Origin of the sequence: Streptomyces sp. NPDC058773 (assembly GCF_042746015.1) — a bacterium.
GTDB lineage: Bacteria > Actinomycetota > Actinomycetes > Streptomycetales > Streptomycetaceae > Streptomyces.
Window position 1 is genome coordinate 112,591 of sequence record NZ_JBHYPE010000015.1, and the last position, 51,520, is coordinate 164,110.

Consider the following 51,520-nt stretch of genomic DNA (forward strand, 5'->3'; position numbering starts at 1 on the left):
CACCTCCGCCCGCGGCCCGTCACCGGCTCCGCCTCGCTTCCGTTCACCCGCCTCCTGACCCCACCAGAAGGGACCGGCACCCGGTATGCCCACCCTCGGAAACGCTCCGGATCAGCAGCCCGCCACCGGCGAACTCGCCGTCACCACCGCCTCGCTGGACGACTGGCACGAGGTGGCCCAATGGGCCGCCGACGAGGAGTGGAACCCCGGACGCGGCGACGCCGCCTGCTTCCACCCCGTCGACCCCGCCGGCTTCTTCCTCGGACGCCGCGCCGGACGCACCGTCTCCGCGGTCTCGGTCGTCAACTACTCCGACGCCTATGCGTTCCTGGGCTACTACCTCGTCCACCCCGACCACCGCCGGCAGGGCCTGGGCCTCGCCACCTGGCGCGCCGCCTTCCCGCACGCCGGTGCCCGGACCGTGGGCCTCGACGCGGTCCCCGCCCAGCAGGACACCTACCGGCGCGCCGGGTTCGCCCCGGCCCACGAGACCCTGCGCTACGCCGGACGCCCCGTCGGTCCCGGCACCCCCACACCGGACGTCGTCCCCGTGACGCGGGCGCATCTCGATGCCGTCGCCGACTACGACCGGCGCTGCTTCCCCGCCGACCGCCGTGCCTTCGTCACCCGTTGGCTGACGGCCCCCGGCCACACCGCCCTCGGGTATCTGCGCGACGGCGCGATCGCGGGCTACGGGGTGCTCCGCCCGGCCCGCAGCGGCCATCGCATCGGCCCGCTCTTCGCCGACACCCCTGCGGCCGCGGAAGCGCTCTTCGACGCCCTCGCGGCGTCCGTCGACCCGGCCGGCGAGATCGTCATCGACGTCCCCGGCCCCCGCCAGGCGGCCCACGCCCTGGTCACCTCGCGCGGTCTGCGCCCGCAGTCGCACACCGTGCGGATGTACACCGGGCCGGTGCCGCCGGTGGAGCAGGAGCGCACCTTCGGTGTCACCAGTCTGGAGCTCGGCTGAGGGGCGGGCCGGCCGGCTGAGGGCTGACGGCTGGGGGCTTCCACCCGGCACCGGCCGGGTGGGAGCCCGCGGCCCGTTCAGGCGCCGACCGTGCCGTCGATGGCCTCGCGCAGGAAGTCCGCATGGCCGTTGTGCCGGGCGTACTCATGGATCAGGTGCAGCATCACCAGGCGCAGCGAGACATGCTCGCCCCAGCGGGGCTGGTAGCCGGTGACGTCGAGCGAAGCGGCCTCCCGCTCGATGCGGCGGGCGTGCGCCACCTCCGTCTGCCAGGCCTCGAAGGCCTCCGCCCGGGTGGCCGTGCTCGCGTCGTACGCCACCTGGAAGTCGCCCTCCGCCGACCAGACGAGCGGGATGTCCTCGCCGTTGATCACCCGGCGGAACCAGGTGCGTTCCACCTCGGCCATGTGCCGCACCAGGCCGAGCAGGGAGAGCGTGGAGGGCGCGCTCGCGGGGCGGCGGAGGTCTTCGTCGGAGAGGCCGTCGGTTTTCATGGCGAGGGTGGCCCGGTGGAAGTCGAGAAAGGAGCGCAGGGTCTCCCGCTCGCCGGCGGTGACGGGCGGGGAGGGGCGTTCGGTGGTCACGGGGGGTTCCTTTCCGCGGCGATTCCCCTGGGCAGGGCCCGGAGACGTGCGGGGTCGCGGCGCCGGGAGGCGTCGTGGTGGTGGGAGCCGCCTTCGGGCGCACCATCCGGAGGAGAGCCCATGGCCTGCACGGCGAGGCGGGCTTCCGGAGCGCTCCGGGGCATGCCGGGCAGGCGGCGGTCGGGGCGATCTTCCCGAGCGCCGCGGGCCGCCGCAAGGGGTTTCTCCGCGGTGGCGGGGGAGGGGCGGCGGCGCCCGTGCGAGGGCCGCCGGGCGACGTGGCTTCCGGCCCCTCCGCACCAGGTCCTGCGAGGGATGGCCGCACCGCCTCGACGTCCAACTCAGGGAATCGGCCGCCCAGTTGCGGACGACGGCGGCCGTCACTCACGCGCACGGGCCGGGCGGCCCGTCCGCGGAGGGCGCGTCATGCGGCACGCTCCGCGTGACGGGCAACCCTGCGCCCGCCGCTCAGCCGTCGGCGCTCACGGCAGATACCGCTCGATGGCGCCGGGTCCCTCCTCGGCGATCAGACGCCTGGCCCATTCCAGGGTCTCGGGGGTGGGTTCGCGCCCGGAGGCCTTCACCAGGTCCTCCGGGTCATAGGGCCGCTCGCTACCGGTGTACAGCTGAGTCGGCCGCCGCTCGGCCGCCTGCTCCCTGCCATTGCTCGTCACAGGGTCCTCCTCTGTCCGCGCCCGCCGAGTCGCCGGGACCTCGCTTGGTTCCATCATGGGACCGGCTCCGAACACCCGCACGGTGTGCGCGGGTCCCGCCCCTGGCCACCGGCCCGTTTCCGCCCCGGCCACGGCGCCGTTTCCGCCCTGGCCACCGTGCCCGTGGAACGGTCAGCGGGCCGGCCGCGGAGCCCCGGAATAGTGCGGCGGAAACGCCAGCTCCGTCCAGATCGTCTTGCCGTACCGCGTGTAGCGCGTCCCCCAGCGCTGCACCAGCTGCGCGACGATGAACAGCCCCCGCCCGCCCTCGTCGTCACTGGCGCTGTGCCGCAGATGGGGCGAGGTGTGCGCGGTGTCCGACACCTCGGTCAGCAGGGTCCGGTCCCGCAGCAGTCGCAGATGCAGCGGCCCCGCCGCATGCCGGATGCCATTGGTGACCAGCTCGCTGACCACCAGCTCGGTCGCGTAGGACAGCTCCGCCAGGCCCCACTCCCGCAGCTGCCCGGTGGCCAGCTCGCGGGCCTTGCCCACCGCGGCCGGCTCGGCGGGCAGCTCCCAGGCCGCCACCTGCCGGGTGTCCAGCTCGCGGGTGCGCGCCAGCAGCAGCGCCGAGTCATCGGCGGCCGGACCGTCCGGCAGCAGCGCGGCCAGCGCGTGGTCACACAGCTCGGCCAGCGGACGGCGGTGGTCGCCCAGCACCCCGCCGAGGATCGCCAGCCCCTCGTCCACGTCCCGGTCCCTGGCCTCCACCAGCCCGTTCGTGAACAGCGCCAGCAGACTGCCGGCCGGCAGCTCGATCTCCAGGGACTCGAACGGCAGGCCGCCCAGACCCAACGGCGGCCCCGCCGGAAGGTCCGGGAAGCTCACGCCGCCCTCCGGGTCGACGACGGCCGGCGGCAGATGCCCGGCCCGCGCCATGGTGCAGTGCCGCGACACCGGGTCGTAGACCGCGTACAGGCAGGTCACACCGGTGGCCACATCGTCCGTGCCGAGACCCGTGCCGACCGTGGCCGCCTGCTCCTCGGCGGTCTGTTCCACCAGGTCGTCCAGCCGTCCCAGCAGCTCGTCGGGCGCCAGGTCCAGCCGGGCCAGCGCGCGTACGGTCGTCCGCAGCCGCCCCATGGTCGCCGCCGCCTGGAGACCGTGGCCCACCACGTCCCCGACGACCAGACCGACCCGGGTGCCGGAGAGCTCGATGACGTCGAACCAGTCGCCGCCGACCCCGGCCCGGTCGCCGCTGGGCAGATAGCGGTGGGCCAACTCGACGGCGGACGGGGACGCCAGGTGCTGGGGCAGCAGATTGCGCTGGAGGGTCAGCGCGGCGGTGTGCTCCCGGGCGAAGCGGCGGGCGTTGTCCAGGCACACCGCCGTCCGGGTGACCAGCTCATCGGCGAGTTCGATCTCCCCTTTGTCGAACGCCGTCATCGGGGTGGCGCGGCCGAAGGTCACCAGTCCCATCGGGGTGCCGCCGGCCCGCAACGGCACGACGACGGTCCTCTCCTCGCGCACCATCCCGCCGCAGGACAGGCTGCGGTACTGGAGCGAGCCGGGCGGGTACTCCACGCGGTGCGGGCTCTGCGGAGGGCCCGCCGGGCCGTCCCGGGCGGAGCGGGTGGCGACCCGCACCAGCGTGGGCAGGGCCCCGCCGGACGGTTCCGGCTCGTCGCCGTGCAGGACGGACTGCATCAGGTCGACGGTGACGGCGGTCGCGAAGTCCGGTACCGCCACGTCGGTGATCTCCCGGGCGGTGACGGTCATATCGAGTGTGGTGCCGATCCGGGTGCTGGCCTCCACCAGGAGGTTCAGCCGGCGCTGCGCCTGGTAGCGGCCGGTGATGTCGAAGGCGTCCTCGCACACCCCGAGCACCTGCCCATGGGTGTTCTGGAGCCGGTAGTAGGAGCAGGACCAGACGTGATCGAGGCCCGGGTCGGAGGGCTGCTGACCGACGAAGTGCAGATCGAGGACCGGCTCGCCGGTGTCGATGACATGGTGCATCACCGCGTCGAGGGTGCGCGGATACCCCTCGGTGACGAACTCCCCGCCCGGATACAGCTCATCGGCGCGGGCCCCGAGGAATTCCCGCAGCGGCAGCCCGATCTCCCGGCAGTAAGCGCTGTTCGCCCAGGTCAGCCGGAGATCGGTGTCATAGATGCCCAGGCCCACCGGGGACCGGGTGGCCAGACCGTGCAGCATCGCCTGGCGGTACTCCCACATCCGGTGGGCCTCCAGTTCGGCCGCCACCAGGACCCGGGCCGCCTGCGGGCCGGCGCCCTCGGACACCTTGGCGAGCGGACAGAACGCGGCCGCCATCCGCACCAGCCGGCCGTTCCGGTGCCGCAGGGTGAGCTCCCGGCCGCCACCCGGTACGTCCTCCGGAGGGGGCGCGCTACCTCTGACGGCGGGCGGAACCAGCGCTTCCAGGGGCGTTCCGACGATCTCCTCCGGCAGATACCCGAGGAGCCGCTGAGCCGCCGGGCTCCAGCCGATGATCAGGTCCTGGGCGTCCAGAACCGCTGTGGCCGCCCTGGTGACGTCGAGGGGACCACGGAAGTCGGCGTCCTCCGCCGCGTTCCATGCGTTCATGGCATCAACCCAGCCCGGATCAGTACCTACAGCATCGAGCCTGATCAAGACCGGCACAACCGCGCTGCCGCAGGGGGACGCGCCCTTGGTGCGGCCCCGCGCCGTCGCTGGCATGGTGGGAAGGGGCGCTGAGCAACAGGAGGCAGATGCATGTCGGCCCAAGGCCCCGTCACCGCGGTACGCGGCGCTCCCTGCTGGGTCAGTCTGATGGCCCGCGATCTGGACGCCGCCCAGGAGTTCTACTCCGCGGTCCTGGGCTGGCGGTTCCGCGCGGCCAGCCTCGGCGAGGAGTTCTGCATCGCGCTGGCGGGCGGCCGGCCGGTCGCCAGTATCGGCGCCCTCGCCCAGAGCTTCCAGGTCGCGGTGGCCTGGACGTCTTATTTCGCGGTGGACAACGCCGACGACACCGCGGACCGGATCCGTGAGCGCGGGGCGACCGTCGCGGTCGGCCCGCTCAAGCTCGGCCCCGGACGCGCCGCCCTCGCCGCCGACCCCGACGGCGCGACCTTCGGCTTCTGGGAGGGCCAGACGCTGGCCTGGTCGGTCGGCCAGGGCAGCGCGCCCACCGGCCTCGAACTGCGCACCCGGGACGCCTTCGCCGCCGCCATCTTCTACGCCGAGGTCTTCGGCTGGGCCTCCGGGGAGCCGGGCGGCTGCGATGTGACGTACGAACACGACCAGGTGCTCGTCAGCGACGGGACGCACACCGTCGCGACCCTGCGCGGCGGCGGCGTCGAGTCCGCCCCGGACCCGCGGGTGCGCCCGCGCTGGCACGTCCACTTCCCGGTCCACGACATCGAGAAGGTGACGGCCACCGCGGTGGCCGCTGGCGGAACCGTCACTCCCGTCACCCCGACCACGGACGGCGAGGGCAGCCAGGCCGTCATCCGGGACCCCGATGGAGGGCTGTTCACCGTCACCTCGACCTGACGGGGAACGGCGACAGCGAGGCGGCAGCGACGGCGTACGGGTTCCGGGGGCGGTGCCGCCGGGACTCTGCGGACACGCCCCCGGCGCTCACCGGCCCCGCACTCCTTCGTCCTGAAGGGGCGGGGCCGGTCGCGCAGCTGGTTCCGTCTGTCGTCAGTTCAGGGCATCACCACCTGCCGCGCCGGGGTCCTGGGCACCCGCGCCCGGCTCTTCCGCTCCCGTGCCGGGGTCCTGGGCACCCGCGCCCGGGTCCTCCGCGCCGGTGCCGGGGTCCTGGGCGCCCGCACCCGGGTCGCCCGCTCCCGCGCCGGCGTTGCCGGCTCCCGCGTTGCCGGCACCGGCGTTTCCCGCGCCGTTGCCGTTGCCGCCGGCGCCATTACCACCGGCCGCGCCGTTGCCGCCGGCCCCGTTGCCGCCGTCGTCGCCGCCCCCGGCGCCGATCTCCGCGCCCGTGGCCTTGAGCGCGTCGGTGACCGGCTGGAAGAAGGTCTCGCCGCCCGCGGTGCAGTCGCCGCTGCCGCCGGAGGTCAGCCCGACCGCCGAGTCGTCGGCGAACATCGCGCCGCCGCTGTCACCGGGCTCCGCGCAAACGTCCGTCTGTATCAGGCCGTTGACGATGTCGCCGTTGCCGTAGTTCACCGTCGCGTCGAGGCCGGTGACGGTGCCGTCGTGCAGGCCGGTGGTGCTGCCCGAGCGCTGCACCTTCATGCCGACGGCGGCCTCCGCGGCCTTGGTGATCTCCTGGGTGCTGCCGTTGCCCAGGTCCACCGCGCTCTGTGGCTTCGCGGCGGTGTCGTCGTAGGTGACCAGCGCGAAGTCGGTCTTCGGGAACTTCGAGTCGGCGACCGTGCCGAGCGGCTGGCCGCCGCCCTGGTCGGCCGTCCAGGTCTTGGAGTCGTTGCCGCAGTGACCGGCCGTCAGGAAGGCCGGAGCGCCCTTGACGGTGACGTTGAAGCCCAGCGAACAGCGGGCGTTGCCACCGAAGATGGCGCTGCCGCCGATCGGCCCGGCGGCCTGTCCGCCGTCTCCGGCACCGCCGCCGTCCCCGGCACCCCCCGCGGCGTCGCCCGCGCCACCCGCGGCTTCTCCGGCGCCACCCGCCGCGTCGCCCGCGCCACCCGCCGCGTCTCCGGCGCCACCCGCACCGCCCGCGGCGCTGCCGGCCGCGCCGCCCGACGTGCTTCCCGCGTCCCCGCCGTCGAACCGCTTGAACTCACCCTGCGACCGCTTGACGGTCACCATGCCCTTGCCCATGCCGTTCGTGGCCTTGGAGAGCATGGCCATCTTTGCGCCGGTGACCGTTCTGTCGGCGGTCACCACGATCTTGTTGGTCTTGGGGTCGATCGCCCAGGCGGTGCCGGGCACCGCGGCCGTCTCACGCAGGGTCTTCGTACCGGACTTCAGCGCGGTCATGCTGTTGTGCACGACCTTGGCGACGGCGCCCTTGGCCCGGACGTTCTCGGCGTCCTCCTCGGACAGGACGTTCATGACCAGGTGGCCCTTGGAACTGTCCAGGTACCAGCCCGCGCCGTTGTCCTTGAGGTCCGCCTTCAGGGATGTCGCCAGCTGGGTGGCGGAGTGGGCGCTGAACGTCTTGAGGGCCGCCGGCTGGTCCGTGCTCGCGTTGGCATTGGGGAGCAGGATCGCTGCGGCCGCGACGGCGGCCACACCGGCGGTGGCGATGGCGCCGGTCCGCAGGCGCTTGTTCACATGTCGGTGGCTCAATTCACTGACCTCCAGGGACGCACGGCAACGGGGCACACGGGAAGCCGCGGTGCGTCGCGCCGGCCGCCGTGTGTGGTGCACACCCAGTCCTACGTAGCCCCGAGCACCCCGGTCTCACGGCCACTCAAGCTGTGATGAATTCCGACGCTTGCGGTGGCGAACGTTTACACTCCCCGGCCCGCCGAGCGTCCCGGACGGGGCATGACCGGCCTCACGTCTCCCGGGGAGCGAGGGCCGGAATCCCGGTGCCGGCGGGGCGTAAAGGGCAGCTGTGGCCGCGCTTAAGAAATCCTCGATGGACCGCGCGGCCGAGGTAGGGAAGATTTTTCTGATGAAGATCGGGCGGCCGCGGCGGGCCCCCGGCAGATCACGCACGTACGGGAGCCACAGCGGTGAAGGCACTGGTCAAGCAGAAGACGGAGCCGGGGCTCTGGCTCATGGACGTACCGGAGCCGGCCATCGGCCCGGGAGATGTGCTGATCAAGGTGCTGCGCACCGGCATCTGCGGCACGGACCTGCACATCCGGGCGTGGGACGGCTGGGCCCAGCAGGCCGTGGCCGCCCCGCTGACGATCGGCCACGAATTCGTCGGCGAGGTGGTGGAGACCGGCCGCGACGTGGCCGAGATCAAGGCCGGCGACCTGGTCAGCGGCGAGGGCCATCTGGTCTGCGGCAAGTGCCGCAACTGTCTGGCCGGCCGCCGCCATCTGTGCCGCGCCACCATCGGCCTCGGCGTCGGCCGGGACGGCGCCTTCGCCGAGTACGTCGCACTGCCCGCCGGCAACGTCTGGGTGCACCGGGTCCCGGTGGACCTCGATATCGCCGCCGTGTTCGACCCGTTCGGCAACGCCGTGCACACCGCGCTGTCGTTCCCGCTGGTCGGCGAGGACGTGCTGATCACCGGCGCGGGCCCGATCGGCATCATGGCCGCGGCCGTCGCCCGGCACGCCGGCGCCCGCAACGTCATGATCACGGACGTCAGCGAGGAACGCCTCGCCCTGGCCCGCAAGGCCGGTGTCACCCTCGCGCTCAACGTCGCCGACGCGACCATCGCCGACGGCCAGCGCCAACTGGGCCTGCGCGAGGGCTTCGACATCGGACTGGAGATGTCCGGGCGGCCCGAGGCGATGTGCGACATGATCGCCAACATGACGCACGGCGGCCGGATCGCCGTGCTCGGCCTGCCGTCCGAGCAGTTCCCCGTCGACTGGTCCCGGATCGTCACCTCCATGATCACGATCAAGGGCATCTACGGCCGGGAGATGTTCGAGACCTGGTACGCGATGTCCGTGCTGCTCGAAGGCGGTCTCGACCTCTCGCCCGTGATCACCGGCCGCTACTCCTACCAGGACTTCGACGCCGCCTTCGACGACGCCGCCAGCGGCCGCAGCGGCAAGATCATCCTCGACTGGACCGTCTGACTTCCGGCTCGGTTCGCCTCCGGGGCGCGCCGGCCCCTTCGGCTCACTCGCCAACGTACTTTCAGGAGACCCCCATGCTCGACTCCGTACGCGACGACCTGCGCGGCACCCTCGACGAGATCCGCGCCGCCGGTCTGCACAAGCCCGAACGCGTCATCGGCACCCCGCAGTCCGCCACCGTCGCGGTCACCGCCGGAGGCAACCCCGGCGAGGTCCTCAACTTCTGCGCCAACAACTACCTCGGCCTGGCCGACCACCCCGAGGTCGTCGCCGCCGCCCACGAGGCGCTCGACCGCTGGGGCTACGGCCTCGCCTCGGTCCGCTTCATCTGCGGCACCCAGGAGGTCCACAAGGAGCTGGAGCAGCGGATCTCCGGCTTCCTGGGCCAGGAGGACACCATCCTCTACTCCTCCTGCTTCGACGCCAACGGCGGTGTCTTCGAGACCCTGCTCGGCCCGGACGACGCGGTGATCTCCGACGCCCTCAACCACGCCTCCATCATCGACGGCATCCGGCTGTGCAAGGCCCGCCGCTACCGCTACGCCAATCGCGATCTGGCCGATCTGGAAAGCCAGTTGAAGGAGGCGACCGCGGGCGGCACCGGCCGCACGCTGATCGTCACCGACGGCGTCTTCTCCATGGACGGCTATGTGGCGCCGCTGCGTGAGATCTGCGACCTGGCCGACCGGTACGGGGCCATGGTGATGGTCGACGACTCGCACGCGGTCGGCTTCGTCGGCGCCGGCGGCCGGGGCACCCCCGAGCTGCACGGGGTCATGGACCGTGTCGACATCATCACCGGCACCCTCGGCAAGGCCCTCGGCGGAGCCTCCGGCGGCTATGTCGCGGCCCGCGCCGAGATCGTCGCGCTGCTGCGCCAGCGCTCGCGCCCGTACCTCTTCTCCAACTCGCTCGCCCCGGTGATCGCGGCCGCCTCGCTGAAGGTCCTCGACCTGCTGGAGTCGGCCGGTGACCTGCGGGAGCGGCTGAACGCCAACACCGCGCTGTTCCGCTCGCGGATGACCGAGGAGGGCTTCGACATCCTCCCCGGCGACCACGCCATCGCCCCCGTCATGATCGGTGACGCGGCCGAGGCGGCCCGGATGGCGGAGCTGCTCCTGGAGCGCGGCGTCTACGTCATCGGCTTCTCCTACCCCGTGGTCCCGCAGGGCCGGGCGCGCATCCGCGTCCAGCTGTCCGCCGCGCACTCCACCGAGGACGTCAACCGCGCGGTCGACGCGTTCGTCGGAGCGAGGGCCGCGCTCGCCGGCTGACTCCGCTCGCGGCCCGGCTGCTGCGAGACTGGAGGCATGATCGAAGCACGACGGCTGCACATCCTCCGCGCGGTGGCCGACCACCGCACGGTCACCGCCGCGGCCGCCGCGCTCTATCTCACGCCCTCGGCGGTCTCCCAGCAGCTGGCCGCCCTGGAGCAGGAGACCGGCCACCGTCTGGTGGAGCGCAGCGCCCGCGGCGTACGGCTGACCGCCGCGGGCGACATCCTGCTCACCCACGCCAACGCCGTCCTGGCCCAGCTGGAGCGCGCCGAGTCCGAGCTCGCCGCCTACGGCTCGGGCGAGGCGGGCACGGTGACCGTCGCGGCCTTCGCCACCGGCATCGGCCTGGTCGTTGCGCCCGCGCTGACCGCCCTCGCGAACACCGCGCCCGGCATCCGGGTCCGGGTCCAGGACGCCGAGGGCGACGCCAGCCTGCTGATGGTCCTCGACCGGCAGGTCGATGTGGCGGTGGCCGTCGAATACCGGGGCGCACCGGGCGCCGACGACCCCCGGCTGACCCGGGTCCCGCTCTACGCCGAGCCGTTCGACGCGGTCCTGCCGCCCGGCCACCGCCTCGCCGACACGGACCGAGTGGCCGTCGCGGACCTCGCCGCCGATCCCTGGATCGGCCCCTATTCCGGCAACCCCTGCCATGACGTGGTGGTCCTGGCCTGCGAATACGCCGGTTTCCAGCCGAGACTGGAGCACTCCTCCGACGACTTCCGCGCGGTCGTCGCGCTGGCCTCGGCCGCGGCGGGCGTGGCGCTCGTCCCGCGCTCGGCGCTGCGCGACATGGACCTCACGGGCGTGGTGGTCCGCCCTGTCGACGATGTGGCCCCCACCCGCCGGGTCTTCGCCGCGGTACGCCGCGGCGCCGAGGAACACCCGCTGTTCCGCCCGGTGCTCGCCGCCCTCCGGGAGGCGGCGGCCTCGCAGGGCTGACGTCGGCGGCTGCCGGGCACCGGCCGACGGGCCGGACACGCCGTACCGGTGCCCCGCCCGGCCCCACCCGGGGTGCCGTCCCCGACCGGCCGTGCCAGGCTCATCACGGCCGGGGCCCGGGGCGGGCGCCGGGGCAGCCCCGGTTCCGAGGAGGCGAGGCGCATGTCGGTCGGCCCGGCCGGACCGGTGGGCGGAGCGCCGGACACCGCGTCGCAGGACCCCTACGCGCTGGTGCGCACCCGCGGATACCTCAAGCTCCTGCTGGTGTCCGCGGCGATCGGCCTGCCCATCTGCGCCGCCGCATTCGGCTTTCTCGCGCTGGTCCACGAGCTGGAACCGCTGATCTACCACGACCTGCCGCGGGCGCTGGGCTTCGCCGGGACACCGCTCTGGTGGCCGGTCCCGATGCTGCTGGTCGCCGGGCTCCTGGTCGGGCTGACCGTCCGTCATCTGCCGGGCGGCGGGGGCCATGAGCCCGCCGACGGCCTGGCGCTCAGCGGCGCGCCTCCGCTCTCCGCGCTCCCCGGCGTCGTCCTCGCGGCTATGACCTCCCTGAGCTTCGGCGTGGTGCTCGGCCCCGAGGCGCCGCTGATCGCTCTCGGCGGGGGTCTGGCCGTGGGCGCCGTACGGCTGCTGAACCGGGGCATGCCGGAGCAGGCCGCCGCCGCGGTGGGCGCGGCCGGCAGCTTCGCGGCGATCAGCGCCCTGCTCGGCTCCCCGCTGCTGGGCGCGTTCCTGCTGATGGAGGTGTCGGGGCTGGGCGGGCCGATGCTGGGCATCGTCCTGGTGCCCGGCCTGCTGGCGTCCGGCCTGGGGGCGCTGATCTTCACCGGGCTGGGGGACTGGACCGGGCTCGGTACGTACTCGCTCACCCTGCACGACATCCCCGCGGCCTCCGGGCCGACGGTTCCGGAGTTCGGCTGGGCCCTGGTCATCGGGCTGCTCGCCGGGTTCGCCGCGACCGGGGTACGGCGCCTCGCGCTGTTCCTCAAGGGGCATGTGGTCCGGCACCGGGTACCGGCCACCGTGGTGATGGGCCTGGTGGTGGGCGCACTGGCGGTGGCATTCGCCGGGGCCACCGGCAAGCCCGCCTCCGAGATGCTCTATTCGGGCCAGTCGGCGCTGGGGTCGCTGTTCAAGGAGAGCGCCGGATACACCGTGGGCGCGCTGCTGCTGCTCATCCTGTGCAAGGGCCTGGCCTACTGCGCCTCGCTGAGCGCCTTCCGCGGCGGCCCCATCTTTCCCGCGCTGTTCCTCGGCGCCGCGGGCGGTGTCGTGCTGTCCCACCTGCCCGGTCTGACGCTCACCGCGGGCTTCGCGATGGGCGTCGGCGCGATGTGCGTGGCGATGCTCCGGCTCCCGATGACCTCGGTGCTGCTGGCCACGCTGCTGCTGGGGAAGAGCGGGCTGACGGTGATGCCGCTGGTGATCGTCGCCGTGGTCGTCGCGTACGTGGTGGTGCTGCGTCTCGCACCGGCCACCGCCCCGGCCACGCCGGCCGCCGCGCCGCACGCCGCCTGAGGAGGCGAGATCACGCCCGCCGGTTCGGGCCGGGAGCGGTGACGCGGTGCCGGGCGCCGTCAGCGGCGCGGGGTCCGGCCCGTAGCGGTCCAGGTGGCCAACTGACGTGGTGTCCAGGTGTTGATGATCCGCTCCGGCGGGACGCCGCACTCCTCGGCGCGGGCGCAGCCGTAGATCTGCCAGTCCAGTTGGCCGGGTGCATGGGCGTCGCTGTCGATGGCGAAGAGGGTTCCGGCCGCCAGCGCCTGACGGAGCAGCCGGCGCGGGGGATCGAAGCGGTCGGGGCGGCAGTTGATCTCCACGGCGGTGTGGTGTTCGGCGCAGGCCGCGAACACCTCGCCGGCGTCGAACTGCGACTCCGGGCGCGGTTTTCCGGTGATCTGCCGCCCGGTGCAGTGCCCGAGCACGTCCACCAGCGGATTGCGGACGGCGGCCAGCAGCCGCCGGGTCATCGGCGCCTTGTCCATCCGGAGTTTGGAGTGCACCGAGGCGACCACCACATCGAGCCGCTCCAGCAGCTCCGGCTCCTGGTCGAGCGAGCCGTCGTCGAGGATGTCGCACTCGATCCCGGTCAGCAGCCGGAACGGAGCCAGCCGCTCGTTGACCTCCGCCACCAGCGTCAACTGCCGCCGCAGCCGCTCGGCGGTCAGCCCGCGGGCGACGGTGAGGCGGGGGGAGTGGTCGGTCAGCGCGCACCAGGCGTGCCCGAGGTCGCGGGCGGCGCGGGCCATCGCCTCGACCGGGCTGCCGCCGTCCGACCAGTCCGAGTGCAGGTGGCAGTCGCCGCGCAGCGCCCGACGCAGCCGCTGCCCCTGGTTCCCGTCGACCAGCGGGCCGCCCGCCTCCTCCTCAAGGTGCGTTAGATACTCGGGGCGCGCGCCCGCGAGCGCCTCCTCGATCACCCGGGTGGTCTTGGGCCCCAGCCCTTTGAGGCGCCCCAGCGAACCGCTCCGGGCGCGCCGGGCCACCTCGTCGGCGGGCAGTGCGCCGATCACCGTCGCGGCCGTACGGAACGCCTGGACGCGGTAGCTCACCGCCCCCTGCCGCTCCAGCAGGAAGGCGATCCGCGTCAGCGCCTCGACGGGCTCCACGTACGGCTCCTTCCCGGGGCGCCGGCCCCGCCGCGTCCTTCTCACGGTGCCCCAGCGGTTGCGCGGCTGCCACCGGGCCACACCCGGCCGCCGGCCTCCCGGCGCTTCGGCGCCAATCGCCCATTACCGACGGTTCCGAAGGCGCTCCGTTATGCGGTTATGTCCGTTCTCCGGGTGCTCGATCCGTTTCCATGGAAATGGCATATGGATGGCGTCGATGAGTCCATTCAATACGGTCAACACCGTTAATAGCGCTCCGGAACTCCGGGCGAATCGGGCGCATTTAATGCCCCGGCAGCATTCCGTGTGGCGCCGCCGCAAGATCGCGGCGGAGTTATCTGTCCGGACTGCGCCGAGGTGCCGTAAAAGTTGCCTGCCTTCAAGGAATCTGCACACCGAATGTGCAGTCGGCACACGCTCTCTGGTGTGGCATCGCGGCGCTGACCTGCGGCTAAGCGGTTTGGTGACGGAATGTCCAGTTCGCCGAACGGGCGCTTGCCGGGCTGCCGGAAAAGAAACCGAAGGAGATGTGAAGAAGCTGCCACCAAGTCATGGACGTGCGTGCACGTCAGGTATTTCGACGGGCTGATCACGCCCGGATCTGCAGCTGCCCGATTAGCAGCGCAACGCGCCTGCATGCTTTGATCCTTCGCACTGCGGCAGTCACCCCCCGGTTCTCGATTTCGGGAACCCCGACTGCCGCTGCCGCGGCCGGACCACCCCACCGGACGGTTCGGGCGCGGGTTTTTCGAGATATTCATCCGAAGGGAATCATCATGAACTCCACCCCCCAGGTTCAGACGCAGGAAATCTCCGACAGCGACCTGGACAACGTGTCCGGTGGCCTCGTCGGCGGCGTGGTCGGCACCGCCACCAGCACCGTTGACTCCATCGCCCCGGTCTCGGGCGCCGTGGGCACCGCCACCGGCCTGGTCGACGGTGTCGCCGGCACCGACACCGCGGGCGTCGTCGGCACCGCCACGGGCCTGGTCGCCGGTCTCTGAGTCCGCTCTGTGCCGCTGAGCGGCACAGCCGGCTTTGAACGGTGACAACGGCAGGTCGGCGCCCCCTCCTTGCCGACATGCCGGGCCGAGTGCCCCGGTCCGCCCGGACTCCATCCGGGCCCCGGGGCGCCGGCCCCCACCCGTCCGAACCAGAACGCCGCAGTTGAGGGAAGAGTGTCGTGCAGTTCCGCCAACAGGCCCTTTCCAAGCTGCAGTCGCCCGAGGAGATCGACCTTCCGGTGCGGTTCGCCCGGCCCCAGGGCTGGCTCGTGCTGATCGTCACGGTCCTCTTCGTGATCGCCGCCTCCATATGGGCGGTCACCGGAACCGTGTCGTCCACCCTCAGCGCACCCGGAATCCTCACCCACGGCCAGGGCAGTTACGTCCTGCAGAGCCCGGTCGCGGGCCAGGTCACCGCCGTCCTCGCGGAAGAGGGCAAGCGGGTGGCCGCGCACACCCCCGTCCTGAAGGTCCGGACGGCCCAGGGCACCACCGTCGTCCGTACGCTCGCCGCCGGCCGGCTGACCACGATGGTCGCCACGATCGGCTCCGTCGTCACCACCGGCGCGGATGTGGCCTCCGTGGAACGCATCGCCCGCCCCGACGACCCCATGACGGCGACGCTGTACGTCCCCGCCGAGAGCGGCGCCACCGTCCCCGTCGGCGCATCCGTCGACCTCACCGTCCAGTCCGTGCCGACCCAGCAGTACGGCGTGCTGCGCGGCCGGGTCAAGGCGGTCGGCAGGACGGCCCAGTCCCGCCAGCGGATCAGCACCTTCCTGGGCAGTACCCAGCTCGGCGAGGAGTTCTCGCGGCGCGGCCAGCCCGTCGCGGTCCTGGTACAGCTCGACGCGGCCCCGCACAGTACATCCGGCTACGCCTGGTCGACCTCCGACGGCCCGCCGTACACCGTCGACTCCATGACGCCGGCCAGTGGCGCCGTCCACCTGGCCGCGCAGCACCCGATCGATTGGCTGCTGCCGTGACCGCCCCGCACGAATCCGCCGCCCCGCAGCAGCAGTTGCCCCCGCCGGTCCGCGGCCGCCGCCGCTCGGAATCGGCGCCCGGCCCCCGCCGCACCCGCCGCGCCGCGCCCGCCCCGAAGCCCAAGAAGACGAAGACCGTCCGCACCCCCACCGTCCTCCAGATGGAGGCCGTGGAGTGCGGCGCCGCCTCGCTGGCCATGGTGCTCGCCCACCACGGACGGCACGTTCCGCTCGAAGAGCTGCGGATCGCCTGCGGTGTCTCCCGCGACGGCTCACGCGCCAGCAATCTGCTCAAGGCCGCCCGCAGTTACGGACTCCAGGCCAAGGGCATGCAGATGGAACCGGCCGCCCTCGCCGAGGTGCAGGCGCCCGCGATCCTGTTCTGGGAGTTCAACCACTACGTCGTCTACGACGGCACCGGCCGCCGCATGGGCCGCCGCGGCGTCCACATCAACGACCCCGACAAGGGCCGTCGCTTCGTGGCGATGGAGGACTTCGACACCAGCTTCACCGGTGTCGCCCTGGTCATGGAGCCCGGCGAAGGCTTCCACAAGGGCGGCCGCAAGCCCGGCGTCCTCGGCGCCGTGCCCGCCCGGATGCGCGGCACGAAGGGCACCCTGCTCGCCGCACTGCTCGCCAGCCTGCTGCTGGTCGCGGTCGGCGCCGCGGTGCCCGCGCTGAGCCGGACGTACATCGACATGTTCCTGATCGGCAACCAGACCTCGCTGCTGGGGCCGCTCTTCGCGTCGATGGCCGCCATGGTCGCGCTGACCGCCGTACTGACCGGTCTGCAACAGGCCAACCTGCTGCGCGGCCGGATCATCTCCTCCACCCTCACCAGCGCCCGCTTCCTGCGCCATCTGCTCAGACTCCCGGTCACCTTCTTCGCCCAGCGCAGTCCGGCCGACCTGGTCCAGCGGCTGCAGTCCAACGACGCGGTGGCCGAGACCCTGGCCCGTGACCTCGCCGCCGCGGGCGTGGACGGCATCGTGGTCGTCCTCTACGCCTTCCTGCTGTGGACCTACGACCCCCAACTGACCGTCATCGGGGTGGGGATCGCGCTGCTCAACGTCGTCGCCATGCGGATCGTGATCCGGCTGCGGTCCACCCACACCGCCAAGCTCCGGGCCGACACCGCGCGGCTGACCAACACCTCCTACACCGGCCTCCAGCTCATCGAGACGATGAAGGCCACCGGCGGCGAGAACGGCTACTTCCGCCGCTGGGCCGGCCAGCACGCCACCACCCTGGAGGTGCAGCAGCGGCTGGGCGTGCCGAGCGCCGCGCTGTCAGTGGTCGCCCCCACCCTCGCCACGCTCAACAGCGCGCTGATCCTGTGGATCGGCGGACTGCGGGCGGTCGAGGGCCATATCTCCATCGGTCTGCTGGTCGCCTTCCAGGCGCTGGTCACCCGCTTCACCGCGCCCCTCACCCGGCTCAACGGAGTGGTCGGCCGGATCCAGGACTTCGCCGCCGACGTGGCCCGCCTCAAGGACGTCGAGAGCTTCCCCGTCGACACCCTCTACTCGCGCCCCGAGCCGGACGCCGACACCCGCCGGCTCAAGGGCCATGTGACGCTGGAGGACATCACCTTCGGCTACAGCCCGCTGGACAAACCGCTGCTGACCGGCTTCTCACTGGCCGTCGGCCCCGGCCGGCAGGTCGCCCTGGTCGGCGGCTCCGGCAGCGGCAAATCCACCGTCTCCCGGCTGATCTCCGGCCTCTACAGCCCCTGGGAAGGCACCATCCGCATCGACGGACAGCGGCTGGAGGACCTCTCCCGCAGCGCGCTGGCGGCCTCGGTCTCCTTCGTCGACCAGGACATCTTCCTCTTCGAGGGCACGGTGCGCGACAACGTGGCGCTGTGGGACCCGTCCATCCCGGACGACGCGGTGATCGCCGCCCTCCAGGACGCCGCGCTCTACGACGAGGTGATCGCCCCTCGCCCCGACGGCATCCACAGCCGCGTCGAGCAGGACGGCCGCAACTTCTCCGGCGGGCAGCGGCAGCGGCTGGAGATCGCCCGCGCCCTGGTCCGGCGCCCCAGCATCCTGGTCCTCGACGAGGTCACCAGCGCGCTGGACGCCCGGACCGAGCAGATCATCATGGACAACCTGCGGCGGCGCGGCTGCGCCTGCGTCGTCATCGCCCACCGGCTGAGCACCGTCCGCGACAGCGACGAGATCGTCGTCCTCGACCACGGGGTGGTCGTCGAACGCGGCCGGCACGAGGACCTGGTCGCCGCCGGAGGCGCGTACGCCGAGCTGGTCAAGGAGCACTGACGTGTCCGTACCCCCGTCCGCGGTCGTGGGACCGGGCGACACCGACGCCGTGACGTACGCCCTGGGCGGCCTCGGCACACCGGTCGACTGCACCGGGCTGCGCAGCGTGCCCCTGGAGGGCCCCCATGTGCTGTGGCTCGTCACGGGCGGCTCGCTGGACCTCTTCGCGGTCGACGCCGCCCAGGAAGGGCACTGGCACTTCCTCGGCCGGCTCGAAGCGGGCACCCTGCTGCTCGGCCCGGTCCAGGGCCCGCAGCACACCCTGCTCGGCCGGCCCTCCCAGGACTGCCTGCTGCGCCGCATCCCGCTGCGCGAACTGCCCCGTCCCGAATACGGCGACACCGGGGCGTTTCCGCAATACGGCGCGCAGGGCTACGGCTACGACCCCGCGTACGGCGGCCAGGGCGAGGCGCCCTCCGCGCTGGAGCACGCCTTCGCGCTGGGCACCGCCCGCAGCCTGGGCGTGCTCTTCGAGGCGCCGCTCGACGGCCGGCCCGGCGACGAGGCGGTGGCCGACGACGACATCCTGTGGATGCCGGTCCCGCCCGGCAGCGTGCAGTACGGCGCCTCCTACGGCGCGGACGCGGCCGGTGATCTGCTGGTGGACCCCGAGCTGTGGCAGCAGATGGTCAATCAGCAGTACCGGCTGCTGTCGGCCGTCGACCGCTGGATCGAGCAGCTGGAGCGCGCCCACGAGGACCGGACGGCGGCCGGCATCAAGGCGGGCGAGACCGTCCGCGAGCGTGCCGACCAGGCGCTGCTGGCGTCCATCGGCCGGTCGGACCGGAGCGGGCGAGGCGGTGCCGGCACCGACCGGACCAGTGATGACACCACCTTCGCGGTCTGCCGTACGGTCGCGGAGGCGGCCGGCATCACGCTCACCGAGCCGCCGAAGGGCGGCGCCGTCAACGACCGGATCACCCCGGTCGAACGGATCGCGGTCAGCTCGCGGATCCGGACCCGCGCGGTCCGGCTCCAGGACGCCTGGTGGCGGACCAACACCGGCCCGCTGGTGGGCCATCGCGCCAAGTCCGGCGCCCCGGTGGCGCTGTTGTGGCGCCGCGGCCGGTACGAGGCGGTCAATCCGGTCTCCGGGCTGCGGATGCGCCTCGGCCAGGACAACGCCGACGAACTCGAACCGCGCGCCGTCATGTTCTACCGCCCGCTGCCCGAGCGGCCCATGAGCCTGTGGCGGCTGATGCTCTTCAGCCTGCGCGGCACCCGGATGGACGTCCGCAACCTGGCCCTCAGCGGACTGGTGACCGTCGCCCTGGGTGCCCTCGTGCCCATCGCGACCGGCAAGGTGCTCGGGGTGTACGTGCCGAGCGCCAACAAGAGCCTGATCGTGCAGGTCTCGCTGGCCGTCATGATCACCAGCATTGTCTCCGCCGCCTTCATGCTGCTGCAGAACCTCACCGTCCTGCGGATGGAAGGGCGCATCGAGAGCGTCCTCCAGCCGGCGGTGTGGGACCGGCTGCTGCGGCTGCCGACGAAGTTCTTCACCGAACGCTCCACCGGAGAGCTGGCCAGCGCCGCGATGGGCATCAGCTCCATCCGGCGGGTGCTGTCCGGCCTCGGCCCGGTGGCCGTGCAGTCCACCACGGTCGGCGCGATGAATCTGGTGCTGCTGCTCTGCTACAGCGTGCCCCTGGCGCTGGCGGCGGTCGCCATGCTGCTCGTCATCGGGGCGGTGTTCCTCGCCATGGGCCTGTGGGAGCTGCGCTGGCAGCGACGGCTGGTCAAGCTCGGCAACAAGCTCAACAACCAGGCGTTCCAGACCCTGCGGGGCCTGCCCAAACTCCGGGTCGCCGCGGCCGAGAGCTTCGCGTACGCCGCCTGGGCCCGCGAGTTCGCGCGCTCCCGGGAACTCCAGCAGAAGGCCGGCCGGATCAAGAATCTGACCACCGTCCTCAACGCGGTCTATCTGCCGCTGTGCTCGCTCACCCTCTTCGTGCTGCTGGCCGGACCGGCCCGCGGCACCATGTCGGCCGGCTCGTTCCTCACCTTCAACACCTCGGTGACCATGCTGCTGACCGCGGTCACCCAGATCACCGGTGCGTTCGTCTCGGCCGCCGCGGCCATGCCGATGTTCGAGCAGATCAAGCCGGTGCTGGACGAGAAGCCGGAGGTGCGTGGCGCCAGTGCCCAGCCCGGCACGCTGTCCGGCGGCATCGAGGCCAAGAAGCTCTCGTTCCGCTACAGCGACGACGGGCCGCTGGTCCTCGACGAGGTCTCGCTGCGGGTGCAGCCGGGCGAGTTCGTGGCCGTCGTCGGCCCGAGCGGCTGCGGCAAGTCGACCCTGCTGCGGCTCCTCATCGGCTTCGACAAACCGGCCTCCGGCAGTGTGCTGTACGACGGCCAGGACCTGTCCGCCCTGGACCAGGCGGCGGTGCGCCGGCAGTGCGGGGTCGTGCTGCAGAACGCCCAGCCGCTCACCGGATCGATCCTGGACTGCATCTGCGGCGCCGAGGCCTTCACCCAGGAAGAGGCCTGGGCCGCCGCCGAGATGGCGGGCCTGGCCGAGGACATCAAGCGGATGCCGATGGGCCTGCACACCATGATCGCCGGGGGTGGCGCGATCTCCGGCGGCCAGCGGCAGCGCCTGATGATCGCCCAGGCGCTGGTCCGCCGCCCGCGCATCCTGTTCTTCGACGAGGCCACCAGCGCCCTGGACAACGAGACCCAGCGGATCGTCATCGACAGCACCCGCAAACTCAGCGCCAGCCGGCTGGTGATCGCCCACCGGCTGTCCACGGTCATGGACGCCGACCGTGTGATCGTGATGGACCAGGGCCGGATCGTGGAGCAGGGCGCCCCCGCCGAGCTCCTCGCCGACACCGGCGGCCGGCTGCACGACCTGGTACGACGTCAGCTGGCCTGAGCCGGGACCGGCTTCCGCCCCGCCGTGCCCCGGCGGGGCGAGCCATTCCCCCGATCCCCGTAAAGCCCCGCATATCGTGCAGGCAGCGAGCGGAAGAGGGATGGCCACGATGAAAAACATGTTCGACGAGTTGCCGCCGGACCGGCGCCGGCGGCTGACCGACCTCGCCGTCGAGGTGTCGCTGCCGCGTGCCACCCGGCTCTTCGAGGAGGGCCGGCGGGCCGACCGGTTCTGGATCATCCGCAGCGGACAGGTGGCCCTCGACCAGCGCGTCCCCGGACGCCGGGCGGCGGTCGTGGAAACCCTCGGACGGGACGAACTGCTCGGCTGGTCCTGGCTGTTCCCGCCCTATCTGTGGCATCTGGGAGCGGAGACCGTCGGCCCGGTGGAGGCCGTCGAGTTCGACGCCAAGGCGGTCCGCGACCTGTGCGAGGCCGACCCCATCCTCGGCCGGGCGATGTACCGCTATGTGGCCCGTACGGTGGCCGACCGGCTGCACGGCACCCGCACCCGCCTGCTCGACCTGTATGGGCCCCAGGGGAGCGGGCTCGACGTGTGAGCGCCTCTTCACCGCCCACCACCTCCAGCAGGCCACCCGCGAACACGCCGAACGCATCCTGCAGGACCCCGCCCGGGATGCCCTCGCGACCGTCTTCGCTGAGGCAGAAGCCGTCGGTCTCAATGCGGCCGCCGTCCATGACGAAGTGCTTGGTCAGCGCACTTTGGACGACGCCCGCAGCCTGCCTGTGCACTGCCCTGGCGCATCCAGCGCCTCGGTCAACGCCACGCACCCTCCCCCCCCGGGGCCTAAGCAGCGAAAGCCCACAGCACCCAACGACGCCACAATGCTCCGATCCACACCCCGCGGCAGGTAGGCCGGCCGTTGTGCGGGAGCCGCCACAGGCGCGGCGGCGCCGACGCCTTGCTGCTCGTGGCAGCGAAGGCATCAGTCGTCACGCGGCTGGGATGGTGGAGATCTGGGCGGCCCACGTCGTGACCTGAGCGAGGTGCTCGGGCTGGAGCCCGACGTGGGGGTCAGGCTGGACGAGGAGGGTTGCCGTACCTCGGGCGGTACGGTCTGCGGCCCAGTCGAGGTCGAGGCCGGTGAAGTCGTCGTCGATCCAGACAACGGGGGCGTTGCCCAGCCAGACGTCGACGGGGTCGCGTTTCCACAGGTGGCCGTTGGGGTGGCTGGTGGTGATCTGTGGACGCGGCAGGTCGACGTGCGGCAGAGACGGGAGGCCGAGGAGCGGTCCGATCAGGGTGGTGGCGTCCTGCCGCCAACTGGTGCACCAGACGGCGGTGACCAGGCCGGTACGGATCACGTCCATGAGCATGGGGCCGTGGGCGGGGTCGAGCCAGACGGTGACCGGGCTGTCGGCGCTCCGGCCAGTGGGGACGACGTCGTGGCGGGCGTGGGTGGCCGGGGTCGAGCCGTCCGCGGCGGGGAAGGGGATGAGGACACCGTCGATGTCGAGGAGCAGGTAGGGCGGGCGCATCGGTTCCTCCAGGGGAAGCGGGGCGAATGGCTGTCAAAGTTTGCGGGCGCGGATCAGCAGGGTGGTGGGCCAGTGGCCCATGCGGGGGTCATGGAACTCCTGTGCCGCGGTGAGCCAGAAGCCCGCCCTGCTGAGGTGCTTCTCCCAGCCGTCGGTGGCGAACTCCCAGCGAGCGATGGGGAGCCGGGTGCGGTCGGGGAGGGTGACGTGGTCGCGGCGGGGCCGGTCGTCGGCAGCGGGGCTTCGGCCGCCGCGCTGCGGGTGGGGGACGGAGAAGGCGAGTACCCGGCCGGGCGTGAGGCGTTGGGCGATGGCCGGGAGAAGGAGTTCGGGGGCGACGAGCCCGACGGCGCCGAAGACGGAGTAGATCACGTCGAACTGCTCGTCAGAGGCATGCAGGTAGTGCAGGGCATGGCCGGCGACGAAGGTGAGGTTGTTCAGCCGTCCGTAGTGGGAGCGGGCGCGGCGCACCTGGAGGCCGACCAAGTCGACGCCGGTGACGCGTGCGCCGATTGGGGTCTCCCCTGCTCGAGCGGAGCCGAGAGCTCGGGGAAGGGTGGCGAGGTGGGCAACGTTGTGACCGGGACCGCAGCCGAGTTCGAGGAGTCGCTTGCCGCGCAGGCCGGGGCCGAGGAACTCAGCGCCGGGCCCCTGTCCGGGTCTCGTGGTCCACTCCATCCGGCCGGGTACGGCGAGGGGTTCGGCAAGTCCGGCGGCGGTGCGCTGAAGGGCGTGGGCGTGCCACGGGGAAGCCTGGGCGAGCACGTCAGATCTCAAAGAGGTGGAGGACGTCGCTGAGGTGGCGGCGGACGACCTTGAGGTAGGCGGGGTCGGTGGCCGGGTCGTCGATCCAGCGGATGGCCTGCTCCATGAACCACTCGACGGCCCACATGCGGTGCCAGCCCAGGGCCCAGTTCTCGGCGGTGAGCCCGCCGCGCGGGGCGAGGGCATCAGGGGTACCGCCGGCGGTGACGTACTGCTCCAGGAAGACGTGCAGGCGTACGGGGTGCGGGGGCTCGATGGTGCCGTGCCAGCTGGCGAGGTCGAGCAGGCCGGGGCCGGTGAAGGCGCGGGCGAAGTCGAGCAGCCGCCAGCCGTGCTCGCCGATGTGGAGGCTGGTGGGGTGGAACTCGGAGTGCACCCAGCCGAAGGGCTCCATTGTTGCTCCGCCGGAGCGGGCCTCGGCTGCTTGGGCGATCCTTTCGAGCGTGTCCTCGACGTCGTCGGCGTCCTGCCACCGGTCGGCCTTGCGCAGTCGTCCGAGGTGCTCCAGGGCCCGGGCCGGCAGCTTGCGCAGCCGCTCCTGGTCCAGGACGGGCAAGGGAGGAGCCGTACGGGTGCTGTGCAGGACCACGGCTGCGGCGACGCCGTCCAAGTCGTCGGCCTCGCGGACGGATGGTCCGAGGTCCTCCATGAGCATGCCGAGCCAGCCGTCCAGAACGGCGGAGGCGTGGACTTGGGGGACGGGAACGCCGAGGGTGTGGGCCAGGCGGAGGGCCTGATCCTCGCTGTCGAACGGCTTCTTGGCGTACTTGAAGATGGCCGTGGAGCCGTCAGGGAAGGTCACGCGCTCGACTCCGGACATGGACCACACGCGCACCTCCTCCCGTACGGCGGTGGCCTGACCGGTCACGGTGAGCAGGTTGTCGAGGAGTTCGGCGCTGGGGTTCGGGCTCATTGGGGGCTCCGGTCGATTGGAGGCGTCCGGGGCGGGCAAGGGGGCCGGCCCGCTCCGGAGCCTGATCGGGTGGGGTTATGCGGCGGGGTTTTCGCGGTGGGCGTAGACCTGCTCGATCCAGCCCGCCTTGAACGCGGCGAGGTCGTCACGGAAGTTCGCCATCGAGGCGCCGTAGGGAGCGACGACACCACCGGTCTGGTCCGGCACGGACTGGCAGCCGTGCACGAGGCGCCCACCGAGCGCGGTGTGGGCCTTGATGGACTCGATCCGGCGGTGCTCGTTGAACCAGCCACCGTGGTAGACCTCGTCGAGCATCCCGCCCATTTCGTCATCCAGGTCGAAGACGACGGAGGTGGCGGCGGGGAAGAACCAGCACGGGCCGACGTTGGAGATGTGCCCGTCCAGTTCGACCTTGTTGAGTGCCATGAGCGTGGCGGCCTCGCGGAGCATCCGCAGGTGGTCGGCCGTGATCTGCGGGAGTCCGAGGCCGGCGAGGTGCTCGTCGCGGAAGAGGTAGGCGTACACCTCGTACGCGGTGGCCAGGACACGGGCGGCGTCAGAGGTGGACTCGCCGTGGTTCTTGATGAAGTCGAGTGCCAGTTGCTCGACCGCGCTCTCGGTCGTCTCGTCCACGTCCAGGAGCTGGGACTTGACCAGCTCCCAGTCGGCGACGAGCCAGGTGCTGGACTCGAAGCGGAAGAAGTACGCGGCCGGGTCGATGCTGATGCGCCGGCCGTCGACCTGGATGCCGGGCAGGCGGCTCCAGCGAGGGTCGAACGCCGCGGGCAGCTCGACCGTGATGGCCGTGGTGTCGATGGTGGTCACCGTGTCTCCGTCTCTGATCGTCCGGGCCGGGCACATGAATGCCCGAACCCGTGTGGGCGTACGGAACTTCGGGGAGCCACCCGGACCAAGAGGAAGCCTGGATCACGGTCGCGCCGTTCCGGGCGGCTGCTGATAAGTGAACCGGTGGTCACGCTCAGTGGGTACGGTGGAAGGCAGTTGAAGCGGTATACGCGGTTTACAGCTCCGGAGTGGAGGCGGCCGTGGCGGCGCAGAGAGACCCCAACTCCCGTCTGCGCGATGCCATCGACGCGGTCGACTGCACCTACGAGGCTCTCGCCAGAGATGTGCGGCGCGTCGCCGCCGAGAACGGCGAAAGCCTCCAGACCAACAAGTCGGCCATTTCGCACTGGGTGAACGGCGCCCGTTCTCCTTCGGGCCGGGTAGGCCGATACCTCGCCGAAGCACTGTCCCGCCGAGCCGGACGCACAATCACCCGGACCGAGATCGGCCTCCATACCTGCGAGGCCGAGGAGCCGGCGGAATCCGACCCCGTCCTCGCTGTCACCGACCTGGGCCGCGCCGATGTCGAGCGCCGCCGCTTCCTCACCATCGCGGCCTTCACCACGGCTGGCGTCGCCATGCCGCTCGGCTACGACCACGAGGCCGCCGCCCGCATGCTCCGTGCCCGCACCGGCATGTCCGTGGTCGGCGCGGAGGACGTGGACGTCGTACGCCAGATCACTGCGGCCTTCAGCGCCGCCGACGAGCGTCTCGGCGGCGGGCACGGTCTGACCACCGTCACCGCGTACCTCGCCGACACCGCTGCCCCGATGCTCCGCGGACGCTTCCCCTCGGAGCCGTTACGCCGCGCCGCCTTCGGCGCCGTCGCCGAACTCGCCTACCTCGCCGGGTGGAAGCACCACGACCTGGGCCACGAGGGCGCGGCCCAGCGCTACTACCAAGTCGGCTACCAGCTCGCCTGCGAAGCCGACCCCCATGGTCACGCGGCCTGGATGATGCGCGCCCTCGCCCACCAAGCCCTGAGCCTCAAGCTGCCCCACCACTGCGTCGACCTCGTCGAAGGCGCCCTGCGACGCGGCCTCGGCCACGTCGACAGCCAGACCGAGGCCCTCCTCCACATCACCCACGCCCGCGCCTACGCAGCCACTGACGAGAACCCGTCGGCCGCACGCGCCCTCCTGGCCGCCGAAGATGCCCTCCTACGGGATGACGGCCCCCAGCCCAGCTACTCCCGCGTCAGCGGCCCCGCCGCCGGCACCGTGGCCAGCCACACCGCCCGCACCCTGACCGACCTCGCCGACCACATCGGCACCGAACAACAGCACCGAGACGCCCTCACCCGCTGGGACCCCGAGAAATACAAGCGCGTCCACGCCCTCACCCACGCCGACCTCGGCGACAGCCTCGCCGCCCAGACCCGAGCTGACGAAGCGGTCGCCGCCTGGGCACAAGCCTTGGTCCTTATGGAGGGCATGACCTCCGACCGCACCCGCAAGGCGATCACCTCGATCCGCTCCACCCTCGCGGTCTACCAGCGCCGCCGCGTCCCCGGCGCCGCCGATCTCGCCCGCCGCGCCCGCGAGGCCCTCGCCTAACATGCCCAACAACCCGCTCGACGAAGGGAACACCGTGGCCCAGCAGACCGACGACCGCTCCCAAACCCTCAAGCCGGCGCTCGACTCGATGACCCTGCTCGTCGCGGCCGTCATCGTCCACGACAAGGCCACCAACCGCGTCGTCCTCCTCCAGCGCAGCGAGAACGCCAAGTTCGCCCAAGGGATGTGGGACCTTCCCGTCGGCAAGAGCGAACCGGGCGAGCCCATCACCGAGACCGCGGTCCGCGAGCTGTACGAGGAGACCGGCCTCACCGTGAAGCCCGAGTTCCTCAAGGTCGCCCACATCATCCACGGTGCCTGGGGCGTCGAAGCCCCCAACGGCTTCCTCACCGTCGTCTTCGCCGCCCACGAATGGACTGGCGAACCCGAAAACCGCGAACCTCGCAAGCACGCGCAGGTCTGCTGGGTGGGCACTGATGCCATTCCCGAGGATTTCGTGGGCTCCACTGCCAGCGCCCTCCATTGCTACCTTGCCAACGGCCTACAGGTATCACTCGACGGCTGGAAGTAGCAGATGAGCCCCCTGCCGTTATGCGTTCACACGCTGCGCAGTCACAAGATGATCAACCACATGGTTCATGGGAGCAACTTTATTCAACGTGCTGGCGGCGCGAGCCCGGAACGCTTGCGAGCAGGGCGGCCCGAGCTACAAGCGCCTGGCCAGCGCGCGGACGTTCTCCAGCAAAGCGTGCAACAGGAACGGAGGCTCCGTCGTGACCGTCCGGGTTGTCTCCAGGTATGTTGCCGCGTTCTTCCCATCAACACCTTCTCCAGTGCGAACGAGGTCCCGCCTGCGCTCGTCCCAGGCTGGCCAGTGCTGGGCAAGGTAAGTCTCCAGGGTGTCCTCGAAGACTGTGTACCGGACGGTCGATTCGTCGGTAGGGCGGGGACTCGGTGACGCGCCCAGGTAGTGAAGAAGGTTCGCGTTCTTGGTCTGGTTCTTGCGTGCCTGGCGCTCGAACTCTTGCTCCTTCTCATGGCGCTGCTGTGGAATGAGGTGGCGCACCGATTCCCGCTTACGCTCCGCCACATCGGCGTCGCCGTCGAATACGACATAGCAAGTCACGCCCAATGCGCTAAAGAGCGCGTCGGAGATCATGAGGTTGTCTTCTCCGTTGACCTCAATGACGCTGACGCCCTCGGCACCCAGGCTGATTCCCGGCCGGTCCGCGCAACCGGTGATCACTCCCTCATCTCCACGTCCCTCAACCAGGACCACGGCATGGGCGAAGAAGCCCTCGGCCAGTGCACCGCCCAGAGTTCCCTCGGCCCTGCTCCTGACCACCTTCTTTTCGACCAGCCCGTCGAGGGCCCTGCACAGGTCCTCCTCCGTGGCCTGCCACACGTCGGTGACGGGGTGGCCTTCGCCAACAGCCCGGCACAGACGACGGATCTGGCGATACCCCTTGGGATCGATGAAGACTGGGTTATGGGTGGCGTACATGACTTGTGTACGGCCCTGTGGAGAGGCACTGACCAGCTCGCGGAGCACCTTCGCGAAGGTCCGCGCCTGAGGCGGGTGCTGGAACAGCTCCGGCTCCTCGATGGCGAGGCACAGTGTCCGCATGCTGTCAGCCGAGCGCCGGCGGTCCGCCAGGTGCGTCAGCGCAGCGATGATCAGGGCGCGCTGAAAGCCATGTCCTTGCCGGTGCACCGATTTGACGCCCGCACCCGACGGGACCGACGCCCCCGCCACCGTCGAGACCTGGACGCTCCTGCTGTCCAACGGGGCACTCACCCCTATGCCCGGCGACGCCCCGCGCCGCGAACCGCCGCACGCCACCCTGCGGTTGGCCCGCACCACCCTGAACGCGGTGCTGAGCGGCGCCACGACCTTTCCCGCGGAGATCGCGGCCGGCACGGTCACCCTCGACGGCGACCCCCAGGCCCTGCTCACCTTCGGCACCCTCCTGGACCGGCCCGACCCGGACTTCCCGATCGTCACCCCGTAGTTGTCGTCACGCCGTAGTGGTGGGGTGCCCGCCGAGGTGTGGCCCGGCCCCGGCCCACCCGTCCGCGCCGGACGACGCCGGGCCGCCGGGTACGCAGGCCCGCCGGGTGCACCGGGAACTCCGGGTAACTTTTCCATCACGAAAGACCTGACGGGCGCACCGCCCCCGTGTGAGGTGAACGGGCCTTCAGAGGCGGCGCATTGTGGGGCGATCCGGCTGTTTCCGCGGGCCATGGGCCGTCCCGGAGGCATCGGTGGGGAGGGTGGACGGGGTTCGGGCGGGGCCGTTCTCCGGCCCGCGCGGGATTTCCTCCGCCCTCGTCCCGGGACGCCCGTTCCGTACGGCATCCCTCCGTAGCCTTACAGTCACTCTGGCTGAGACCGGTGGGCGCAACCGCCCGACGTACCGGCAGAGGAGGCTCCGTGACGCGTTCGGTTCCCGCCGCCGGACATCGATGCCGCGCGGGCGGCACACCGGCGGCCGCGCCCCGGCCGCCGGCGGAGACCGGCCGTGCCCCGGCGCACCGGCCTTGCCGCACCCACCGGGCGCGCCGTCCTCCCGGGCCGCGTACCGTTCCGTCCTCACCCCGAGCGCAGCAACAGCCGTAGGAGTATTCGTTCATGTGGTGGCCCCGTCGTCATGGTCCAGCGCGGCAGGCGAAAGTGCCGCAGTCCACCCGCCACCGGCCGCACAGCTCGCCGTGGACCTCGCTCCGCGAGCAGCTGGCAGTCTTCTTCGCGACCTGGTCCGTCACCCGTCTCGTCCATCGCGACCTCGGCCTGTCCGGCGTACGGGACATGCAGGGACTGGTCGACGCGGTGGCCGTACGGCGCAACAAGCCGATCACCATCACCGAAGTGCCGCTCCCGCAGCAGGTGTCCGGGTTCTGCGCCCGGGGCAAGGACCGGGACTTCATCGTGGTGGACGCCACCGCGAACGAACTGACCCGGCTGCACGTCAGCCTGCACGAGCTGTTCCACTTGTGGGAGGAACACCCGACCGAGGACGGCTCCTCCGACCAGCTGATGACCGAGGAGACCGTGCGCAAGCTGCTCCCCGGGCTGAAGACGGGCCCGGTGCTCCAGGTCCTCAACCGCTCGCACTACGACAGCGCGCACGAGCGGCGCGCCGAGGCCTTCGCCACCGTCATGCTGCAGCGGCACCTGGAGCTGCGGCGCGACCAGCGCACCAACGGGTTCCTCTCCTCGGCGCTGTCCCACCGGAGGTCCGGTGTCTGAGAGCGCCTCGAACGTCGTCTACCTGGCCATCGCCGTCATCGACTTCGTGATCGCCGGGTGGAAGTGTCTGGCACTGCTGCGGGACCGCACCCCGACGCTGTCCCTCATCACGGTCAACTTCGTCTCGTCCGGCCTGGTGTTCGCGATGGCCGCACCCGCCGGGTACCGGATGCTGGGAGAACTCACCGGCGTCCCCAGCTTCGCCACCCTCCCCGTCTACATCGGCATCCTTACCTGCTTCTCCCTCCTCCACCTGCTCACCCTGCTGTGGGACCCCCAGCTGCGGCAGCGCCCCGCGGTGCTGCGCCGCCGGGTCACGGTGTGGTCCGCGGTGTACCTCGCGGCACCGGCCGTCATGGTCGTCGCGTTCTGCTCCGCCGATCTGTCCGGGCCGATCGACCCCCTCAGGTTCAACACCGACTTCGCGGGCGAGGGGCCGGTCCAGGTGTTCCTGGCGGTCTTCCTCGCGACCTTGGCCTGCGGGACCCTGAGCACCTACCGGCAGTGCCGCAAACTGAAGCCGGCGGACCCCCGGTTCCGGCACGCGCTGCGCTCGTTCGGCACCGCCATGCTGTTCGTCTTCGGCTATGTGGTCTGCTCCGCCCCGGCCATCGTGCTCGCCGCCTTCGGCAACCACGCTCTGGACACCGTGGGCGTGCTCGGCTCCACCTTCGGCTCGATCGGCGCCCTGATCACCAGCTACGGCCTCTCCGGAGCCGCCGTGGGCGCATGGCTGCGCGAGCGCCGTGACATCAAGGCCCTGCAGCCGCTGTGGGACCTCGTCGTCGAAGGCGTCGACGAGGACCTGGCGTTCAGCGTGGACAGCGCACGGAGTCACCGACTGGCGTGGAACGTCGGATTCAATCTGCACCGCCGGGTGATCGAGATCCTCGACGGGATGCGCGCACTGCGTCCCTGGGTGTCCCCCCTGCCCGCGGCCGCGGTGCGTGCCGCATACGAGCAGCAGGCGTCCCACGGCACCGCTGACGCCCGGCGCCCGCCGGAGCAGGAGGTGCAGGCGGTGGCCACCGCCGCGGCCCTGCGGGACGCGGTCCAGCGCCTCCAGGCCGCCCGGCGCGAGGCGACGGCCCCGGGGCATTCCGGCCGGCCCCAGCCGCCCGAGGGCCCGCAGGTGGCGCTGCCCGGCGAGGACACCCCGGCGGCCGGCGAACGCCAACGGCTGCTCCGCGTCGCCCAGGCGCTCACCGACCCGCTGGTCGCCACGGCCCTGCAGGCCGTACGCACACAGCGGTCCGCCACCGGGGTGTCCGAACAGCCGTAACGGCTACGGCAGAATTGGCCCGCCCCACGCCGGTCCGGGCGACCCGACCATGCCCGGCGTCCGGTGGCGGGGGCGACATCCATCACCTGGGGGATTCTTGTGAAACGAGCTGTTGTCCTCGGCGGGAGCTTCGCGGGCCTGTGCGCCGCGCGGGTCCTGAGCGACCACGCCGACGAGGTCGTCGTCCTCGAAGCCGATGCCATCGGGGAGGACGGCACCGGCCGCGGCGCTCCGCAACGACAACAACTGCACGCCCTGCTGTCCATGGGACACACCCAGCTGGAGCGCTGGTTCCCGGGCCTCACCGGCGAACTCGTCGCCGGCGGGGCGCGTCTGGGGGCCGGTCCGGAGGTGCAGTTCTACGTGGACGGAGCGCTCAAGCCGACCGTTCCCGAGCTGCGGATGCTGGGCGCGACCCGGCCGTTCCTCGAAAGCCGGGTCCGGCGGCGGGTGATGGCCCTCCCCGGGGTCCGTCCGCTGCACGGGCGCGCCGAGGGACTGCTGCTCGGCGGCGGCCGGGTCCGGGGCGTCCGGTACTCCACCGCGAACGAAGCGCCGTCCACCGCAGGTCGCGCCGAGGAACTGGGCGCCGACCTGGTCGTCGACGCGATGGGACGCGCCAGCCGCCTCGGCAGCTGGCTGCTCCACGACGGCTGGGACGCCGCTGCGCTGCACCGGATGCGGATCGACCTCGGCTATGCCACGGCCGTCTTCCGGCGCGGTGACGAACTCCCCGGTACGGTCGTCGCGCACGCCTCACCGGGCCCCGCCAGCGGCTATCAGCCCACGCTCAGCGAACCGGGTGCGATGGTGGCGGTGGAGGACGACCGCTGGATGGTGGTGCTGGCCGGCTACACCGACCATCGCCCCGGCCGCGACCCGGCCGACTTCCTGGCCCGGATGCGGCGCTGTGTGCCCCCGCTGCACGAGGTGGCCGACCGCTGCACCCTGCTCGGCGACGTCCGGACCCACCACTACCCGGAGAGCCGGCGACGCGACTTCAGCGGGCTGCGCCGGTTCCCCGGCGGACTGGTCGCGGTGGGGGACTCCGTCGCCTCGGTCAACCCCATCTACGGGCAGGGCCTGACCCTCGCCGCACTCCAGGCCTCCTGCCTCTCCGCCTCGCTGCGCGCCGGGGCCGCTGCGCACGAGCCGGCCTGGGACTACTTCCGGCGGGCCGCCGTGGTGGTCGACGCGGCCTGGCAGCTGTCGGCGACCGCGGACCTGGCCCAGCCCCATGTGACGGGTCCCTACCCCCGCGGCTACCGGCTCGCCCGCTGGGCCGGTGACAAGATCACCGAGGCCTCCGTCCTCGACCCCGGCGTCAACCAGGCGTTCATGGACGTGGTGCACATGCGGCGGCACCCGAAGACGCTGACCCGCCCCCGGGTGCTGGCCAGAGCGGCCCGGGTGCTGGCCGCCCGCTGACGTACCGGGCTTCTCCCGCACCCGGCGTCCCGGCCGGAATCGGCAACTTCCTTCCCGGCCGGGCGCCTTGCGGGGGCGTGGACCGGTGCCTCCGGCATGGGCGGGCGGCGCCGGGACGGCTCGGCCCCCTCGCCCGCCATCACCTAAGGTGAGACCGCACTCAAGGAAAGGGGAGCCGACGATGGCCACGTGGCCGAACACGCTCGACCGGGCAGGGATCACCGACCCCGCGCTGCGTCGCGACTACAGCGAACAGCGTCAACTGGTGGCGCGCTACGCCCGCGCCGAGTACACGGCCGTACGTCTGCTCCTCCCCGCGCCGCTGGTGCCCGACGTCCTCGCGGCGACCGCGTTCATGCACCACAGCGACAACCTCATCGACCAGGGACCGGCCGGCGAACGCATCGCCGCGCTCGCCGACTGGGAGAGCCGGGTGCACGCCGCCCTCAAGACCGGCGAGGCCGACGAGCCGGTGCTGCGGACGCTCCTCGACACCCTCGCCCGGCAGCCCCAGCTACAGCAGTACGTCGAGGACTTCCTCGCCGGGGCGCCGCTGGAGGTGCGGACGACGGGATTCGCCGCGGAGAGCGACTTCCAGCAGTACATCGACGGCTACTCGCTCCCCGCCTTCCTGCTCATCGCCTGCCTGCTGGGCGACGGCGCGCCCACGGACCGGTACGTCGCCGGCTGCCGGACCTTCATCGAGGCGAGCCAGCGGCTGGACTTCCTCAACGACCTCGCCGAGGACCTGGACGGCGGCCGCCTCGGCCTTCCCGAAGAACTCCTCGCCCGCCACGGCCTGACCCGCCAGGGCCTGGTGGCCAAGGACGCCACCACAGTTGACGGCTTCCGCCCGCTGCTCGGTGAGCAGGCCCGGCAGATCCGCTCCGGCCTGTCGGCGTCGTTCGGGATCGTGGACCTGGTGCCCGCCCCCAACCGGCCGTTCGTCCGCGCGCTGATCACCATCCAGGGCCTCACGCTGCGCGCGGCGGCACGGAAGGGGACCGCGCTGCTCGACGGGTCCGCGCGGCCGCAGGTGGCGGCGGCGCTGCGGGTGCTCGCCCGGGAGTACGCGGCGGCGCGTCGCGGCCGTGACACGGGGGCAGCGGCCGGCGGTGCCGTACCGAAGGCGGGCCAGGAGGCCTGACCCCGGAGGCGGAGCGGGCGGGCCGGTGACCTCCGGTCCCGTTCAGCCGCCGGGCCGGCCGGGGGACGGACGCTCCTCGTGCTCCGGCCGGGCCAGCCCCAACAGCCCCTGGATCAGCGGAAAGACCCGCCGTCTGCTCTTGGAGGGCAGCGACCGCATCCGGTCCGTCAGCTCCCGTACCTCGGGGTCCTCGCGCTCCGGACGGCTCAGCGCCTCCGAGAGCGCGTCCCGGAGTTCCCGGTCGATCCGGCTGTCGCCGCTGGTGTCGCTGCGCATCGCCAGCCGGTTGATGCCCTTGCCCCGCAGCAGCGCGAGATGGGTCAGCTGCTCATGCGTCGACTGCAGCGCCCGGTACAGCGCCTGACGCTCGGTGGCGGTGAAGAACCCCGGCTCGACCTCGAAGAACTTCTCCAGCTTCCGGGTGACGTCCAGCCCGGGGCTCTTCCGCTTCCCGTTCAGCAGATAGCCGACCTGGCCGTGTGAGATGCCCGCTCCGGCGCCGATCTCGTCGAGGGTGTACATCTTCCCGTCGGGCTTGCGGCGGGTCTCCCGCAGGAAGACCAGGCGGTTCTGGAAGGAGTCCTGCACCTTCTCGGACCCGGAACCGGATGCGTCGTCGGAGGACCGGGACTCCCCATCGGTGTGCCCGGACCGGTCGTCGGCGGCCTCGGGCTCCTCGCCGCTGTGGTCGAGCAACGCCCGGACCCGGGGGACCGTGAGGCCCGTCCGGTGCGAGAGATGCTCGATGTCGATGACGTCCCGCCCGAGGTCCAGATCCCGGAGCAGTTCGTCGATCGCTGCGACGACGGCTCGGAGCCCATCCGCCGGGTGCATGTCTGAGGCATCCATGGCGATGGGTGGTCTCCTGGTCGGTGGGCGGACGGGACGGCGGCACGCTTGCGGCCGCTTCGAGGTTAGCGGTAGCCAGCCACCGTACTCCATGAAGGTCACAACAATTGTGTCAGGAAACTTTTTCGACGGGTCCGTGAGGCCGCGACCAGCACTCTTGAATTTAACGATTGTTGACAACGTGGGTTTGATTGAAGGATGCTCACCAGGGCGAAGCCGCCGGACGACCGGCGTGCACGTTGCGCAGGGGGCCGCTCACATCTGCACCTCGCAACTGCCGCCCCACCCGGCGGTGGTGCCGGGCTCCACAGGGGAGAGCCCGGCACCACGACCGCCGCTTCACCACCACCGTTGCCCAACCGCCGGACGCGACACCGGTCCTGAGGGATCGCCGTCGCTGCCCGGTGGCCGGGTCAGCGGTGACTGCCGGTCACTTCCCGTTCGTGCTGTGGCGGGTGCGGGTACGGGCGCCGGGGGAGCAGGAACGGCGTCGGCAGCATGAGGAGACCGGCCAGTGCGAGGGCGGTGCGGAGGCCGGTGAGGCCGGCCAGCAGCCCCCACAGTCCGGTCAGCGCCGCCACCGTGGCCTTGGCGCTGACCGACCACGCGGTCAGCGTGCGGGTGACCCGGTCCGGTTCGGTGTGTTCGAGCCGGTAGGTGGTGTACAGCGGGTTGAACACCCCCACGCAGGTGATCAGTCCCAGCTCGACGGCCATGACGACCACCAGCCCGGTGGTACCGGCGGGGACGAAGCCCAGCCCGAGCAGCCAGCACGCCCGCAGCGTCCCGGCGGTGCGCAGGACCGTGTGCCGGCCGAACCGCGCGACGAGCGGGCGGGCCAGCCGTGCGCCGATCAGGCCGCCGAGGCAGGGCACCGCGAAGGCGAGACCGTACTGCCAGGGGGCGAACCCGAGCTCGCCGAGCAGGAGCACGGCGAGCAGCGGCGAGGTGGCCATGATCAGGCCGTTGACCAGGACCGTGTTGAGGAACAGCGGGCGCAGCACCGGATGGGTCAGGATGTGCCGCCACCCTTCGAGCAGGTCCCCGGCCCGGAGCCGCGGTGCACCGGTGCGCACCGGCCGTGGCTCGTTGCCGCCGATCGCACGGACACCCGCGGCCGAGAGCAGATAGCTGACCGCATCGGCCGTCACGGTCAGCACCGGACCGAACACCCCGGCCGCCACCCCGCCGAGCGGCATTCCCAGCACGGTGGCGGTCCATGTCGTGGCCTCGAAGCGGGAGTTCGCCACGAGCAGGTCCGCCGGCCGTACCAGCGCCTTCAGACAGGCGCCGCCGGCCGCGTTGAAGGTGATGTCCGCGGCGGCGACGATCACCGACACGACCACCAGCTGCCCGAAGCCCAGCAGACCGAGGGCGTACGCGGCGGGCACGGTCAGCAGCGCCACGCAGCGCACCAGGTCCATCGCGACCATCACCCGCCGCTTGCGGCGGAACTCCACCCAGGGGCCGAGCGGCACCGCCACCGCCGCGCCCACCGCCGCCCCCGCGGCGGCCAGCAGCGACACCTGCGCCGGCCCGGCGTGCAGCACCAGGACCGCCAGCAAGGGGAACGCGTCGAACGCGAGCCGGGTGCCGAAGGCACTGATCCCGTACGCCGCCCACAGCCACCCGAACTGCCGCCCCAGCGACCGTCTGGCCCCCATGCCCACCCCGTCCCTCGCTCCCGCCCGTTGCACCGCGGCGCGGTGACCGCAGACATCAAAGCGAGCGACAACGCCGCTGATCAAACAACCGGATCGCCCGGCAGGCCACAACCGGAGGTTGTGCGGTTAGGGTGCCGCTCGTGGATCTCAACGCCGTGCGCACCGTCGTCGCCGTCGCGGACGCGGGGCAGTTCCAGGAAGCCGCCGCCACCCTGTCGCTCAGCCAGCAGGCCGTCTCCAAGCGCATCGCCGCCCTGGAGAGGGACCTCGGGGCGCGGCTGTTCACCCGCACCCCGCGCGGCGCGCACCTCACCGTCGACGGGCAGGCCTTCCTGCCGCACGCCCGCGAGCTGCTCCGGGCCGCGGAGCGGGCGGCCGCTTCGGTGCGGCCCGGCCGCCGCCCGCTGCGCGTCGATGTGATCGGCCGGCGGCTCGCCCCGGCGGACCTGCTGCGCGGGTTCCACCGGGAGAATCCCGGAACCGCGCTCGACGTGGTGACCCTCTTCGACGCCGACGCGGCCCTCGCCGCGGTCCGGTCGGGCACGGTCGACGCGTCGTTCCGGGCGGTCACGCTGCCCGCGCGGCAACTCCCCGACGGTGTCGAGGCCGCCCGGGTCCTCGACGAGCCCGTGCAGCTCGTCACCGGACCCGCCCATGACTTCGCCACCGCCTCCGCGGTCACCCCCGCGCAGCTCGCCGGACACCGGATCTGGATGCCGGGCATCGTCGCCGGTACCGAGTGGGCCGCCTACTACGAAGACCTCGCCGCCGAGTTCGGGCTCACCATCGAGGTGACCGGCCCCGACTTCGGCACCGAACCGCTCATCGACACCATCGCCGGCTCCGCCTCGCTGGCGACCCTCGTCGGCGAGGGGACCTGCTTCGTCCCGCCGCCCGGGAAGGACGTACGGCGGGTGGCCGTCCACGACCCGACCCCGGTCTACCCGCACTCCCTGATCTGGCGCAGCGACAACCCGCACCCCGCCCTCGCGGCGCTCCGCACCCATCTCGCCGCCCACCGGACCGCCCGCCGCGACGACGCGACATGGACCCCGCGGTGGGCGCGCTGACCCGCAGCAGGCCGGGCCTGGCGGCACATCTCCGGCGCACCCGGGGGCGCCCCTCCGGCCCACCCCGGAGGCAAGACCACCCGCAGCCGCCTGCCCCTACGCCCCGTCCGGCGGTGGCTCCGGACCCCGCTCCTCGGTGTCACGGAGCAGCAGCGCCGCCAGGGCCAGTGCCGTGCCCCGTGGTGTCGGCAGATCGAGGCCGGTCAGCGCGGACACCCGGGCGAGGCGGTTGTCGACGGTGTTGGGGTGGAGGGTGAGTGCAGCGGCGCGAAGGCGTCCCGGGACATCGGCCGGGCGAGGGCGTTCACCCGGGGCGCACAGCGCGCCGCGAGCGCCCGTGCGGTGGCGGACAGCTCCGGAACCGGCCCGCCGGCCTCCGCCGCCCCCGGCACATCCGTCGTCATCCACCAGCCTCCGGTGCCGTCGTGACGCGTCACCCTGGTCCGCGCCCACGGTGGTGACGAGCACGGCCCGTCGGCATCCGTGGGTGGGCGGCCCGGGTACCGCCGGGTCCGACGGGCTTCCGCTCGCCGGAAACTCGCCGGAAAAGGTCGACGCCGTCCCGGAACCGCTCCCGGTACCCGGCCGACTACCTGTGCCGGGTCGCGCCCGCGGCCCGCCGGGCGGCGTTGCGTCCGGTGACTCGGCCGGTGAACCGGCTGGTGAGGCATAGGGGAGAAGCACCATGCGTCCTTGGAAGTTGTGCGGTGTCGCGGTCGTCGTCGCGCTGGCCGCCACCGCGTGCGGCGACGGAGCCGGCGGGGGCGCGGACCAGGGCGCGCCGGAACGCGGCGGGGCCGGTTTCCCGGTACGGGTCACCGACTGCCAGGGCGCCGCCACCACCTTCGCCACCGCCCCCCGCAAGATCGTCACCAGCAATGCCGCCGCCCTGGAGATGCTGCTGCGGCTGGGCGCGGGCGACCGGGTCATCGGCACCGGATTCCCGCCCGGCAAGGGCACCTTGCCCGCGGACCTGGAGGCGAAGGCCCGGAAGGTGCCGGTGCTGTCGAAGTCCGTGATCCCCAAGGAGAAGCTGCTCGGCTCGGGCGCCGATCTGTACATCGACTCCTTCGCGGCGATGAAGACCATGGGCGGGGCCGGTGACGCGCCGACCGCGGAGGAGTTCGGCGCGGCGGGCATCAAGCACCTCCAGCTGGCGTCCACCGCGTGTGCACCGATGGCCAAGAAGCCGCAGCGCGATCTGTCCGGCGTGGAGCGGGACATCAAGCGGCTGGGCGCGGTGACCGGAACCTCCGAACGGGCGGACGCCCTGGTCGCGGGGATGCGGGCGAAGCTCGGCACGGTGCACAAGGCGGTCGGCGGCCTCGCCCCCGCCAAGCGGCCGACGTACTTCTTCTTCGACTACGACGCGGGCACCAAGCAGCCCGTCGCCGTCTGCCGCAAGCAGGTGGCCAACGCCGTCATCGGCCAGGCCGGGGCGCGCAATGTCTTCGAGGACTGCGACGGCGACTTCAAGCCGGTCTCCTGGGAAGACGTGGTCGCCAAGAACCCGGACTGGATCCAGCTCGCGGTGCGCAACCGGGGCGGGGCGAAGGCGAACGCCAAGGCGTTCGACGAGGCCGCGGCGTTCCTGAAGGGCTTCCCGGCCACCAAGGGCCTCGCGGCGGTACGGAACGAGAAGTTCCTGCGGATCGGCTCGGAGCGCACGACGATCGCCGGGGTCGGCAACGCGGACGCGGTCGAGGAGATCGCGCACACGCTCCACCCCGCACGCTTCAAGGCGGCACGGTAGTGGCCGCACACGTCGCCGCTCCGCCCGTGGGCGAGGAACGCGACGAGCCGTCCGGGCGCCGCACCCTGCGCGCCGGACTGCTCGCCCTGGGGCTCGCTGTCGCCCTGGTGGCCGCCCTGACCGCGGCGGTCTCCCTCGGCGCCACCGAAATCGCGCCCGGAGACGTCTGGGAGACGGTGTTCCGGCGGCTCGGCGGTGCGCCGCCCCGGCCGGGCACCGACGACCTGATCGTGTGGCAACTGCGCGTGCCGCGCGCCCTGTTGGCGGCGCTGGTGGGAGCGGGACTCGGCTTGGTGGGGACCGCGACCCAGGCGCTGGTGCGCAACCCGCTGGCGGACCCGTATCTGCTGGGAATCTCCAACGGCGCCTCGCTGGGCGCGGTCACCGCCATCGTGCTGGGCGTTTCGGCGGGCAGCGGCCTGGGGCTGGGGCTCTCGGGGGCCGCGTTCGCCGGTGCGCTCGGCGCGTTCGCGCTGGTGTGGTGGATGGCCCGGCGCGGCGGGGGATTCTCCCCGCTGCGGCTGGTGCTGGCCGGTGTGGGTGTCGGGCAGTTCCTGTCCGGCTTCACCAGCTACCTGGTGCTCCAGGCCGGCGACGAACAGCAGACCCGCAGCGTGCTGTTCTGGCTGATGGGCAGCCTCAGCGGGGCCACCTGGCGGATGCTGTGGCTGCCGGCCCTCGCGGTCACCGCCGGGCTGCTGGCCCTCCAGGCGCGGGCCCGCGCCATGAACGCGCTGATCATGGGCGACGAGACCGCGGCCGGGGTGGGCGTGGACGTCACCCGGCTGCGCCGCGAGCTGTTCGTGGTGGCCGGGCTGCTGACCGGTGTCCTGGTCGCGGTCTCCGGCGCGATCGGCTTCGTGGGCCTGATGGTCCCGCATCTGTGCCGGCTGCTCCTCGGCGGCGACCACCGCCGGCTGCTGCCGCTGTCCGCGCTGACCGGATCGCTGCTGCTGGTGGTCGTGGACCTGGTGTGCCGTACGGCCATGGACACCCAGGAACTGCCGGTCGGCGTGGTCACCGCGATGATCGGAGCGCCCGCCCTGCTGTTCATCCTGGACCGGCGACTGGAGGCGGGACGATGACCGTCGAGATCGAGGACCTGCACGTCGGCTACGCGGGACGGGATGTCGTCGCCGGAGTGCGGCTGGTGGCGGCGGCCGGGGAGATCGCCGGACTGGTCGGCCCCAACGGCAGCGGCAAGTCCACCGTGCTGCGCACCGTTTACCGGCATCTGCGGCCCACCGCCGGACGGGTGCTGCTGGCCGGGACCGACCTGCGTACGCTCTCCCCGGGCCAGACCGCACAGCAGGTCGCCGCGCTGCCGCAGGAGCGCGGCAGCGACTTCGAACTGACCGTGCGCGAAGTGGTGACCATGGGCCGGACGCCCTACAAGCGGGCCTTCGCTGGCGACGACCGGACCGACCGGGAGACCGTGGCCCGTGCGCTGGCCGCCGTCGGCCTGGCCGGACAGGGCGCCCGCCGCTTCTCCGCCCTGTCCGGCGGGGAACGTCAACGGGCGCTCCTGGCACGGGCCTTCGCCCAGGACCCGGAGGTACTGGTGCTGGACGAGCCGACCAATCACCTCGATGTACGCCACCAGGTCGAGCTGCTCGCGCTGCTGCGCGCCCAGCGCCGTACCACGCTGATCTCGCTGCACGATCTGAACGCCGCGGCGTCGTTGTGCGACCGGCTGCATGTGCTGCACGCCGGACGGGTGGTGGCGTCCGGAACGCCCCGGGAGGTGCTGACGCCGCAGCTGCTGGCCGAGGTGTTCGGGGTGCGCGCCGCGGTGACCGAACATCCGCTCACCGGCGATCCGCTGATCGCCTTCGACCACCGGGAGCCGCTGCCCACCGGCGGGTGACGCCCACCCCGCCCCTCACCCGGCCACGAAGTGGCTCGGCCGTCCCTGGCGCCACACCAGCCGGCCGAGCCGCTCGGCCTCCGCCCGGTGCAGCAACTCCCGGCGTCCGTCGGGGTGTTCCAGCACACAGGAGTGCCACGGCGTCAGCCACACATCGGGCGTTTCGAGCAGCCGGATGCCGAACTTGTCCGAGCCCCGCGGCTGCGGATGGATGGAGAGCCGGAACGCCCCCGGATGGTGCGTGGCGATCAGCTCGCCCCAGGCACGGCTGCGCTGCATCACTCCGTAGGCGCGGCGGCGGCAGCTGCGCTGCAAGGCCGAGCGGGTTCCCGCGAAGGCGACGGAGTCCTCGAAGAGGAAGCGGGTGATGCCCTGGTAGAGCCGCCGGGTGGACTCGTCGCTGCGGGTCAGCGACCGCAGGGTGTCCAGGTCCGGGGCGTACCGCTCGTGGACCACGGCGCGCTTGGCGTCGTGCGACAGCCGCTTCCCGTAGACGTCCCGCAGATCGAAGACGTCCAGCCGGGTCAGGCCCTCGTCGTGGATCAGTGCGCGCAGCGCGTCGGCGTAGGCATCGATGTCACGGTCGGGCACCTGGATGAGGTCGCTGAAGACATGGCCGTCCGAGCAGATCACCACCCGTGCGCCGGGCGGATGATGGACCGCGATCCGGGCGCAGAGCGCGTCCAGGAAGCGCAGTGCCAGCCGTTCGCCCTCGTCGGGGAGGGCGCCGAGCACCTTGGCCGGGTTGGGCGACTTGCAGGGGAACCCCGGCAGGGTGAACACGATCGGCTCGCCCGCCGCCACCGGCCCGGCGAGCAGGCGCAGTTGGGCGGGGAAGGCGTCGGGCGTGTCCCCGTGGCCGGTGTCCAGGGCGCGCCGGTATGGCAGGAGCGTGGCCAGCACCTCGGCGCAGCGGTCCGCATCGTCGGAGGGCGCCGCCGGACGCGGTGGCGCCGGGCTGGTCAGCACGCGGCATCCGGCCCGTTCTCACCGGAACCCGCGTACGGGCAGCCGCCGTAGTTCACCGGCAGCCGTCCGACGCCGCGCGCCAGCACCGCCGGGGTCCACTCCAGCTCGCCCTCCGGGACGGCGAGCCGCAGTCCCGGCAGCCGTCTCAGCAAGGTGCCCAGGGCGATCTGGAGTTCGATGCGGGCGAGCGTGGCACCCGGACAGAAGTGGATGCCGTGGCCGAACGCGAGATGCGGGTTGGGGGTGCGGTCGAAGTGCAGACCGTCCGCGTCGGGGAACTGCCGGGGGTCGCGGTTGGCCGCGCTCAGCGCGACGATGACGGAGTCGCCCGCCGGGATCGGGGTGCCGTGCAGCTCGGCGTCCTCGGCGAAGAACCGCCAGGTCGTCAGCTCGAAGGCGCTGTCATGACGCAGCAGTTCCTCGACCGCGCGGGGCAGCAGCTCCGGCCGGGCGGCCAGCTCCGCGAGACGGCCGGGGTGGCGCAGCAGGGTCACCAGCGCCGTGCTGATCTGGTTGGTGACCGGTTCCTGCCCGGCGACCAGCAACTGGAAGACCATCGAGTCGAGCTCTGCCTTGGCGAGCCGCTCCGCGTCGTGGGCCGCCACCAGCCGGGCGAGCAGATCCTCACCCCCCTCGGCGCGCTTGTGGCGGACCAGATCGGCGATGTACTGCTGCAGCCCGAGCAGCCGCGCCTCGTACGCCGGCCGGCCCGGGTCCTCGGGGCCCACGGGCTGGACGACCTTGCCCCAGTCCCGGTCGAATCGGTCCGCGAACTCGGCGGGCAGCCCGATGACTTCGGCGAGCACCTGGAAGGGGAAACGGGCGGCGAAGACCTCGACCAGGTCGGTTGTGCCGCCGTCCGGGAGCCCGTCGAGCAGGGCGTCGGCCATCGCCTGGAAACGGGGCCGCAGCCCCTCGACGCGCTGCGGTGCGAAGGCATCGGTGATCAGCCGGCGCAGCGCGGTGTGCCGCGGCGGGTCCTGGTGCAGCAGATGCACCTGGAGCTGGGAGTGCTGCGGCTCCGGCATGATCGAGGCACGGGCCCGCCAGGCCGCGTTGCCCCGCGAGTGGTGCTTGCCCAGCCGGGGGTCGGTGAGCGCCTGATGCGCGGCTTCGTAGCCGGTGACGAGCCAGGCGCACACCCCGCTGGGGAAGCGCACCCGGTGGACCGGGCCGCGCTCGCGCAGCTCGGCGTAGAGCGGATAGGGGTTGCGTTTGTACTCCGGCCCGTACAGCTCGACGGGTTCGGACGACCGGGACACGGGGCGCCTCCTCAACGGCAGGGTCTCTGCCACGAACCGCGCCCGGGTGGCGCGGCGTTGGAGAGGTCGGGCAACGGGTCCGCCGAGTTCCCGCCGACGGATGTGATTTCGGCGGCGGGGAGTACAGGGGTCCGCCGGCGGCGGCGGTGACGAGCACCCCGCGCCACCGGGCGCACCGCCCCGGCCCCCCTCAAACCCAGTTAGTCGGGCCCGGCGGCCGGTGAGTTCCGGCGGCGGAACGGGACAAACCTCACGTGCCGACAGGCCCCGGATCGTGCGCCCGGTGCCGTCGTCAGCTGCCACGATGACGCGATGTCCAGCTCTTCGGCCGACCGCAGTCGGCCCCCTCTTCGCCAGGCCGTCACACGGCTGCTGCCCGCCCCGTCGGTCATCGGTTTCCTCGCGCTGCTGGTGGTGCTCGGCATGCTGTCGTACGCGGCCGGGGCCGCCGCCGGGCCGGTGGCCCCGGGGCTGCGCCCGGACGGCGGCACCGGTCCCGGACAGAGCACGCCCGCCGATGACGGGGACATGGGCGGGATGCACGGCATGGGAGCCGCGGCGCCCCGCCCGCTACCGGCGGGAGCGGCACGATGACGCCGGAGTCCCGGTCCGGCACCCCGGCGCCGGACCTCGTCGCCGCCCCGGACCGCAGCACCACCCTCACCATCGGCGGGATGACCTGCGCCGCCTGTGTGGGCCGGGTCGAGAAGAAGCTCGGCAGACTGGACGGCGTCGCCGCCTCGGTGAATCTCGCCACCGGCCGGGCCTCGGTCAGCCACCCCGCTGCGGTCTCCGTCACCGACCTCATCGCCACCGTGGAGGCAGCCGGGTTCACCGCACAGCTCCCCGAACCGGCCCCGGAGGAACGGTCGTTGCCCCCCGGTCACCAGGACGGCCAGGACGACGCCCGCGGCACCCATGACACCCCGGACGGCCAGGACTCCCGGGCTTCCGAGGACACCGCCGCCCGCACCGAGCGGCACCGGCTGCTGGTGACCGCCCTGCTCTCGCTGCCCGTCCTGGTCCTGTCGATGGTGCCGGGCTGGCAGTTCCGCAACTGGCAGTGGCTGTGCTTCGTGCTCGCCGCGCCCGTCGCGGTCTGGGGCTCCGCCCCCTTCCACACCCGTGCGCTGCGCGGCCTGCGGCACGGCGCCGCGACCATGGACACCCTGGTCTCCCTCGGCGTCGCCGCCTCCTTCACCTGGTCCGGCTATGCGCTGTTCCTCGGCGGGGCCGGTACGCCCGGCATGACGATGCCGTTCAGCCTGCTGCCCACCGCCGGCGACGGGACCGCCCACCTCTACCTCGAAGCCGCCGTCGGCGTCCCCCTGTTCGTGCTGGCCGGCCGGCGGATGGAGGCCAGGGCCCGGCACGGCACCGGCGCCGCGCTCCGCGCCCTGGCGGAACTCGCCGCCAAGGACGTCGCCGTACGGACCCCGGACGGGGAACGCCGCATCCCGGTGAGCCGGTTGCGGGTCGGTGACCACTTCCTGGTCCGGCCCGGCGAACGGGTCGCCACCGACGGCACCGTGGTCGACGGCAGCTCCGCCCTGGACCTGTCGCTGATCAGCGGCGAGAGCCGTCCGGTCGAGGTCGGTCCGGGCGCGGCGGCGGTCGGCGGCGCGGTCAACTCCGGAGGCCTGCTGGAACTCCGGGCCGAAGCGGTCGGCGCCGACACCCAACTCGCCCGGATCACCCGGCTCGTCGAGGACGCCCAGACCGGCAAGACCAAGGTCCAGCGGCTCGCCGACGCGGTGGCGGCCGTCTTCGTGCCCGCCGTACTGACCGTCTCGGTGAGCGTGCTGGGTTTCTGGCTCGGCGCCGGAGCCGAGCCACAGGCGGCGATCACCGCCGCGGTGGCCGTCCTCGTCGTCGCCTGCCCCTGCGCCCTGGGGCTGGCCACCCCGACGGCACTGCTGGCCGCCACCGGCCGGGGCGCCCAGCTGGGCATCCTGGTCCGGGGGCCGGAGGCGCTGGAGCGGCTACGCCGCATCGACACCGTCGTCCTCGACAAGACCGGCACCCTCACCACCGGCCGGATGAGCGTCACCGCGCTCACCCCGCGCACCGGCGGCCCCGACGCCGCGACCGTGCTGCGGCTCGCCGCCACCGTCGAGCAGGGCTCCGAACACCCCCTGGCACGCGCCGTCACCTCCTACGCGGAGGCGCAGCATCCGGACCGACCCCTGCCGCCGGTCGCGGACTTCGCGGCCACCCCGGGATTCGGCGTACGCGGCACCGCGGACGGGCGCCGGGTGGCGGTCACCCGGCCCGGCGACGTCACCGGCCTGCCGGCCCCGCTGCCGGAGGCCGTGCGCACCGCGGAGGCGGCCGGCCACACCGCCGTCCTGGTCACGGTCGACGACACGCCGGAGGCCGTCCTCGCGATCGGTGACGCGCTCCGCCCCGACAGCTACCGCGCCGTCGACCATCTGCGCCGCCTGGGACTGCGGCCGGTGCTCGCCACCGGCGACCGCGCCGCCACCGCACACGCGGTGGCCGGCCATCTCGCCATCACCGAGATCCATGCCGAGGCCCGCCCCGAGGACAAGGCCGCACTCGTCACCACCCTCAAGGAACAGGGCGGCCGGGTCGCCGTCGTCGGCGACGGGGTCAATGACGCGGCGGCCCTCGCGCTCGCCGACCTCGGGATCGCCATGGGCAGCGGCACCGACGCCGCGATCGGCGCGGCCGACGTGACCCTGGTACGCGAGGACCTCCAGGCCATCGCCGACGCCGTGCACCTGGCCCGGCGCACCCTGGGCACCATCCGCGGCAACCTCGTCTGGGCCTTCGGCTACAACCTCGTCACCGTGCCGCTCGCCGCCGTCGGCCTGCTCAACCCGATGGTGGCCGCCGCCGCCATGTCCGCCAGCTCACTGCTCGTGGTGGGCAACAGCCTCCGGCTGCGCGCCTGGCGGCCCGGCCGCGCCGGTTCCGCCGCCCGCCGCCCCGACAGCGGCCGCACCCCCGCACGTTGGGAGAACCGATGACCCGGCTGCCCGTCCCGGCCGTCGCCGTACCGCTGCTCACCTGCCTGGCGACGCTCGGCGCCCTCACCCTCTGGACCGCCACCGGCAACGCGGGGACCCCGGCGGCGCTGAGTGTCCCCGAGGGCCGGGTGCTGATCCCATCCGGCTCCGAGGCCACCGCGGCGTTCTTCACCATCCGCAACACCGGTGGCGCGGACGACGTCCTGACCGGCGTCACCGGCCCGGCCGGGCATCGCGCGATGCTCAGCCGCACCGTTGACATCGGGAACAACGCCCGCAGCATGGCGATGGTCCGCACCGCCACCGTCCCGGCCGGCGCCGCCCTCACGATGACGGCGACCACCCTGGACGTCATGGTCAGCCCGCCGCCCCGGCTCGCCCCCGGCGACCGGCTCACCTTCACCCTGCACTTCCGCCACAGCCCACCGCGGACCGTACGGGCCAAGGCAGTACGCCCAGGTGCCGGGTGACACGGCGGGCGCCGCGGCGGGCTCCCGGACCGGGCCGTCGCCCGGCCGTGAGCCCGCCGCGCGGGCGGGGCCCGTCAGGCCACCGCCTCCGCGTAGACCGGCGGTTCGCCGGCCGGCTCGGCGCTCTCCGCGTCCGTCAGCAGCGCGACCAGCGTCTCCCGGGCGCGCGCGACCCGGGAGCGCACGGTCCCGATGGGACAGCCCATCACCCCGGCCGCCGCCGCGTACGGCAGCCCCAGCAGCTGGGTGAGCACGAACGCCTCCCGCCGCTCCGGCGCCAGCGCCGCCAGCAGTTCGGCCAGCGCGACCCCCTCGTCGAACCCGGGCACGCCGCGCGGCTGCACCCGTTCCGCGGCCGTCTGCCAGTCGTCCGTCGCCGCCAGCAGGGGCCGGGCCGCGAAGGACCGGATACGGTCCGCCACGACCCGCCGGGCGATCGTCAGCAGCCAGGTCCGCGCCGAGGACCGGCCCTCGAACCGCGGCAGACTGCGCAGCGCCCGGACATAGGTGTCCTGCACCAGATCGTCGGCCGCCTGCGGATCACCGCTCAGATGCGTCACATAGCGCCGCACATCGAGCTGTGTGGCCCGGACGAACTGCTCGACCGCCCGCTCGTCACCGGTCCGGGCGGCCAGCGCCCAGCCCGTCACCGCCTCGTCATCCCGCATCCCGCGACCGCCCCTCGCCGCACAGCCCGGCTTCGGGGAGGATGGACACATGCTCTGCTCGCGCATCCGTACGGCACTCTCCGCCCGCCTCGACGGCGAGGAACTGCCTCCCGGAATCACCACCCGCCGGCTCGACGGCCATCTCGCCGCCTGCCAGGACTGCCGGCGGTGGAACGCGCAGGCACACGCCCTGACGGCCGGCCTGGACCGCGCCACCACACCCCCCGCGGACGACCCGGCGGCCGACGCGCTGCTCGCCCGGCTGCGGGCGGCCGCCGCACTGCCGGGCCCGGTCTCTCCCGGTGCGGCGGACACCGGTGGCAAACGGGCCGGTTGACCCGGCGCCGCGCGGGTGCCCGCCTTCGTCGGCCGGTACGGACAGGGATGCGGGCAGGGACACGGGCGGCATCGCCACCGGCATCCGGACAGCATTCATCATCTGGAGTCCTTCGCATGATCCGGCCCCGGCGCTCCGGCGGGGGCCGGTGAAGTCGGAGCCGGGACCCGGGCGCACGCCAACGGCGCCCGTCCGTCCACCGGCTCGGGAATTCGACCGCGCTGTCAGACGACAGCCGGTTCCCGCGGAGGACCCCGCAACGACCTGGTGTGCGCCAGCAGCAGCTGCCGCACCGCCTGCCGCGGCTCCTGCCGGGCGGTGCGCACGGCGGGCCGCGGCTCGGGCAGCACGATCCGCAGGACCAGCACCAAGGGCGCGAACAGCCGGGCCGACACGGTCCGTACGAGCCGGAACGCGGCCCGCTCGCCACCCCACAGCCATCCGGCGGCGAGCAGCGCGACCAGCAGGTGGACCGCGAGCATGCCGGCCGCACCGCCGTGCATCCCCGGCATCTGCGGCGCGGTGGCGGCCATGCCGTCCATGCCGCCGCCCATGTGGTCCATGCCGTGCATCGGGGCGCCGTGCTCCATGGAAGGCATGGCCGCCATCTGCTGATGCATCAGCCGCAGCAGCTCGGCGCGGTCCTGGCCGCCGGACGGCATCCCCTGGGCGCCGCAGAGCCAGCTGTCCGCCCATTGGCGCAGCAGCGAACGCTCGCCGCCGCCGGAACCGGTGACCGCCTGGCCGAACGAGAAGGCGGTGTGCAGGGCGGCCTGGGTGCCCACGGTCAGCAGTCCCACCAGCAGCGGGCCCCGCTCCCGGCCGGCACAGCACCAGGCACCGGCCGCGGTGCCCACCCCAGCGGTGAGCAGCATCCAGCCCGGTATCACGGCATCCGACATCACCACGTGGCCCAGCGCAGCGAGCAGCACACAGACCGCCGCGAACACCGCGGCACGCAGCCCCCTGAGAACCTGCCCCGCATCCATGACAGGCCCATCGTCGCACCCCGGCCTCACGACGGAACGAGAGGGGGCCGGACCTGCCGTTTCGCGTACCGCCGGAGGGCGTTGGACGAGGCGGAGGACGAGGACGCGGGCGGATGCGCCGCGCCCGCCCGGGTACCCGTACACAACGGCCGCCTTCAGCTCGTCGGACTCCCGGCGCAGCTCGCTGACGTTGACGTGGATGGCGTCCCGGCCGCCACGAGGGGAGTTCAGGTCCGAACCGGGCCGGTGCGCACGCGAACGGGGCGCGGCCCGCGCCACGCCCCGTCGGGATCTGCCGTGTTCTCGCGCCCTACGGCCGGGGCCCGATGACCTGCGCGCCGTCGCGGACGGTGATGGCCATCGCCGGGCAGACATCGGCGGCGTCTAGGGCCCGTTCGTCCTCCTCGATCTGTTCCTGCAGCGGACGGGCGTGCGCACCGTCCACGATGAACAGGTCCGGGGCGATGGCCGCGCAGGACCCCGAGGCGATGCACTGCTGCGGATCGATCTCCACCTGCCAGGTCATCCGCTTCACCACCCCACCGGCATGACCCGCGGCCCGCGCACCAGCATCTCGCTCTTCCACACCACGTCACCGGCCGTCCGCAGCCCCGGGAAACGGGTGATCAGGGCGCCGAGCGCCTCTTGCAGCTCCAGACGCGCCAGGGGCGCGCCGAGGCAGTGATGGACGCCGTGGCCGAACCCGAGGTGCTGGTTGCCGGTGCGGGAGATGTCCAGCGTTCCGGCTGCGTCGAAGCGCAGCGCGTCCCGGTTGGCGGCGCCCACCGCCACCAGGACCGGGGTTCCGGCGCGCACCAGCGTCCCGCCGACCTCGACGTCCTCCGTCGCGTAACGGGGCGGGCTCGCGCCGCTGCCCAGCGGGACGAACCGCAGCAGCTCCTCCACCGCGCCGCCGATCAGCTCCGGCCGCTCGCGCAGCAGGGCCAGCTGCTCCGGGTGGTCCAGCAGCGCGAGCACGAAATTGGGGATCTGGGTGGCGGTGGTCTCGTGCCCGGCGACCAGAATGCCCACGCACAGGTCCACGAGCTCGAGTTCGGACAGCCGGTCGTCGACATCCCGGGCGTCGATCAGCGCCGTCATCAGATCGTCCCGCGGGGCACGCCGGTGCTCATCGAGCAACTGCCCCATGTAGGCGCGCAGTTCCTCCATGTTGGCGTCGAACTCCGCCGTGGTGAGGGAACTTGTCGACAGGGCGGCGTCGCTCCACACCCGGAACCGCGGCCGGTCCTCGGCCGGTACCCCGAGCATCCGGCAGATCACGGCGACGGGGATGGGCAGGGCGTAGCGGTCCACCAGGTCGGCGGGCGGCCCGGCCGCTTCCAGCTCGTCGAGCAGCTCGTGCGCCAGCTGCCTGACCTGCGGCCGGAGCTTCTCGACCTGGCGGACGGTGAAGGCCTTGGCGACGAGCGTCCGCAGCCGGGTGTGATCGGGCGGGTCCATGCCCAGGATGCCGCTGTCCCGGAGCCCCTCGGACTGCCGGGGCTCGTCGTGCCGGGCGCTCTCGGCGCGGCTGAAGCGCGGATCGCCGAGGACGAGCCGGGCCTCGGCATACCGGGTCACGAGCCAGGCCGGCTCGCCGTAGGTCATCTGCACCTTCAGCAGCCCCGGGCGGTTGCGGGCCTGTTCGTACTCGTCCGCGAGCTCAAGGCTCTCCTGGACATTGAAGGGGTAGGAGAGTGGTGCTGTGTCGGCTGTGGTCAAGGCGACCTCCCTTATGTAAGCACCTGCTTACATCACGGTAAGCCGCCCCCCGGAGGCGGTCAACGACGCATTGTGGCCGTCATCGTGACGGGCCGACGGAGAGGAGCGTGGCGATGGCGGAGACCCCGCAGGGCGGTACGGCGAACGCATCCCGCAGGGACGCGCAGGGCACCCGGCTGCGGTTGCTCGATGCCGCCTCGGAGCTGTTCGCCGAGCGCGGCTACGAACGGGCGACGGTACGCGACATCGCTTCCCGGGCCGGGGCCAACCAGGCCCTGCTGTTCCGCTACTTCGGCTCGAAGAAAGCCCTGTTCGGAGAGGTGATGGCGCGGGGTGGCCACGAGCAGCTGCGCAGCACTCCCGCCGAGCGGCTCTTCGAGGTCGCACTGCGCGGCATGCTGGCCGGCGGCGGCACGGAAGGCGCCGACCGCTCGCTGGAGGTGTGCCTGCGCTCCATCGGCGGCAGCGACGAGATAGCGGAGGCGCTGCGGGGGCTGGGGGAGGACTACGCGGAGGTCCTCGCCACGCTCTCCGAGTCCGAGACCGGGGATCTGCGCGCCGATCTGGCGCTCTCCTGGCTGCTGGGAATTGGCTTGATGCGAGTGGTCGTCGGCAAGGAGCCGCTGGCGAGCGCCGACCCCGACACGGTCTGCGCGCTCGTCGCGGGCCCCCTGGGGCATCTGCTGGAGAGCCTGCCGAAGGGCGGGCCGGCCGACGGGGACAGCGGCGGCATTCCGGGGTGACCGGGGCGCTGGGTGGGCCGTTGCGCGTACGTGCTGCGTTCCAGTGACTCTGCGGCGGGTCGCGAGTCGGTTGCCAAATGCCCGCTTATGGTCGACTTTGCAGGAAATATTCTTTTTCTGCAAAGTCGATTGAAGGTGGAACCATGCTCCGTTCGATCCCTCGCGGCCTTGCAGTGGCCGGTCTGACCGCGGCTGCCCTGGTGGTGCCGACGGCAGCCGCCTCCGCCGCGACCGCGCCCCCCAGCAGCTCCCAGGACGCCAAGTGCGCCTCGCACCGCTGCGAGAAGGGCCACCACGGCAACGTCCAGCAGCGCCACCACGGCCGCGCCGGGCACAAGGGCCACGACGGCTATGACGGCTTCGACCGCGACCGCCGCGACGGCTATGGCCGCTATAGCGGCTACGACCGTGACGGTTACGGTCGCGACGACTACGGCCGTGACGGCTACGGTCGCGACGACTACCGCGACGGCCGTGACGGCCGCGGCCTGGGCAGGAACGGCCTGCTCAACCTTGGCCTGCTCGGCCTCCTGTAGTACCCGTCAGACGGCGCGCGGCGGGGCCCCGGGGACCGCCCCCCCGCGCCCCCCCCCGCCGGGCGGCCCCCCCCCGCCCCCCCCGGGGGGCCGGCATGGGTATTTCGGGG

Annotated in this window: 47 protein-coding genes; 28 read left to right on the top strand and 19 right to left on the bottom strand. The window is 72.6% G+C overall.

Annotation, left to right across the window (positions count from 1 at the left end; translation table 11 throughout):
- The first annotated feature begins 85 nt into the window (after positions 1-85).
- On the top strand, positions 86-970 hold the full coding sequence (locus ACFW5B_RS16190) for a GNAT family N-acetyltransferase (RefSeq protein WP_386439321.1): 885 nt from the start codon (positions 86-88) through the stop codon (positions 968-970).
- Positions 971-1,047: 77 nt separating this feature from the next.
- Here the strand turns inward: ACFW5B_RS16190 and ACFW5B_RS16195 are convergent, their stop codons facing one another.
- The 3 genes from ACFW5B_RS16195 to ACFW5B_RS16205 form a co-directional block, all read right to left on the bottom strand.
- On the bottom strand, positions 1,048-1,554 hold the full coding sequence (locus ACFW5B_RS16195) for a DinB family protein (RefSeq protein ID WP_386439323.1): 507 nt from the start codon (positions 1,552-1,554) through the stop codon (positions 1,048-1,050).
- 482 nt (positions 1,555-2,036) lie between these two features.
- Positions 2,037-2,228 (bottom strand): hypothetical protein, encoded by a 192-nt coding sequence (locus ACFW5B_RS16200; RefSeq protein WP_386439325.1) that lies wholly within the window; start codon positions 2,226-2,228, stop codon positions 2,037-2,039.
- Positions 2,229-2,399: 171 nt separating this feature from the next.
- The gene (locus tag ACFW5B_RS16205) at positions 2,400-4,811 is read right to left on the bottom strand and encodes a SpoIIE family protein phosphatase (protein ID WP_386439327.1); all 2,412 of its coding nucleotides are present in this window, start codon (positions 4,809-4,811) and stop codon (positions 2,400-2,402) included.
- A 150-nt stretch (positions 4,812-4,961) separates the two neighbouring features.
- Between ACFW5B_RS16205 and ACFW5B_RS16210 the strand changes: the two genes are divergently transcribed.
- Entirely contained in the window at positions 4,962-5,741 is a 780-nt protein-coding gene (locus ACFW5B_RS16210) for a VOC family protein (protein WP_386439329.1), read from the top strand.
- Between the two features lie 153 nt (positions 5,742-5,894).
- On the opposite strand, the gene ACFW5B_RS16215 is transcribed toward ACFW5B_RS16210, so the two are convergent.
- Positions 5,895-7,451, bottom strand: a complete 1,557-nt coding sequence (locus ACFW5B_RS16215; RefSeq protein WP_386439331.1) for a S1 family peptidase — start codon at positions 7,449-7,451, stop codon at positions 5,895-5,897.
- Between the two features lie 407 nt (positions 7,452-7,858).
- On the opposite strand from ACFW5B_RS16215, the gene tdh reads away from it, so the two are divergent.
- The 4 genes from tdh (at position 7,859) to ACFW5B_RS16235 (ending at position 12,627) form a co-directional block, all read left to right on the top strand.
- Complete coding sequence (gene tdh / locus ACFW5B_RS16220) at positions 7,859-8,887, top strand: L-threonine 3-dehydrogenase (protein WP_386439332.1); 1,029 nt, start codon at positions 7,859-7,861, stop codon at positions 8,885-8,887.
- A 74-nt stretch (positions 8,888-8,961) separates the two neighbouring features.
- Positions 8,962-10,161 (top strand): glycine C-acetyltransferase, encoded by a 1,200-nt coding sequence (locus tag ACFW5B_RS16225; protein ID WP_386439334.1) that lies wholly within the window; start codon positions 8,962-8,964, stop codon positions 10,159-10,161.
- Between the two features lie 36 nt (positions 10,162-10,197).
- Positions 10,198-11,106 carry a LysR family transcriptional regulator gene (locus tag ACFW5B_RS16230; RefSeq protein WP_386439336.1) on the top strand — a complete coding sequence of 303 codons (909 nt, stop codon included), beginning with the start codon at positions 10,198-10,200 and terminating at the stop codon, positions 11,104-11,106.
- 162 nt (positions 11,107-11,268) lie between these two features.
- A complete protein-coding gene (locus tag ACFW5B_RS16235; RefSeq protein WP_386439337.1) occupies positions 11,269-12,627 on the top strand; it encodes a chloride channel protein in 1,359 nt (452 codons plus the stop codon).
- A gap of 59 nt (positions 12,628-12,686) precedes the next feature.
- Here the strand turns inward: ACFW5B_RS16235 and ACFW5B_RS16240 are convergent, their stop codons facing one another.
- On the bottom strand, positions 12,687-13,718 hold the full coding sequence (locus tag ACFW5B_RS16240; RefSeq protein ID WP_386439338.1) for a PHP domain-containing protein: 1,032 nt from the start codon (positions 13,716-13,718) through the stop codon (positions 12,687-12,689).
- Positions 13,719-14,494: 776 nt separating this feature from the next.
- Here ACFW5B_RS16240 and ACFW5B_RS16245 point away from each other — a divergent pair.
- The 5 genes from ACFW5B_RS16245 to ACFW5B_RS16265 all read left to right on the top strand — a co-directional run bounded on the left by ACFW5B_RS16245 (position 14,495) and on the right by ACFW5B_RS16265 (position 21,430).
- Entirely contained in the window at positions 14,495-14,722 is a 228-nt protein-coding gene (locus ACFW5B_RS16245) for a hypothetical protein (RefSeq protein WP_018091740.1), read from the top strand.
- 179 nt (positions 14,723-14,901) lie between these two features.
- Positions 14,902-15,708, top strand: a complete 807-nt coding sequence (locus ACFW5B_RS16250; RefSeq protein ID WP_386439341.1) for an HlyD family efflux transporter periplasmic adaptor subunit — start codon at positions 14,902-14,904, stop codon at positions 15,706-15,708.
- The gene (locus ACFW5B_RS16255; protein ID WP_386439342.1) at positions 15,705-17,990 is read left to right on the top strand and encodes an NHLP family bacteriocin export ABC transporter peptidase/permease/ATPase subunit; all 2,286 of its coding nucleotides are present in this window, start codon (positions 15,705-15,707) and stop codon (positions 17,988-17,990) included. The genes ACFW5B_RS16250 and ACFW5B_RS16255 overlap by 4 nt, the downstream gene beginning before the upstream one ends.
- 1 nt (position 17,991) lies before the next feature.
- Positions 17,992-20,871: an NHLP bacteriocin export ABC transporter permease/ATPase subunit gene (locus ACFW5B_RS16260; protein ID WP_386439344.1), complete on the top strand. Its 2,880-nt coding sequence runs from the start codon at positions 17,992-17,994 to the stop codon at positions 20,869-20,871.
- Between the two features lie 100 nt (positions 20,872-20,971).
- On the top strand, positions 20,972-21,430 hold the full coding sequence (locus tag ACFW5B_RS16265; protein ID WP_386439346.1) for a cyclic nucleotide-binding domain-containing protein: 459 nt from the start codon (positions 20,972-20,974) through the stop codon (positions 21,428-21,430).
- A 394-nt stretch (positions 21,431-21,824) separates the two neighbouring features.
- On the opposite strand, the gene ACFW5B_RS16270 is transcribed toward ACFW5B_RS16265, so the two are convergent.
- From ACFW5B_RS16270 to ACFW5B_RS16285, 4 genes are all read right to left on the bottom strand, one after another.
- The gene (locus ACFW5B_RS16270) at positions 21,825-22,370 is read right to left on the bottom strand and encodes an HAD domain-containing protein (RefSeq protein ID WP_386439348.1); all 546 of its coding nucleotides are present in this window, start codon (positions 22,368-22,370) and stop codon (positions 21,825-21,827) included.
- Between the two features lie 33 nt (positions 22,371-22,403).
- Positions 22,404-23,135, bottom strand: a complete 732-nt coding sequence (locus ACFW5B_RS16275; RefSeq protein WP_386439349.1) for a class I SAM-dependent methyltransferase — start codon at positions 23,133-23,135, stop codon at positions 22,404-22,406.
- A 1-nt stretch (position 23,136) separates the two neighbouring features.
- On the bottom strand, positions 23,137-24,048 hold the full coding sequence (locus tag ACFW5B_RS16280; RefSeq protein ID WP_386439351.1) for a phosphotransferase family protein: 912 nt from the start codon (positions 24,046-24,048) through the stop codon (positions 23,137-23,139).
- Between the two features lie 75 nt (positions 24,049-24,123).
- Entirely contained in the window at positions 24,124-24,873 is a 750-nt protein-coding gene (locus ACFW5B_RS16285; protein ID WP_386439352.1) for a hypothetical protein, read from the bottom strand.
- Between the two features lie 221 nt (positions 24,874-25,094).
- Here ACFW5B_RS16285 and ACFW5B_RS16290 point away from each other — a divergent pair, with 221 nt between their 5' ends.
- The gene (locus ACFW5B_RS16290) at positions 25,095-26,450 is read left to right on the top strand and encodes a tetratricopeptide repeat protein (protein WP_386439353.1); all 1,356 of its coding nucleotides are present in this window, start codon (positions 25,095-25,097) and stop codon (positions 26,448-26,450) included.
- 1 nt (position 26,451) lies between these two features.
- Entirely contained in the window at positions 26,452-26,982 is a 531-nt protein-coding gene (locus tag ACFW5B_RS16295; RefSeq protein ID WP_386439355.1) for an NUDIX domain-containing protein, read from the top strand.
- Between the two features lie 135 nt (positions 26,983-27,117).
- On the opposite strand, the gene ACFW5B_RS16300 is transcribed toward ACFW5B_RS16295, so the two are convergent.
- Entirely contained in the window at positions 27,118-28,125 is a 1,008-nt protein-coding gene (locus tag ACFW5B_RS16300) for an ATP-dependent endonuclease (RefSeq protein WP_386439357.1), read from the bottom strand.
- Positions 28,126-28,129: 4 nt separating this feature from the next.
- Here ACFW5B_RS16300 and ACFW5B_RS16305 point away from each other — a divergent pair, with 4 nt between their 5' ends.
- The 5 genes from ACFW5B_RS16305 to ACFW5B_RS16325 all read left to right on the top strand — a co-directional run bounded on the left by ACFW5B_RS16305 (position 28,130) and on the right by ACFW5B_RS16325 (position 33,518).
- Positions 28,130-28,423, top strand: a complete 294-nt coding sequence (locus ACFW5B_RS16305) for an alkyl sulfatase C-terminal domain-containing protein (protein WP_386439358.1) — start codon at positions 28,130-28,132, stop codon at positions 28,421-28,423.
- 662 nt (positions 28,424-29,085) lie between these two features.
- Positions 29,086-29,661, top strand: coding sequence for a hypothetical protein (locus ACFW5B_RS16310; protein WP_386439360.1), 576 nt, complete (start codon positions 29,086-29,088; stop codon positions 29,659-29,661).
- Complete coding sequence (locus ACFW5B_RS16315) at positions 29,654-30,943, top strand: MAB_1171c family putative transporter (protein ID WP_386439361.1); 1,290 nt, start codon at positions 29,654-29,656, stop codon at positions 30,941-30,943. Before ACFW5B_RS16310 ends, ACFW5B_RS16315 begins: the two co-directional genes overlap by 8 nt.
- Positions 30,944-31,042: 99 nt before the next feature.
- Entirely contained in the window at positions 31,043-32,371 is a 1,329-nt protein-coding gene (locus ACFW5B_RS16320; protein WP_386439362.1) for an NAD(P)/FAD-dependent oxidoreductase, read from the top strand.
- A 181-nt stretch (positions 32,372-32,552) separates the two neighbouring features.
- Positions 32,553-33,518 carry a phytoene/squalene synthase family protein gene (locus ACFW5B_RS16325; RefSeq protein WP_386439363.1) on the top strand — a complete coding sequence of 322 codons (966 nt, stop codon included), beginning with the start codon at positions 32,553-32,555 and terminating at the stop codon, positions 33,516-33,518.
- Positions 33,519-33,560: 42 nt separating this feature from the next.
- Here ACFW5B_RS16325 and ACFW5B_RS16330 read toward each other — a convergent pair whose 3' ends face one another.
- Both ACFW5B_RS16330 and ACFW5B_RS16335 read right to left on the bottom strand, forming a co-directional pair.
- Positions 33,561-34,367, bottom strand: coding sequence for a helix-turn-helix domain-containing protein (locus ACFW5B_RS16330; RefSeq protein ID WP_386439365.1), 807 nt, complete (start codon positions 34,365-34,367; stop codon positions 33,561-33,563).
- Positions 34,368-34,780: 413 nt separating this feature from the next.
- Complete coding sequence (locus ACFW5B_RS16335; protein WP_386439367.1) at positions 34,781-36,031, bottom strand: MFS transporter; 1,251 nt, start codon at positions 36,029-36,031, stop codon at positions 34,781-34,783.
- 140 nt (positions 36,032-36,171) lie between these two features.
- Here ACFW5B_RS16335 and ACFW5B_RS16340 point away from each other — a divergent pair, with 140 nt between their 5' ends.
- A complete protein-coding gene (locus ACFW5B_RS16340; RefSeq protein WP_386439368.1) occupies positions 36,172-37,101 on the top strand; it encodes a LysR family transcriptional regulator in 930 nt (309 codons plus the stop codon).
- 96 nt (positions 37,102-37,197) lie between these two features.
- On the opposite strand, the gene ACFW5B_RS16345 is transcribed toward ACFW5B_RS16340, so the two are convergent.
- On the bottom strand, positions 37,198-37,569 hold the full coding sequence (locus ACFW5B_RS16345; RefSeq protein WP_386439370.1) for a helix-turn-helix domain-containing protein: 372 nt from the start codon (positions 37,567-37,569) through the stop codon (positions 37,198-37,200).
- A gap of 217 nt (positions 37,570-37,786) precedes the next feature.
- On the opposite strand from ACFW5B_RS16345, the gene ACFW5B_RS16350 reads away from it, so the two are divergent.
- The 3 genes from ACFW5B_RS16350 to ACFW5B_RS16360 are packed head-to-tail and all read left to right on the top strand — an operon-like array spanning position 37,787 to position 40,721.
- Positions 37,787-38,854, top strand: a complete 1,068-nt coding sequence (locus tag ACFW5B_RS16350) for an ABC transporter substrate-binding protein (protein WP_386439372.1) — start codon at positions 37,787-37,789, stop codon at positions 38,852-38,854.
- Positions 38,854-39,939, top strand: a complete 1,086-nt coding sequence (locus ACFW5B_RS16355; protein WP_386439374.1) for a FecCD family ABC transporter permease — start codon at positions 38,854-38,856, stop codon at positions 39,937-39,939. Before ACFW5B_RS16350 ends, ACFW5B_RS16355 begins: the two co-directional genes overlap by 1 nt.
- A complete protein-coding gene (locus ACFW5B_RS16360) occupies positions 39,936-40,721 on the top strand; it encodes an ABC transporter ATP-binding protein (protein ID WP_386439376.1) in 786 nt (261 codons plus the stop codon). The genes ACFW5B_RS16355 and ACFW5B_RS16360 overlap by 4 nt, the downstream gene beginning before the upstream one ends.
- A gap of 15 nt (positions 40,722-40,736) precedes the next feature.
- Here the strand turns inward: ACFW5B_RS16360 and ACFW5B_RS16365 are convergent, their stop codons facing one another.
- Both ACFW5B_RS16365 and ACFW5B_RS16370 read right to left on the bottom strand, forming a co-directional pair.
- Positions 40,737-41,690 (bottom strand): L-tyrosine/L-tryptophan isonitrile synthase family protein, encoded by a 954-nt coding sequence (locus tag ACFW5B_RS16365; RefSeq protein WP_386439379.1) that lies wholly within the window; start codon positions 41,688-41,690, stop codon positions 40,737-40,739.
- Positions 41,684-42,952 (bottom strand): cytochrome P450, encoded by a 1,269-nt coding sequence (locus ACFW5B_RS16370; protein ID WP_386439381.1) that lies wholly within the window; start codon positions 42,950-42,952, stop codon positions 41,684-41,686. The genes ACFW5B_RS16365 and ACFW5B_RS16370 overlap by 7 nt, the downstream gene beginning before the upstream one ends.
- A 312-nt stretch (positions 42,953-43,264) precedes the next feature.
- Between ACFW5B_RS16370 and ACFW5B_RS16375 the strand changes: the two genes are divergently transcribed.
- From ACFW5B_RS16375 to ACFW5B_RS16385, 3 genes are read left to right on the top strand one after another with little or no spacing between them, the layout of a single operon-like run.
- The gene (locus ACFW5B_RS16375) at positions 43,265-43,546 is read left to right on the top strand and encodes a hypothetical protein (protein WP_386439383.1); all 282 of its coding nucleotides are present in this window, start codon (positions 43,265-43,267) and stop codon (positions 43,544-43,546) included.
- Positions 43,543-45,945 carry a heavy metal translocating P-type ATPase gene (locus ACFW5B_RS16380; protein ID WP_386439385.1) on the top strand — a complete coding sequence of 801 codons (2,403 nt, stop codon included), beginning with the start codon at positions 43,543-43,545 and terminating at the stop codon, positions 45,943-45,945. Before ACFW5B_RS16375 ends, ACFW5B_RS16380 begins: the two co-directional genes overlap by 4 nt.
- Entirely contained in the window at positions 45,942-46,415 is a 474-nt protein-coding gene (locus ACFW5B_RS16385) for a copper chaperone PCu(A)C (protein ID WP_386439386.1), read from the top strand. Before ACFW5B_RS16380 ends, ACFW5B_RS16385 begins: the two co-directional genes overlap by 4 nt.
- Before the next feature lie 74 nt (positions 46,416-46,489).
- Here the strand turns inward: ACFW5B_RS16385 and ACFW5B_RS16390 are convergent, their stop codons facing one another.
- Positions 46,490-47,083, bottom strand: coding sequence for a sigma-70 family RNA polymerase sigma factor (locus ACFW5B_RS16390; RefSeq protein WP_386439388.1), 594 nt, complete (start codon positions 47,081-47,083; stop codon positions 46,490-46,492).
- Between the two features lie 49 nt (positions 47,084-47,132).
- Here ACFW5B_RS16390 and ACFW5B_RS16395 point away from each other — a divergent pair, with 49 nt between their 5' ends.
- Entirely contained in the window at positions 47,133-47,420 is a 288-nt protein-coding gene (locus ACFW5B_RS16395; RefSeq protein WP_386439390.1) for a zf-HC2 domain-containing protein, read from the top strand.
- A 224-nt stretch (positions 47,421-47,644) separates the two neighbouring features.
- Here the strand turns inward: ACFW5B_RS16395 and ACFW5B_RS16400 are convergent, their stop codons facing one another.
- From ACFW5B_RS16400 to ACFW5B_RS16410, 3 genes are all read right to left on the bottom strand, one after another.
- Positions 47,645-48,409: a PE-PGRS family protein gene (locus ACFW5B_RS16400; RefSeq protein ID WP_386439392.1), complete on the bottom strand. Its 765-nt coding sequence runs from the start codon at positions 48,407-48,409 to the stop codon at positions 47,645-47,647.
- 310 nt (positions 48,410-48,719) lie between these two features.
- Positions 48,720-48,935, bottom strand: a complete 216-nt coding sequence (locus tag ACFW5B_RS16405) for a ferredoxin (RefSeq protein ID WP_386439394.1) — start codon at positions 48,933-48,935, stop codon at positions 48,720-48,722.
- A 5-nt stretch (positions 48,936-48,940) separates the two neighbouring features.
- On the bottom strand, positions 48,941-50,131 hold the full coding sequence (locus tag ACFW5B_RS16410; RefSeq protein ID WP_386439396.1) for a cytochrome P450: 1,191 nt from the start codon (positions 50,129-50,131) through the stop codon (positions 48,941-48,943).
- 113 nt (positions 50,132-50,244) lie between these two features.
- On the opposite strand from ACFW5B_RS16410, the gene ACFW5B_RS16415 reads away from it, so the two are divergent.
- Positions 50,245-50,874 (top strand): TetR/AcrR family transcriptional regulator, encoded by a 630-nt coding sequence (locus ACFW5B_RS16415; RefSeq protein WP_386439398.1) that lies wholly within the window; start codon positions 50,245-50,247, stop codon positions 50,872-50,874.
- 143 nt (positions 50,875-51,017) lie between these two features.
- Complete coding sequence (locus ACFW5B_RS16420) at positions 51,018-51,410, top strand: hypothetical protein (RefSeq protein ID WP_386439400.1); 393 nt, start codon at positions 51,018-51,020, stop codon at positions 51,408-51,410.
- The last annotated feature ends 110 nt before the right edge of the window (positions 51,411-51,520 follow it).

Excerpts from the sequence above, each read along its gene's own strand:
- ACFW5B_RS16190 (WP_386439321.1), top strand. The coding sequence starts at position 86 with ATGCCCACCCTCGGAAACGCTCCGGATCAGCAGCCCGCCACCGGCGAA.
- ACFW5B_RS16205 (WP_386439327.1), bottom strand. The coding sequence starts at position 4,811 with ATGAACGCATGGAACGCGGCGGAGGACGCCGACTTCCGTGGTCCCCTC.
- ACFW5B_RS16210 (WP_386439329.1), top strand. The coding sequence starts at position 4,962 with ATGTCGGCCCAAGGCCCCGTCACCGCGGTACGCGGCGCTCCCTGCTGG.
- ACFW5B_RS16225 (WP_386439334.1), top strand. The coding sequence starts at position 8,962 with ATGCTCGACTCCGTACGCGACGACCTGCGCGGCACCCTCGACGAGATC.
- ACFW5B_RS16230 (WP_386439336.1), top strand. The coding sequence starts at position 10,198 with ATGATCGAAGCACGACGGCTGCACATCCTCCGCGCGGTGGCCGACCAC.
- ACFW5B_RS16235 (WP_386439337.1), top strand. The coding sequence starts at position 11,269 with ATGTCGGTCGGCCCGGCCGGACCGGTGGGCGGAGCGCCGGACACCGCG.
- ACFW5B_RS16245 (WP_018091740.1), top strand. The coding sequence starts at position 14,495 with ATGAACTCCACCCCCCAGGTTCAGACGCAGGAAATCTCCGACAGCGAC.
- ACFW5B_RS16265 (WP_386439346.1), top strand. The coding sequence starts at position 20,972 with ATGGCCACGATGAAAAACATGTTCGACGAGTTGCCGCCGGACCGGCGC.
- ACFW5B_RS16270 (WP_386439348.1), bottom strand. The coding sequence starts at position 22,370 with ATGCGCCCGCCCTACCTGCTCCTCGACATCGACGGTGTCCTCATCCCC.
- ACFW5B_RS16280 (WP_386439351.1), bottom strand. The coding sequence starts at position 24,048 with ATGAGCCCGAACCCCAGCGCCGAACTCCTCGACAACCTGCTCACCGTG.
- ACFW5B_RS16295 (WP_386439355.1), top strand. The coding sequence starts at position 26,452 with ATGCCCAACAACCCGCTCGACGAAGGGAACACCGTGGCCCAGCAGACC.
- ACFW5B_RS16325 (WP_386439363.1), top strand. The coding sequence starts at position 32,553 with ATGGCCACGTGGCCGAACACGCTCGACCGGGCAGGGATCACCGACCCC.
- ACFW5B_RS16330 (WP_386439365.1), bottom strand. The coding sequence starts at position 34,367 with ATGGATGCCTCAGACATGCACCCGGCGGATGGGCTCCGAGCCGTCGTC.
- ACFW5B_RS16335 (WP_386439367.1), bottom strand. The coding sequence starts at position 36,031 with ATGGGGGCCAGACGGTCGCTGGGGCGGCAGTTCGGGTGGCTGTGGGCG.
- ACFW5B_RS16350 (WP_386439372.1), top strand. The coding sequence starts at position 37,787 with ATGCGTCCTTGGAAGTTGTGCGGTGTCGCGGTCGTCGTCGCGCTGGCC.
- ACFW5B_RS16360 (WP_386439376.1), top strand. The coding sequence starts at position 39,936 with ATGACCGTCGAGATCGAGGACCTGCACGTCGGCTACGCGGGACGGGAT.
- ACFW5B_RS16375 (WP_386439383.1), top strand. The coding sequence starts at position 43,265 with ATGTCCAGCTCTTCGGCCGACCGCAGTCGGCCCCCTCTTCGCCAGGCC.
- ACFW5B_RS16380 (WP_386439385.1), top strand. The coding sequence starts at position 43,543 with ATGACGCCGGAGTCCCGGTCCGGCACCCCGGCGCCGGACCTCGTCGCC.
- ACFW5B_RS16385 (WP_386439386.1), top strand. The coding sequence starts at position 45,942 with ATGACCCGGCTGCCCGTCCCGGCCGTCGCCGTACCGCTGCTCACCTGC.
- ACFW5B_RS16390 (WP_386439388.1), bottom strand. The coding sequence starts at position 47,083 with ATGCGGGATGACGAGGCGGTGACGGGCTGGGCGCTGGCCGCCCGGACC.
- ACFW5B_RS16395 (WP_386439390.1), top strand. The coding sequence starts at position 47,133 with ATGCTCTGCTCGCGCATCCGTACGGCACTCTCCGCCCGCCTCGACGGC.
- ACFW5B_RS16400 (WP_386439392.1), bottom strand. The coding sequence starts at position 48,409 with ATGGATGCGGGGCAGGTTCTCAGGGGGCTGCGTGCCGCGGTGTTCGCG.
- ACFW5B_RS16405 (WP_386439394.1), bottom strand. The coding sequence starts at position 48,935 with ATGACCTGGCAGGTGGAGATCGATCCGCAGCAGTGCATCGCCTCGGGG.
- ACFW5B_RS16415 (WP_386439398.1), top strand. The coding sequence starts at position 50,245 with ATGGCGGAGACCCCGCAGGGCGGTACGGCGAACGCATCCCGCAGGGAC.
- ACFW5B_RS16420 (WP_386439400.1), top strand. The coding sequence starts at position 51,018 with ATGCTCCGTTCGATCCCTCGCGGCCTTGCAGTGGCCGGTCTGACCGCG.